General features: G+C 68.2%; 52 protein-coding genes and 1 tRNA gene (2 of these 53 cut by a window edge). 40 read left to right on the top strand and 13 right to left on the bottom strand.

The genetic code is table 11. From position 1 onward, the window contains the following. The 16 genes from AC0QSG_RS03425 to AC0QSG_RS03350 form a co-directional block, all read left to right on the top strand. Window positions 1-1,128, top strand: the final stretch of a protein-coding gene (locus AC0QSG_RS03425) for an Rne/Rng family ribonuclease (protein WP_475376660.1). The gene continues 2,316 nt to the left of window position 1, outside the view; only the last 1,128 of its 3,444 coding nucleotides appear in the window; its start codon lies off the left edge, out of view; the stop codon is at window positions 1,126-1,128. 198 nt (window positions 1,129-1,326) lie between these two features. Next, window positions 1,327-1,635 (top strand): 50S ribosomal protein L21, encoded by a 309-nt coding sequence (rplU, locus tag AC0QSG_RS03420; protein WP_373970569.1) that lies wholly within the window; start codon window positions 1,327-1,329, stop codon window positions 1,633-1,635. Between the two features lie 46 nt (window positions 1,636-1,681). Continuing rightward, the gene (rpmA, locus tag AC0QSG_RS03415) at window positions 1,682-1,936 is read left to right on the top strand and encodes a 50S ribosomal protein L27 (RefSeq protein ID WP_435728682.1); all 255 of its coding nucleotides are present in this window, start codon (window positions 1,682-1,684) and stop codon (window positions 1,934-1,936) included. 138 nt (window positions 1,937-2,074) lie between these two features. Continuing rightward, window positions 2,075-3,643, top strand: a complete 1,569-nt coding sequence (gene obgE / locus AC0QSG_RS03410; RefSeq protein WP_475376659.1) for a GTPase ObgE — start codon at window positions 2,075-2,077, stop codon at window positions 3,641-3,643. Window positions 3,644-3,645: 2 nt separating this feature from the next. After that, window positions 3,646-4,785, top strand: a complete 1,140-nt coding sequence (gene proB, locus AC0QSG_RS03405) for a glutamate 5-kinase (RefSeq protein ID WP_475376658.1) — start codon at window positions 3,646-3,648, stop codon at window positions 4,783-4,785. A 59-nt stretch (window positions 4,786-4,844) separates the two neighbouring features. After that, on the top strand, window positions 4,845-6,215 hold the full coding sequence (locus AC0QSG_RS03400; RefSeq protein WP_475376657.1) for a glutamate-5-semialdehyde dehydrogenase: 1,371 nt from the start codon (window positions 4,845-4,847) through the stop codon (window positions 6,213-6,215). 97 nt (window positions 6,216-6,312) lie between these two features. Next, window positions 6,313-6,540, top strand: a complete 228-nt coding sequence (locus tag AC0QSG_RS03395) for a hypothetical protein (protein ID WP_475376656.1) — start codon at window positions 6,313-6,315, stop codon at window positions 6,538-6,540. A gap of 46 nt (window positions 6,541-6,586) precedes the next feature. Continuing rightward, window positions 6,587-7,165: a nicotinate-nucleotide adenylyltransferase gene (gene nadD, locus AC0QSG_RS03390; RefSeq protein ID WP_475376655.1), complete on the top strand. Its 579-nt coding sequence runs from the start codon at window positions 6,587-6,589 to the stop codon at window positions 7,163-7,165. Between the two features lie 15 nt (window positions 7,166-7,180). Beyond that, the gene (locus AC0QSG_RS03385) at window positions 7,181-8,185 is read left to right on the top strand and encodes a hypothetical protein (RefSeq protein WP_475376654.1); all 1,005 of its coding nucleotides are present in this window, start codon (window positions 7,181-7,183) and stop codon (window positions 8,183-8,185) included. Between the two features lie 38 nt (window positions 8,186-8,223). After that, entirely contained in the window at window positions 8,224-8,646 is a 423-nt protein-coding gene (rsfS, locus tag AC0QSG_RS03380) for a ribosome silencing factor (protein WP_435728689.1), read from the top strand. Between the two features lie 95 nt (window positions 8,647-8,741). Continuing rightward, window positions 8,742-8,817, top strand: a tRNA-Ala gene (locus AC0QSG_RS03375). A gap of 450 nt (window positions 8,818-9,267) precedes the next feature. Continuing rightward, entirely contained in the window at window positions 9,268-9,513 is a 246-nt protein-coding gene (gene nrdH, locus AC0QSG_RS03370) for a glutaredoxin-like protein NrdH (RefSeq protein WP_435728690.1), read from the top strand. 33 nt (window positions 9,514-9,546) lie between these two features. After that, a complete protein-coding gene (gene nrdI / locus AC0QSG_RS03365) occupies window positions 9,547-10,041 on the top strand; it encodes a class Ib ribonucleoside-diphosphate reductase assembly flavoprotein NrdI (protein WP_435728691.1) in 495 nt (164 codons plus the stop codon). A gap of 17 nt (window positions 10,042-10,058) precedes the next feature. Continuing rightward, window positions 10,059-12,179, top strand: coding sequence for a class 1b ribonucleoside-diphosphate reductase subunit alpha (nrdE, locus tag AC0QSG_RS03360; RefSeq protein ID WP_475377263.1), 2,121 nt, complete (start codon window positions 10,059-10,061; stop codon window positions 12,177-12,179). A 100-nt stretch (window positions 12,180-12,279) separates the two neighbouring features. Beyond that, entirely contained in the window at window positions 12,280-13,254 is a 975-nt protein-coding gene (gene nrdF, locus AC0QSG_RS03355; protein WP_435728692.1) for a class 1b ribonucleoside-diphosphate reductase subunit beta, read from the top strand. A gap of 294 nt (window positions 13,255-13,548) precedes the next feature. Beyond that, window positions 13,549-15,636 carry a SpoIID/LytB domain-containing protein gene (locus AC0QSG_RS03350; RefSeq protein WP_475376653.1) on the top strand — a complete coding sequence of 696 codons (2,088 nt, stop codon included), beginning with the start codon at window positions 13,549-13,551 and terminating at the stop codon, window positions 15,634-15,636. Window positions 15,637-15,642: 6 nt separating this feature from the next. On the opposite strand, the gene AC0QSG_RS03345 is transcribed toward AC0QSG_RS03350, so the two are convergent. Beyond that, window positions 15,643-17,169, bottom strand: a complete 1,527-nt coding sequence (locus tag AC0QSG_RS03345; RefSeq protein ID WP_475376652.1) for a CYTH and CHAD domain-containing protein — start codon at window positions 17,167-17,169, stop codon at window positions 15,643-15,645. 160 nt (window positions 17,170-17,329) lie between these two features. Between AC0QSG_RS03345 and AC0QSG_RS03340 the strand changes: the two genes are divergently transcribed. The 3 genes from AC0QSG_RS03340 to AC0QSG_RS03330 all read left to right on the top strand — a co-directional run bounded on the left by AC0QSG_RS03340 (window position 17,330) and on the right by AC0QSG_RS03330 (window position 20,414). After that, the gene (locus tag AC0QSG_RS03340; RefSeq protein WP_475376651.1) at window positions 17,330-17,797 is read left to right on the top strand and encodes an LpqB family beta-propeller domain-containing protein; all 468 of its coding nucleotides are present in this window, start codon (window positions 17,330-17,332) and stop codon (window positions 17,795-17,797) included. Further along, window positions 17,794-19,491: a DUF5671 domain-containing protein gene (locus AC0QSG_RS03335; RefSeq protein WP_475376650.1), complete on the top strand. Its 1,698-nt coding sequence runs from the start codon at window positions 17,794-17,796 to the stop codon at window positions 19,489-19,491. The genes AC0QSG_RS03340 and AC0QSG_RS03335 overlap by 4 nt, the downstream gene beginning before the upstream one ends. Before the next feature lie 80 nt (window positions 19,492-19,571). Next, on the top strand, window positions 19,572-20,414 hold the full coding sequence (locus AC0QSG_RS03330; RefSeq protein ID WP_475376649.1) for a thioesterase family protein: 843 nt from the start codon (window positions 19,572-19,574) through the stop codon (window positions 20,412-20,414). Here the strand turns inward: AC0QSG_RS03330 and AC0QSG_RS03325 are convergent. Next, complete coding sequence (locus tag AC0QSG_RS03325) at window positions 20,371-20,985, bottom strand: uridine kinase (protein WP_435728698.1); 615 nt, start codon at window positions 20,983-20,985, stop codon at window positions 20,371-20,373. The genes AC0QSG_RS03330 and AC0QSG_RS03325 overlap by 44 nt on opposite strands. A gap of 53 nt (window positions 20,986-21,038) precedes the next feature. Between AC0QSG_RS03325 and AC0QSG_RS03320 the strand changes: the two genes are divergently transcribed. Beyond that, entirely contained in the window at window positions 21,039-21,776 is a 738-nt protein-coding gene (locus tag AC0QSG_RS03320; RefSeq protein ID WP_475376648.1) for a lipoate--protein ligase family protein, read from the top strand. Here AC0QSG_RS03320 and AC0QSG_RS03315 read toward each other — a convergent pair. The 4 genes from AC0QSG_RS03315 to AC0QSG_RS03300 all read right to left on the bottom strand — a co-directional run bounded on the left by AC0QSG_RS03315 (window position 21,773) and on the right by AC0QSG_RS03300 (window position 24,189). Beyond that, window positions 21,773-22,072, bottom strand: a complete 300-nt coding sequence (locus AC0QSG_RS03315; protein WP_475376647.1) for a hypothetical protein — start codon at window positions 22,070-22,072, stop codon at window positions 21,773-21,775. The two genes, AC0QSG_RS03320 and AC0QSG_RS03315, sit on opposite strands and share 4 nt — an antisense overlap. Continuing rightward, entirely contained in the window at window positions 22,051-22,680 is a 630-nt protein-coding gene (locus AC0QSG_RS03310) for an MBL fold metallo-hydrolase (protein ID WP_475376646.1), read from the bottom strand. Before AC0QSG_RS03310 ends, AC0QSG_RS03315 begins: the two co-directional genes overlap by 22 nt. Continuing rightward, window positions 22,677-23,813: an S-(hydroxymethyl)mycothiol dehydrogenase gene (locus AC0QSG_RS03305; RefSeq protein WP_475376645.1), complete on the bottom strand. Its 1,137-nt coding sequence runs from the start codon at window positions 23,811-23,813 to the stop codon at window positions 22,677-22,679. The genes AC0QSG_RS03310 and AC0QSG_RS03305 overlap by 4 nt, the downstream gene beginning before the upstream one ends. A 106-nt stretch (window positions 23,814-23,919) precedes the next feature. After that, complete coding sequence (locus tag AC0QSG_RS03300) at window positions 23,920-24,189, bottom strand: glutaredoxin domain-containing protein (protein ID WP_435728703.1); 270 nt, start codon at window positions 24,187-24,189, stop codon at window positions 23,920-23,922. Window positions 24,190-24,224: 35 nt separating this feature from the next. Here AC0QSG_RS03300 and AC0QSG_RS03295 point away from each other — a divergent pair, with 35 nt between their 5' ends. Beyond that, entirely contained in the window at window positions 24,225-24,983 is a 759-nt protein-coding gene (locus AC0QSG_RS03295) for an SOS response-associated peptidase (RefSeq protein WP_435728704.1), read from the top strand. Between the two features lie 40 nt (window positions 24,984-25,023). Here the strand turns inward: AC0QSG_RS03295 and AC0QSG_RS03290 are convergent, their stop codons facing one another. After that, window positions 25,024-25,476, bottom strand: coding sequence for a VOC family protein (locus AC0QSG_RS03290; protein WP_435728705.1), 453 nt, complete (start codon window positions 25,474-25,476; stop codon window positions 25,024-25,026). Window positions 25,477-25,682: 206 nt separating this feature from the next. Here AC0QSG_RS03290 and AC0QSG_RS03285 point away from each other — a divergent pair, with 206 nt between their 5' ends. The 6 genes from AC0QSG_RS03285 to pdxS all read left to right on the top strand — a co-directional run bounded on the left by AC0QSG_RS03285 (window position 25,683) and on the right by pdxS (window position 33,950). After that, window positions 25,683-25,994 (top strand): DUF6504 family protein, encoded by a 312-nt coding sequence (locus tag AC0QSG_RS03285; RefSeq protein WP_475376644.1) that lies wholly within the window; start codon window positions 25,683-25,685, stop codon window positions 25,992-25,994. Continuing rightward, window positions 25,991-29,512, top strand: coding sequence for a DNA polymerase III subunit alpha (locus AC0QSG_RS03280; RefSeq protein ID WP_475376643.1), 3,522 nt, complete (start codon window positions 25,991-25,993; stop codon window positions 29,510-29,512). The genes AC0QSG_RS03285 and AC0QSG_RS03280 overlap by 4 nt, the downstream gene beginning before the upstream one ends. A 126-nt stretch (window positions 29,513-29,638) precedes the next feature. Further along, a complete protein-coding gene (gene thrS, locus AC0QSG_RS03275; protein WP_475376642.1) occupies window positions 29,639-31,642 on the top strand; it encodes a threonine--tRNA ligase in 2,004 nt (667 codons plus the stop codon). 70 nt (window positions 31,643-31,712) lie between these two features. Further along, window positions 31,713-32,276, top strand: a complete 564-nt coding sequence (locus tag AC0QSG_RS03270) for an HIT family protein (RefSeq protein ID WP_435728728.1) — start codon at window positions 31,713-31,715, stop codon at window positions 32,274-32,276. A gap of 3 nt (window positions 32,277-32,279) precedes the next feature. Continuing rightward, complete coding sequence (gene pgsA, locus AC0QSG_RS03265) at window positions 32,280-32,894, top strand: phosphatidylinositol phosphate synthase (protein WP_435728709.1); 615 nt, start codon at window positions 32,280-32,282, stop codon at window positions 32,892-32,894. A gap of 207 nt (window positions 32,895-33,101) precedes the next feature. Beyond that, window positions 33,102-33,950: a pyridoxal 5'-phosphate synthase lyase subunit PdxS gene (gene pdxS / locus AC0QSG_RS03260; RefSeq protein ID WP_475376641.1), complete on the top strand. Its 849-nt coding sequence runs from the start codon at window positions 33,102-33,104 to the stop codon at window positions 33,948-33,950. A 109-nt stretch (window positions 33,951-34,059) separates the two neighbouring features. On the opposite strand, the gene AC0QSG_RS03255 is transcribed toward pdxS, so the two are convergent. Both AC0QSG_RS03255 and AC0QSG_RS03250 read right to left on the bottom strand, forming a co-directional pair. Beyond that, window positions 34,060-34,785, bottom strand: a complete 726-nt coding sequence (locus AC0QSG_RS03255; protein WP_475376640.1) for a GNAT family N-acetyltransferase — start codon at window positions 34,783-34,785, stop codon at window positions 34,060-34,062. A 2-nt stretch (window positions 34,786-34,787) separates the two neighbouring features. Further along, window positions 34,788-36,797: a M3 family metallopeptidase gene (locus tag AC0QSG_RS03250; protein ID WP_475376639.1), complete on the bottom strand. Its 2,010-nt coding sequence runs from the start codon at window positions 36,795-36,797 to the stop codon at window positions 34,788-34,790. Between the two features lie 162 nt (window positions 36,798-36,959). Here AC0QSG_RS03250 and pdxT point away from each other — a divergent pair, with 162 nt between their 5' ends. The 9 genes from pdxT (at window position 36,960) to AC0QSG_RS03205 (ending at window position 46,703) form a co-directional block, all read left to right on the top strand. Further along, window positions 36,960-37,616 (top strand): pyridoxal 5'-phosphate synthase glutaminase subunit PdxT, encoded by a 657-nt coding sequence (gene pdxT / locus AC0QSG_RS03245; RefSeq protein WP_475376638.1) that lies wholly within the window; start codon window positions 36,960-36,962, stop codon window positions 37,614-37,616. A 2-nt stretch (window positions 37,617-37,618) separates the two neighbouring features. After that, entirely contained in the window at window positions 37,619-38,374 is a 756-nt protein-coding gene (locus AC0QSG_RS03240) for a YebC/PmpR family DNA-binding transcriptional regulator (protein ID WP_435728714.1), read from the top strand. A 6-nt stretch (window positions 38,375-38,380) separates the two neighbouring features. Next, a complete protein-coding gene (ruvC, locus tag AC0QSG_RS03235) occupies window positions 38,381-38,977 on the top strand; it encodes a crossover junction endodeoxyribonuclease RuvC (RefSeq protein WP_435728715.1) in 597 nt (198 codons plus the stop codon). A gap of 94 nt (window positions 38,978-39,071) precedes the next feature. Next, window positions 39,072-39,695 (top strand): Holliday junction branch migration protein RuvA, encoded by a 624-nt coding sequence (ruvA, locus tag AC0QSG_RS03230; protein WP_435728716.1) that lies wholly within the window; start codon window positions 39,072-39,074, stop codon window positions 39,693-39,695. Window positions 39,696-39,704: 9 nt separating this feature from the next. After that, window positions 39,705-40,775 (top strand): Holliday junction branch migration DNA helicase RuvB, encoded by a 1,071-nt coding sequence (gene ruvB, locus AC0QSG_RS03225; RefSeq protein WP_435728717.1) that lies wholly within the window; start codon window positions 39,705-39,707, stop codon window positions 40,773-40,775. Window positions 40,776-40,935: 160 nt separating this feature from the next. Then, window positions 40,936-41,382, top strand: coding sequence for a preprotein translocase subunit YajC (gene yajC, locus AC0QSG_RS03220; protein WP_475376637.1), 447 nt, complete (start codon window positions 40,936-40,938; stop codon window positions 41,380-41,382). Between the two features lie 84 nt (window positions 41,383-41,466). Then, window positions 41,467-43,200 (top strand): protein translocase subunit SecD, encoded by a 1,734-nt coding sequence (gene secD, locus AC0QSG_RS03215; protein WP_475376636.1) that lies wholly within the window; start codon window positions 41,467-41,469, stop codon window positions 43,198-43,200. Further along, complete coding sequence (gene secF / locus AC0QSG_RS03210; RefSeq protein WP_475376635.1) at window positions 43,193-44,182, top strand: protein translocase subunit SecF; 990 nt, start codon at window positions 43,193-43,195, stop codon at window positions 44,180-44,182. Before secD ends, secF begins: the two co-directional genes overlap by 8 nt. 286 nt (window positions 44,183-44,468) lie before the next feature. Then, a complete protein-coding gene (locus AC0QSG_RS03205) occupies window positions 44,469-46,703 on the top strand; it encodes a RelA/SpoT family protein (RefSeq protein WP_475376634.1) in 2,235 nt (744 codons plus the stop codon). On the opposite strand, the gene AC0QSG_RS03200 is transcribed toward AC0QSG_RS03205, so the two are convergent. Beyond that, on the bottom strand, window positions 46,700-47,311 hold the full coding sequence (locus tag AC0QSG_RS03200) for a type IV toxin-antitoxin system AbiEi family antitoxin (RefSeq protein WP_475376633.1): 612 nt from the start codon (window positions 47,309-47,311) through the stop codon (window positions 46,700-46,702). The genes AC0QSG_RS03205 and AC0QSG_RS03200 overlap by 4 nt on opposite strands. Before the next feature lie 88 nt (window positions 47,312-47,399). Beyond that, entirely contained in the window at window positions 47,400-49,058 is a 1,659-nt protein-coding gene (locus AC0QSG_RS03195; RefSeq protein ID WP_475376632.1) for a DUF349 domain-containing protein, read from the bottom strand. A gap of 225 nt (window positions 49,059-49,283) precedes the next feature. Between AC0QSG_RS03195 and hisS the strand changes: the two genes are divergently transcribed. After that, the gene (hisS, locus tag AC0QSG_RS03190; protein ID WP_475376631.1) at window positions 49,284-50,627 is read left to right on the top strand and encodes a histidine--tRNA ligase; all 1,344 of its coding nucleotides are present in this window, start codon (window positions 49,284-49,286) and stop codon (window positions 50,625-50,627) included. Between the two features lie 38 nt (window positions 50,628-50,665). Here the strand turns inward: hisS and AC0QSG_RS03185 are convergent, their stop codons facing one another. Next, window positions 50,666-51,898: an APC family permease gene (locus AC0QSG_RS03185; protein ID WP_475376630.1), complete on the bottom strand. Its 1,233-nt coding sequence runs from the start codon at window positions 51,896-51,898 to the stop codon at window positions 50,666-50,668. 193 nt (window positions 51,899-52,091) lie between these two features. Here AC0QSG_RS03185 and aspS point away from each other — a divergent pair, with 193 nt between their 5' ends. Beyond that, window positions 52,092-53,912 carry an aspartate--tRNA ligase gene (aspS, locus tag AC0QSG_RS03180; RefSeq protein ID WP_475376629.1) on the top strand — a complete coding sequence of 607 codons (1,821 nt, stop codon included), beginning with the start codon at window positions 52,092-52,094 and terminating at the stop codon, window positions 53,910-53,912. 446 nt (window positions 53,913-54,358) lie between these two features. After that, a complete protein-coding gene (locus AC0QSG_RS03175) occupies window positions 54,359-55,348 on the top strand; it encodes a DUF222 domain-containing protein (protein WP_475376628.1) in 990 nt (329 codons plus the stop codon). Here AC0QSG_RS03175 and AC0QSG_RS03170 read toward each other — a convergent pair. Beyond that, the gene (locus AC0QSG_RS03170) at window positions 55,305-56,552 is read right to left on the bottom strand and encodes an IS256 family transposase (RefSeq protein WP_475375259.1); all 1,248 of its coding nucleotides are present in this window, start codon (window positions 56,550-56,552) and stop codon (window positions 55,305-55,307) included. The two genes, AC0QSG_RS03175 and AC0QSG_RS03170, sit on opposite strands and share 44 nt — an antisense overlap. A 102-nt stretch (window positions 56,553-56,654) precedes the next feature. Between AC0QSG_RS03170 and AC0QSG_RS03165 the strand changes: the two genes are divergently transcribed. Continuing rightward, window positions 56,655-57,224, top strand: partial view of an HNH endonuclease signature motif containing protein gene (locus AC0QSG_RS03165; RefSeq protein WP_475376627.1) — the start only. 864 nt of this gene lie beyond the right edge of the window; only the first 570 of its 1,434 coding nucleotides appear in the window; it begins with the start codon at window positions 56,655-56,657; its stop codon lies off the right edge, out of view.

Genomic DNA, 57,224 nt, shown 5'->3' with positions numbered 1-57,224 from the left:
ACCAAGCACCAGGTCGCCGAAGTCACCTCGCTCGGTCTGGTGCAGATGACGCGCAAGCGCATGGGCACCGGGCTGCTGGAGGTCTTCAGCGAGAACTGCGAGGCCTGCAACGGCCGCGGGGTTGTCACGCACGAGGAGCCGGTGGAGCACCGCCGTTCCTTCCCGTCCCAGGGCGAGGCTCCCGCGGGCCCGCGCAACGACCGCGCGCCCCGGCAGGAGCGCCGCCGGCGCCGCGGCCAGGACAAGGACCAGGACACGGGTGCGGAGGTCCAGCATGCTCCGACGCCGGCGCCCGAGGACCCCGAGCGCGCGGCGAAGGCAACCGCCGCACGTGCGGCCTTCGCCTCCATCGCCGCCGCCGCGCAGGCCGCCCACGAACACGAGGCACACCAGGGCACTGAGCAGGAAGCCGCGGTGGAACCGTTGCCGTCCGCTGCGGGGACCGCGGAGCCGGTGGACGCCGGGCAGGGCGAACAGGACGAGGACCAGGTCCTGAGGATCGCCGGCGAGGAAGTTCGTCTCCCGCGCTCGCGCCGTCGGCGCCGCGCCTCCTCGCCGGAGCAGGCACCGTCGTTGACGCTCGAGTCGCTGTCCGCGGCGTTCGGGACATCCGCCGACAGTTCGGAGGGCCACGCAGCAGGGTCGGCGTCATCCGAGGCGCCACCGGAGTCGTCGACGCCCGCGCCTCGGGAAGAGTCGGCCGCATCCGAGCGCCCACGGCGCAACCGGCGCTCCTCGGGGAACCGTGGCGCGGCGCCGGAAACGACGCCGGAAACCAACCCGCGTCCGGCGGTGTCGGGAGTCGCGGGCCAGTCCGTCGCGCCTGTGGAGACGGAGCCGCCCGCGGTATCGGAGCCGGCCGAAGCCCGTCGGCCGTCGGTGGCCACGGAGCTCGCTCAGCCCCAAGAGCGGCCTCGTCGACCCCGGCGCAATCGCTCGGCGCGCAGTGCGCAGGGCGCGGGCGACACGCCGATCGAGAACACCTCCACGGACGGCTCACGCACGTCCGCCGCGGTCGGAAGCGCCCATGTGGCACGGCTGTCGGACGAGAACGTCGCGGCGCCGTCCGACGGAGAAGGAACGGGCCCCTTGGTGCTCGGCGTCGGCGTTCCGGCGTCGGAACTTTAGGCGTACGCTCTTGACGACTCGCCGGGGCAGCGTGTATTTGCCCCGGCGGGCCGGATTAGCGTAACCTTGATCTTCGGTGCGAACGCCAGCTAATCGGAATTTCCGCTCGGCGTGACAGCACGGCGCAAACCCGAAACCTAGTTGCGGGTGCCTTATGCGCAGTTAGAGTAATAAACGTCGAGAGAAGTGAGTACCAAAGTGGTGTACGCGATTGTCCGCGCTGGCGGCCGCCAGGAAAAGGTCTCTGTTGGAGACTTCGTTACCCTTGACCGCGTCCCCGTGGCAGCCGGCGGCACCATTGAGCTCCCGGCCCTGCTTCTGGTCGACGGCGACAAGGTGACGTCCGCAGCCAACGAGCTGGCCAAGGTCACGGTCACCGCCGAGGTTCTGGAGAACCTCCGCGGCCCGAAGATTGTCATCCAGAAGTTCAAGAACAAGACCGGCTACAAGAAGCGCCAGGGATTCCGTTCCGCGCTGACGAAGGTCAAGGTCACCTCCATCGCCTAAGGCGCCGGAGAGCAGTTTCCCCCCGATTTGAAGGTAGGCACATTCAATGGCACATAAGAAGGGCGCGAGTTCCACTCGCAACGGCCGCGATTCCAACGCCCAGTACCTGGGCGTCAAGCGCTTCGGTGGACAGGTTGTCTCCGCCGGCGAGATCATCGTCCGCCAGCGCGGCACCCACTTCCACCCCGGAGCCAACGTCGGCCGTGGAGGCGACGACACCCTGTTCGCCCTCGCAGCAGGCGCTGTCGAGTTCGGCACCCGCCGCGGACGCCGCGTCGTGAACATCGTGGCCGCCGACTAGTAGTCCGGCGACAGCGAGTTTTACTAGACTGGAGGGTGGGCCGTTCGGCCCGCCCTCCAGTTGCATTTCGGCAGTACCCGCATATCGGCAACATCGCGCCGCCGCCCCGGCGGCGCACCCTAAAGAGGAGTCCCGTCAGTGGCAGCGTTCATAGACCGCGTGGTCCTTCACGTATCCGGTGGAACCGGAGGCCACGGCTGTGTCTCCATCAAGCGCGAGAAGTTCAAGCCGTTGGGCGGTCCCGACGGCGGGGCCGGCGGCAATGGCGGCGACGTGATCCTGCGTGTCGACCCGCAGACCACAACGCTGCTCGATTACCACCACCTGCCGCACCGCCATGCGAGCAACGGCGAAGGCGGCAAGGGGGACATGCGTCCCGGCAAGCACGGCGAAACACTGATCCTTCCCGTTCCCGAGGGAACGGTCGTCAAGGACCGAAGCGGAAACATCCTCGCCGACCTCGTGGGCGAGGGAACGGAGTACGTGGCCGCGTCCGGCGGGCTCGGCGGACTCGGGAACTCGGCGCTTTCCTCGCAGAAGCGCAAGGCACCCGGTTTCGCGCTCCTCGGCATCGCCGGCACCGAGGGCGATATTGTCCTTGAGTTGAAGACCGTCGCGGACATCGCGCTGGTCGGCTACCCGTCGGCGGGCAAGTCCAGCCTGATTGCGGCCATCTCCGCCGCGCGTCCCAAGATCGCGGACTACCCGTTCACCACCCTCGTTCCGAACCTCGGCGTCGTACAGGCGGGCGAAGTCCGCTTCACCGTCGCGGACGTGCCCGGCTTGATCCCGGGCGCTTCGGAGGGACGCGGCCTCGGCCACGAGTTCCTCCGCCACGTCGAGCGTTGCGCGGCGCTGGTCCACGTGCTCGACTGCGGCACCCTGGAGTCGGACCGCGATCCGATCTCGGACCTCGACACCATCCAGGCGGAGCTCGACGCCTACGAGGTGGATTCCAGCTTCGCCGGGGTCGACGGGCAGATCATTCCGTTGAACGAACGCCCGCGACTGATTGCCCTGAACAAGGTCGACATGCCCGACGGCGACGACATGGCCCGTTTCGTGCGGCCCGAGCTCGAAAAACGCGGATACCGAGTCTTCGAGGTCTCGGCGCTGGACCGCACGGGACTGCGTGAATTGACGTTCGCGATGGCCGGGCTGGTCGAAGAGGCCCGAAAACTCATCGATGCGGCCCCGCCGATCGCACCGGTTCCGGTCCTGCGTCCCCGGGCCGTGAACTCCAAGGGCTTCGACATCCGCCGCGAGGAGCGCAACCTCGAGCCGCTCTTCCGGGTACTGGGGGAGAAGCCGCTACGTTGGGTCAAGCAGACCGACTTCACCAACGACGAGGCAGTCGGCTATCTGGCGGACCGCCTGGCCAAGCTCGGCATCGAAGAGAAGCTGTTCCGCATGGGCGCCAAGCCCGGCGACGCCGTGGTCATCGGCGACGATCGCGAGGGCGTGCTGTTCGACTGGGAGCCCACCATGGCCGCGGGCGCCGAGCTGCTCGGATCGCGGCGCGGCCACGACGTGCGCCTCGAAGAGCTCAACCGGCCCACGCGCGAGCAGAAAAAACAGGACCATCAGGACCGCAAGGACCGCCGTGCCGCGGCTCGGGACGAACTAGAGGCCGATCGCAAGGCCGGCGTCTGGACGGAGTCCGTCAACTACAAGCACCAGCAGCGTCCGCAGGCAGACGGCGAGTAGTCATGCGGGAAAACCGGAAGCCGTCCGCGGTCAGCGAGCCGGCGGACCTGGCCCGCGCGCGCCGGGTGGTGGTGAAGGTCGGCTCCTCGTCGTTGACCACCATCGGCGGAGGGATTTCGGAGGCCGCGCTGGCGTCTTTGGTCGACCGCCTGGCCGCGGTCCGCAATGCGGGGACGGAACTGATCCTGGTGTCCTCCGGTGCCATCGCCGCCGGTCTGGCTCCGCTCGGCCTCGCCCGCCGGCCGCGTGACCTGGCGACGCAGCAGGCCGCCGCCAGCGTGGGCCAGGGACTGCTCATGGCACGGTACACCCAGGCTTTCGGCGCCCACGGCGTCAACGTCAGCCAGGTGCTTCTGACGGCCGACGACTTGATCCGTCGCCAGCAGTACGCCAATGCGTTCCGGGCCCTGAGCCGCCTGCTGTCCCTCGGCGTCGTGCCTGTGGTGAACGAGAACGACACGGTCGCGACCCATGAGATCCGGTTCGGGGACAACGACCGCCTCGCCGCACTCGTCGCGCACCTCGTGAAGGCCGACGCGCTGGTGCTCCTTTCGGACGTCGACGCACTCTACGACGGTCCTCCGCAGGCCGGAGCGACACGCATTCCCCGGGTCGATTCGGCCTCCGACCTTGCCGGTGTGCGCATTGGCAGCGCCGGCAAGGCCGGCGTCGGAACGGGCGGGATGGCCACGAAGGTCGAGGCCGCCACCATGGCGGCCGAGTCCGGCATTCCGGCACTGGTCACGTCCACCGGCAACGCGGCGCGCGCCCTGGCCGGCGAGGACGTCGGCACCTGGTTCGCTTCGCGGGGCAACCGCAGGCCGGCCCGGATGCTGTGGCTCGCGCACCTCGCCAGCACGCAGGGCAGGCTGGTGCTCGACGACGGCGCCGTTGCCGCGGTTGCCTCCGGCGTCAGGTCGCTGCTGCCCGCCGGCATCACGGGCGTGCAGGGCAACTTCGAGGCCGGGGACCCCGTCGAGATCGCCGACGCCGCAGGGACCGTCGTAGCCCGCGGCCTCGTCAACTACTCGTCGGTCGAGCTGCCCGAGATGCTGGGGCGCAGCACGCGCGAATTGTCGCGGAATCTCGGCCCGCACTACGAACGGTCCGTCGTCCACATCGACGACCTCGTCCTGGTCTAAGCGCAGGCGCCGGGCCGCAACATGCGGGCACCCGACGGCCCGGGTACTAAACTGGTGCCATGACCCAGCATGTCCACCAGGCTGAAGAAGCCGCGCACGCCGACGCCCCCTCCCCATCCGCACCCCACGCGGCGACGGAGACGACCCGGACGCCGCCGGCGGCACCGACGGGGCCCTCGGCGGTCGAGGCCGTTGCCGCCATGGCCGACCGGGCACGCCTCGCGTCGCGCCATCTGGCACGCGCGAACCGGGACTGGAAGGATCGGGGACTCAACGCCATCGGCCGGGCGCTGGACGCTGGGCGGCGCCCGGTGCTGGAGGCGAACGGGCGGGATCTCGACCGCGAGCGGTCGGCCGGCACCTCCGACGCCCTGCTCGACCGGCTCCGCCTGGACGATTCCCGCGTGGACGCCCTGGTGGCTGCCCTCGAAGAACTCGCCGGCCTTCCCGATCCCGTCGGCAGCGTCCTCCGCGGGCAGACGCTGCCCAACGGGCTGCGCATGAGGCAGGTCTACGTCCCGATGGGAGTCGTTGGCGCCATCTATGAGGCACGTCCCAACGTTACCGTCGACATCGCAGGCCTGGCGCTCAAGAGCGGCAACGCAGTGCTGCTCAGGGGCGGTTCCGCGGCCGCCGAGACCAATCGTGTCCTGGTGCATCTCATCCGCGATGCCCTGCGCGAAGCGGGGCTCCCCGCCGATGCGGTGCAGAGCGTGGACGAATACGGGCGCGCCGGTGCCACTGCGCTGATGGGTGCCCGCGGAAAAGTGGACGTGCTGATTCCGCGCGGCGGACGGTCCCTGATCCAGTCCGTGGTAAAGAACGCCCAGGTTCCCGTCATCGAGACGGGGGAGGGCAATGTGCACATTTATCTGGACGAATCCGCGGACGAGGACGCAGCCGTCGAGATTCTCCTGAACGCCAAAACGCAACGGCCGTCGGTCTGCAACACGGTCGAGACCCTGCTCGTACACCCCGGTTCCACCGCCGCGCCCGCTGTCCTCGCCGCGCTGGCCGCGGCCGGTGTACGGCTCCATGCCGACCCCCGCGCCGCGGGCATCGCGGGGGACACGCCCACAGTGGCGGCCACCGACGAGGATTGGGCCACCGAATACATGGACCTCGACCTCGCCGTCGCGGTGGTGGATACATTGGACGACGCACTGGAGCACATCCGTCGCTGGTCGACGGGACACACGGAGGCCATCCTGACCAACAATCTGGTCAACGCGGAGCGTTTCGTCGCCGAAGTCGATTCCGCGGCGGTGATCGTCAACGCATCCACGCGCTTCACGGACGGTGGACAGCTGGGGCTGGGTGCCGAGGTGGGCATCTCGACGCAGAAGATGCACGCGCGCGGCCCCATGGGCCTGCGGGAGCTGACGACCACCAAGTGGATCGTTCAGGGCGACGGCCACGTCCGTTCGTAGACCCTTGGCCCAGTAGGTACGATAGAGCCCAAGCAAGATCAGTTTCGCGCGCCCCCGACCGGGTCCTCCGCGTGGACGGAACCAAACTAGGAGAGACATGCTCACTCAGCAGTTCGCAGCAGTGCTGGCCAGCGCGGCGGAAGCCGAAGCCGAGTCCGCGACCGGCACCGCCCTTCTGGTCGGAGGCAGCATCATGGCGCTGTTCCTTCTGATGCTTCTGGTCACGGTTTCCTTCTCCAACGTCGGCCGGCGCCACGAGATCCACGCAGAGATTCCGGATGCCCACCGCCAGCACGCCAACAAGCACGGCGTCGAGCATCACTAGCGAAACCGAGGCAAAGGGCTCCGCGCGGCCCTTTCGCCTGGGGGTGATGGGAGGCACGTTCGATCCCATCCACCACGGGCACCTGGTCGCCGCGAGCGAGGTGGCCGCGGAATTCGATCTCGACGAAGTGGTGTTCGTGCCCACGGGCCGTCCGTGGCAGAAGTCGCACCGCGTGGTCACGGATTCCGAACACCGGTATCTCATGACCGTGGTGGCCACGGCGTCGAATCCCCGTTTCACGGTCAGCCGCGTGGACATCGAGCGTCCCGGGCCGACGTACACCATCGACACGTTGCGGGACCTTCGCCGACTCCGCCCCGAGGCAGACCTCTTCTTCATCACGGGTGCCGACGCGATGGCGCAAATCCTTTCGTGGAAGGACATCGACGAGTTGTGGAGTCTGGCGCACTTCGTGGGCGTCACCCGACCGGGACACGAACTTCCCGACCTCGGACGGCAGGACGTCAGCCTGCTGGAGGTGCCCGCGATGGCCATTTCGTCCACCGCGTGCAGGACCCGGGTACAGACCGACAAGCCGGTCTGGTACCTCGTGCCGGACGGGGTGGTTCAGTACATCGCCAAATACGAGTTGTATAGTGACGACGGCGGAGACGACAGCGCCTAGCCGGGAATGGATAGCATGAGCGACGACCAAGGGCCCGCGGTGAGCCGCCGGTCCCTGCGCGAAAAGAGACGAGCCGGGGAGGCCGCGAGCCGCAACGAGCGTTCGTCGGCCGACGGCGTCGAACGCAATCCTTCGTCGCCCGAAGACCCAGCGGCTCCCCAGCGCGCCCCCATAGCCGAACCGACCGACGCCACCGCGGCACGGGTCGCCCGCGCCAACCGGTCGCGCCGTGCCGCGGACGCTCCGGTCGACGCGGTGCCCGAACGCACCTCCCTGCAACGGGCCCGGGACCGCGAGGCACTGCGTACCCGGCGACGTCTCGAGACGGGCACGGCTTCCGATGCCGCGCCGGGGGCGAGCCCCGGACCCGTGACGCGCCGGCAGCTGCGGCTGCAGTCGCTTGCGGTGGCCAAGGCCGAGTCGGCGCAAGAAAATTCGGCCGAGGCCAACGACGACGGCATGAGCGTCGAGGCGGCGCTCGCGGCGCGGCGCGAGCTGATGGGGCTGACACCCGGCACGGACGAGGACGCTGACGAGTCGGCACCCGACGACACCGGGCTGATGAACCTGGAGCGACTCGCCAAGCAACGCGAACATGCCGCGCGCGCGGCGGTCATCAATCGACGGGTCGCCGAGCGCCGCCGCCTCGAACAAGCCAACTCGCAACGTCTGCAGCAGGTGCGCTCGGACCCGTTTACGGGCTCCATGACCCAGCTTCGGGACCAACAGGCGGAGAAGGACCTGGCCAACACGGGTGTCCGCGGACCGCAAACCAGCGGTTTTCGGCTCGAGCTGGCGGCGAAACCGCCGGTCGGGCCCACGGAACCCGAAGTCGGAGCGGCGGTCCGGCCCGATGCCATCCCCGTTCAAGCCGTCACGGCCCAGGGGCTGGATCCGCTGGACTACATGACCGCCGGAGTGCGTCGGGCGAATCGCCTTGCTCTCGTGGTCCTTGGATCGCTCGTCGTGGGAGCGGCAACGCTCGTGACCGGCCTGATCCTGATGATGAACTCACGCTAGGCGCCGCCTGGCGTCTGCAACACCTACTAAGGAGCCCCATGGCCTCTGCAGACCACTCCCTCGAAATCATCCGCATCGCCGCGCTCGCCGCGGCGGACAAGCTTGCGGAGAACCTGGTCGCGCTTGACGTGAGCGAACGCCTCGGGATCACCGACGCGTTCCTCATCGCCTCGGCTTCCAGCGAACGCCAGGTCAATGCCATCGTCGACGGGATCGAGCACGCGCTCGGGGAGTCGATGGACCTGCGTCCCGTCCGCCGCGAGGGTCGAGGCGAGGGCCGGTGGGTCCTGCTCGATTACCTCGACGTCGTGATCCACGTCCAGCACGAGGAGGACCGTGTCTTCTATGCCCTGGATCGCCTGTGGAGCGACTGCCCGTCGATCGAGCTCCCCACCACGGGAGAACCGGGCAAGCCGGTTATCGAGCAGGATACGGTCCAGGAAGCCGCCGAGCAGGATTAGCGCCGCCCTCCTGCCGGGATTTGCACCCCGGTTTTCCGGTGCCCTATGATGGATGAGTTGTCCACCGGATCGCTCCGGCCGGACGGCACCCGTTTGGGGGTATGGCGCAGTTGGTAGCGCGTCTGCATGGCATGCAGAAGGTCAGGGGTTCGAATCCCCTTACCTCCACCAAAGGGACGCATCGCATCGAGGCACCCCGGTCATCCGACCGGGGTGCCTTCGCGTTGGGTCGGTCCGCGCATGGCGGGGCGATCAATTGGAAAACCGTTGTCGACGACACGCCGAGCCGCGCTCGACACGCCATGAGTCGCGCCTATGGGTTCCGACTCCACAGCCTGTGGACGGTCGCGCCGGAACTCCGGATTCGCGGGGGAGAACGGCTGTCTTTTCTCCACATGGGCTGTGGACTATGGAGTCCACGAATGACATACTTGTAATACATCATCTAGGGGTCGGCGTACCCCGACTGCACTACATGTAGTATTGAAATCGCTGGAGCGGCCTAGGGGGTCGGTACGGGAAAGAGCCCGAAATTGCCCCGTTTGACGCCGTGGTCCAGGGCGGTCGGGCATCCGGACCGGAACCATTTAAACAGACATTTCGCATGAGGGGATCAGGGCCATGACCGTCACGGTTTACACGAAGCCAGCCTGCGTTCAGTGCAACGCAACCTACCGCGCACTGGACAAGAAGGGCATCGCCTACCAGAGCGTGGACATCTCCCAGGATCCCGAGGCGCTGGAGCGCGTCCGGGCCCTCGGGTACATGCAGGCGCCGGTGGTCATCACCGAGGCCGACCACTGGTCCGGCTTCCGCCCGGACAAGATCAACGAGCTCGCGCTGGCCGCGACGTCCTCCGTCGCCTAGGCAGCACCCCAGCAAGCAATCAAGGCGGTTCCCATGCCACGAGGAGTAGCGGTGGCCCCGGGCCGGTCCTCACGGGACCGGTCCCCGGACGGAGCCGGCACAACCACCACGGCCACGTCCCTGGTCCACTTTTCCTCGGCCTCCGGCTACACGCAGCGGTTCGTCGAAAAATTGGGTCTCGAATCGACCCGGATACCGCTCTACGCGAGCGAACCGGAACTCGTGGCCACCGGTCCTTACGTCCTGCTTCTTCCCACCTACGGTGGCGAGGAGGGCAGGCATTCGATTCCCCCACAGGTCCTGCGATTCCTCAACAACGCGGGGAACAGGGACTTGTTGCGCGGCGTCATCGGCGCCGGCAACACCAACTTCGGAACCTCCTATTGCCTTGCCGCGCGCAAGATCGCCGCCAAGTGCGACGTTCCGCTTCTCTATAGATTTGAACTCATGGGCACGCCGGAAGACGTGGACCTCGTACGCCAAGGATTGGAACAGTTTTGGACACAACAGTCGCAGAGCCGGCCGTGACCACGGACGGCAAGGAAATGCCCGCCGCATTCGAAGGGCTCGGGTACCACGAGCTCAACGCCATGCTGAATCTCTACGGCAAGGACGGCCGCATCCAGTTCGGCGCCGACCGGGCGGCCGCGCGCCAGTACTTCCTGGACCACGTGAACAACAACACGGTGTTCTTCCACGACCTGGACGAGAAGCTCGAGTACCTCATCAAGCACGAGTACTACGAGCGCGAAACGCTCGACCAGTACACGATGAACTTCGTGCGCGATCTGTTCTCCCGCGCCTACAAGAAGAAGTTCCGCTTCGAGACTTTCCTTGGCGCCTTCAAGTTCTACACCTCCTACACGCTCAAGACGTTCGACGGCAAGCGCTACCTGGAACGCTACGAGGACCGCGTGTGCATGGTCGCCCTGCACCTCGCGCGTGGGGACGAGGAGCTGGCCACCCAGCTGGTCGACGAGATCATCGACGGCCGCTTCCAGCCGGCCACGCCGACGTTCCTCAACGCCGGCAAGGCCCAGCGCGGAGAGCTCGTGTCCTGCTTCCTGCTGCGCATCGAGGACAACATGGAGTCGATCGCCCGCGGCATCAACTCCTCCCTGCAGCTCTCCAAGCGCGGTGGTGGCGTGGCCCTCTCGCTGACGAACATCCGCGAATACGGCGCCCCGATCAAGCAGATCGAGAACCAGTCTTCCGGCGTGATCCCCGTGATGAAGCTCCTCGAGGACAGCTTCTCCTACGCCAACCAGCTCGGTGCCCGCCAGGGGGCCGGCGCCGTCTACCTGCACGCCCACCACCCGGACATCCACCGGTTCCTGGACACGAAGCGGGAGAACGCGGACGAGAAGATCCGCATCAAGACCCTGTCCCTCGGCGTCGTGATCCCGGACATCACGTTCGAGCTGGCCAGGAAGAACGAGGACATGTACCTGTTCTCCCCGTACGACGTCCAGCGCGTCTACGGAGTGCCCTTCTCCGACATCTCCGTGACGGAGAAGTACTACGAGATGGTCGACGACGCGCGGATCAAGAAGACCAAGATCAGCGCCCGCGAGTTCTTCCAGACCCTGGCCGAGATCCAGTTCGAGTCCGGCTACCCGTACCTCATGTTCGAGGACACGGTGAACCGCGCGAACCCGATCAAGGGCAAGATCACCATGAGCAACCTGTGCTCGGAGATCCTGCAGGTGTCCTCCCCGTCCGTGTACGCGGAGGACCTGGGTTACGACGTCGTCGGCAAGGACATCTCCTGCAACCTGGGCTCGATGAACATCGCCAAGGCGATGGATTCGCCGGACCTGGGCGCCTCGGTGGAGACGGCCATCCGCGCCCTCAGCGCCGTGTCGGACATGTCCTACATCTCCTCCGTCCCGTCCATCGCCGAGGGCAACGAGCAGTCGCACGCCATCGGCCTCGGCCAGATGAACCTGCACGGCTACCTGGCGCGCGAACGGGTCCACTACGGCTCCGAGGAGGGCCTGGACTTCACGAACATCTACTTCTACACCGTGCTGTTCCACGCCCTGCGCTCCTCCAACCGGCTGGCCATGGAAAAGGGGGAGGCCTTCGGCGGCTTCGCCGACTCGAAATACGCGACGGGCGAGTTCTTCGACAAGTACACGGAGCAGGAGTGGGTGCCGCAGACCGCACGCGTCGGCGAGCTCTTCGACGGCGTGCACATCCCGACGCGGGAGGACTGGCTGGAGCTGAAGGCGTCCGTCATGGAGCACGGCATCTACAACCAGAACCTGCAGGCCGTTCCGCCGACCGGGTCGATCTCCTACATCAACAATTCCACCTCCTCGATCCACCCGGTGGCGTCGAAGATCGAGATCCGCAAGGAGGGCAAGATCGGGCGCGTCTACTACCCGGCGCCCTACCTGGACAACGACAACCTGGAGTACTACGCGGACGCGTACGAGATCGGCTACGAGAAGATCATCGACACCTACGCGGCCGCCACCCAGCACGTGGACCAGGGCCTGTCGCTGACGCTGTTCTTCAAGGACACCGCCACGACCCGCGACATCAACAAGGCGCAGATCTACGCGTGGCGCAAGGGCATCAAGACGCTCTACTACATCCGTCTCCGCCAGCTCGCGCTGGAGGGGACCGAGGTCGAGGGCTGCGTCTCCTGCATGCTGTAGTCGCCGCTGGCGCACACGTACGACGGCGGGTGCCCACCCGCCGTCGTACGCATAGATTCGAATTACCCTTTGCAATGCTCAAGGAAAGTCAGGGGATGACATGACCGAGAAGGTCAAACTGCTCAGCCACGTCGAAGCGATCAACTGGAACCGCATCCAGGACGATAAGGACGTCGAGGTGTGGAACCGACTGGTCAACAACTTCTGGCTGCCGGAGAAGATCCCGCTGTCCAACGACGTCCAGTCGTGGGGGACGCTCACCGAGGCCGAGAAGCTGCTCACCATGCGCGTCTTCACCGGGCTGACGCTGCTGGACACGCTTCAGGGCACCGTCGGCGCCGTCTCGCTCATCCCCGATGCGATCACCCCGCACGAGGAGGCCGTCTACACGAACATCGCGTTCATGGAGTCGGTCCACGCCAAGAGCTATTCCTCGATCTTCTCCACGCTCGCCTCCACCAAGGAGATCGACGACGCGTTCCGCTGGTCCACGGAGAACGAGAACCTGCAGAAGAAGGCCCGGATCGTCGAGGGCTACTACCACGGCGACGATCCGCTGAAGAAGAAGATCGCCTCCACGCTGCTGGAGTCGTTCCTGTTCTACTCCGGCTTCTACCTGCCGATGTACTGGTCCTCGCGCGCCAAGCTCACGAACACGGCCGACCTGATCCGCCTGATCATCCGCGACGAGGCCGTCCACGGGTACTACATCGGCTACAAGTTCCAGAAGGGCATCGAGTCCCTGAGCGAGGAGCGCAAGCAAGAGCTCAAGGACTACACGTTCGAGCTGCTCTTCGAGCTGTACGAGAACGAGGTCCAGTACACGCACGACCTGTACGACGGCGTCGGGCTGAGCGAGGACGTCAAGAAGTTCCTGCACTACAACGCCAACAAGGCCCTGATGAACCTGGGCTACGAGGCGATGTTCCCGGCCTCCGTCACGGACGTGAACCCGGCCATCCTGTCGGCTCTGAGTCCCAACGCGGACGAGAACCACGACTTCTTCTCCGGCTCGGGATCCTCCTACGTCATCGGCAAGGCCGTGAACACCGAAGACGAGGACTGGGAGTTCTAGGACCTCCCACGGGAGCGACCGACTGCACCCCAGAGCCTGCGGATTCCAAAGGGCCTGCCCCCGCGCTGGGGCAGGCCCTTTGCCGCGTCCTTGGCGGGTCCACGCGGGGATTGCCACGCCAAACCTGCACCCCTTCGGCGTGTCGTCGCTTGACGCGCCACAAATAGATACACACTACGCACTTTTACCCCTACAGTTTTCCTCAGCAACTTTCATCACTCGCTGCACGGGGGAACCATGAACACCAATGTCGCCTTACCTCGACCTGTCCGATTCGCGACGAGGGCGCGTTGGATGTCCGTGGCGACTCTGGCCGTCCTCTCCTTCGGGATTGGTGCGGCGGGACCCGCGGGTGCCATGCCGCTGCCCGTGGCGGCCGCCGTTGCGCCGACGACGGCGGCGTCGGCACTCCCCGCCGCCACAACGAAGACCAGCACCACATACGCGACGAGCGCAAACCTCTACCTCCGCACCGGCGCGTCCACCCGTCACCGCGCCATCGTGCTGCTGAAAAAGGGCACCAAGCTCACCGTGCGGGCCACCAAGGGCTCCTGGTACCAGGTCACGGCCAACGGGCGTACCGGTTGGGTGGCCAGGTCCTACGTCACGAAGACCATCGCCAAGGTCGTTGTTCCGCAGCCAACCGCCCCGACCACCGCGAAGAACGTTAAACACACCACCACGGCGAACCTGCTGCTGCGTCGCAGCGCGCCGACCGGAGCAGCAATCACGACCCTGAGGAAGGGTTCCACGGTCATCACCACCGGAGCCGCCCGCAAGGTCTCCGGGACCACCTGGTACCAGGTCAAGTACGGCTCGCTCACCGGGTGGTCCGCGAGCGCGTACCTCAAGATGGCGCCCGCGGCCAAGCCCGTCGCCCAGTCCGTCGCCAAGCCGGTGGCGAAGGCCCCAACGGCGCCAAAAATCGTCTCGGGCAAGCCCGGGAAGTTCACGACGACGGCCAACGTGTACCTGCGTGTGTCGGCGCCGTCTGGCCGGGTCCTGACGCTGATGTCCAAGGGCACGGCGGTGGCCGCCACGGGCAAGACCGTGAAGCACGGAACGACTGTTTGGCGGCAGGTGAAGGTCGGGACCGCCACGGGCTGGACTTCCGGGTCCTATTTGGCGGCGTACGTCGCCCCGCCCGCCGTGGCGCGTCCAGTTGCACCGCCGGTCGTCGCCCCTGCTCCCGCTCCGGCCGATCCGCCCGGCGTGGAGCACGTCGACGTCCCCGCGACGTTCGCGATTTCCGGTGCGGGATGGGGCCACGGCGTCGGCATGAGCCAGTACGGCGCGCAGGGGATGGCCAAGGCCGGCTCCGGCGCGGCGGCGATCCTGGAGCACTACTACGCGCCGGCCCGCACGGCGACGACGACGGCCCTGGCCTCCAGCGACATCAGGGTCCAACTGTTGTCCACGACCGCCAGCACGATCACCCCGTCCGGGGGACGCCTGCGAATCCTTGACGGGTCCGCGCCCTTGGCCACCACGTCGTCGCCCGTGTCGCTCAAGCTCGTCAACGGAAAGGTGGTTGCCACGATGGGCTCCGAGACGCACACGGTCGACGGCGCCCTCACGGTCCAGTGGGAGGGGACCCGCCACTGGCCCGGTGCGGTCATCGGCACCGTATCCGTCCCCAACGCCAACGGCGGATCCGCCGCCGGCACGTACCGGCACGGACAGATCGAGGTGTCCGTCCTGGGCGGCAAGCTGAACCTCGTGAACCAGCTCCGCATGAACGACGAGTATCTCTACGGTCTCGCCGAAATGCCGTCCAGCTGGGAGCCGGCCGCGCTTCAGGCGCAGGCCATCGCCGGCCGGACATACGCGATGCGCAACATGGCGACCCTGAAGTCCGCCTGCGGCTGCAACGTCTACGACGAGGTCGCCTCGCAGAAGTTCACCGGGTGGGGCAAGGAAAACGAGGGCGGCGGCGTGAGCGGCGCCAAGTGGAAGGCCGCCGTGGACGCCACACAGACCAAGGCCTCCGGCATCCCAACCTCCGCCACCGTGGTCAAGTACAACGGCTACCTGATCGACGCCGTCTACTTCTCCTCCTCCGGCGGCATGACCCGCACGGCACAGTCCGTGTGGGGCAACCCCCACGCGTATCTCCAGTCCCGCGGCGACGCCTACTCGGTGTCCCCGCTCTCCGGCAACCCGAACCGGGCGTGGGCCTACACGGCAACCCAGTCCAAGATGGCGACGGCGTTCGGCATCGGAGACATCGTGTCCGTGTCCGTGGCCAAGAACGCAGACCTCACCGTCTCCTCGGCGACCGCCACGGCCGCCAACGGTGAAACGCGCACGATCACCGGCGCGAAGTTCCGAGCCTCGCTCCCCACCAAGTCGGCGTGGATCACGGACGTATCGGCGCCTTAGCGCCGGTCAGGCAAGCGGTGGCTGCGCCCGCAGCTTCCTGAGCGCCTTCCGGTAGCGGCGGCGGGCGGATTTTGCGGCGGACTCCTCTTCGGCGGCCAGTTCGCCATATATCCGCAGCTCCGTGGGAGTCGGTCTGGGCGCTCCGCCGGTTTCCGCGTCCACCTGTATCTCGGCCAGAAACCGGCGGGCCAGCACACTGTCCTGGTGGTCCCCGAGGATCCGTTGGATCCGCCGTGCGGAGCGCCCCAAGCGCTTCGCACGCTTACCGAGGACCTGAGTGGCGGGCTCCGTCGCGTGCCGGAGGCGCTTCGCGTCCTTGCGCACCCGGTGCAGAGCCTCGTCCCGACGTTTTCCGGCGCCCGTCCTGGCGGCCGAATCGGCGGACGCCCGGAACCGGGCGGCATCCCGGTCCACCAGTTTCGGCATCGCCGCGGCCGCGGCCTTGCGCCCGAGCCCCCTGCGCCTCCGAAGAACGGCCACGTTGTCCAAGGTGTCCAACAGGGCGAAATAGCGCTCCGAGTCGATGGTCTTCAACGTCCGCCGGTATCCCTCCGCGTGGTCCCGGTCCAGCCGCGCGGCAAGCCGCCGGAGTCCCGGGTCCGCGGCCTCCTCGCGCGACGAGTGAGGAGCCAGGAGCCGGTCCCGCAGGACCTGGGCGTCGCGTGCGTCGCCCAGTGCGCGGGCCAGCCACTTCAATTCGTCCGAGAGTGCGGCCCGGGCAGGACGGCGCAGCACGCGCCCGTAGACGCCGAGCACCGAACGGATCCGCCGGATTGCCGATCTCATGCGGTGCACGGCGTCCGGATCGTCGCAGCGTACGCCCGCGTCGGCGTCCATCAACTCGGTTGTCTGCGCGGCCACGTAGGCCTCCACCACGTGCCATACCCGGGGATTCCTGCCGCCGCGGTGTTCAGTGGCCGGCGTCCGGCGGGGGTAGGCATTCCCGAGCGCCGGTTCGACGTCGGAGGTCGCCTCCGTCAGGGGCGCACCGACCGCCGCCAGGAGACCGGAGGCGCCCCGCGGCTCGCTGGCGCCGTGCCGCGACGGAACGACGGCCCACGTCCGCCGTGGTGCGCACGGCGGCTCATGCGCGTACGACTCGCCGGTGACAGAACTGTCGATGAAATCGGCCACATGTTCGCCCGAGTCCCCGTACAGCCGCCGAACGGTGCGGTGCTCCGTCGTCCGGGCGACACGCACCAGGGACTCCCCGCGCGTGATCGCGCGCACGCGGTCCGCGATGGGCGGCGGCACCGCGTCCTCGCGGCCCAAGGGCACGACGTCCGGGGGCACGACGTCGTCCGTGTGCGCCGCGGCGGCCGGGAGCCCGTCGATCCGCCAACCCGCGTTCACGCCACCGGTTCTGCGCCGGATTCCCATGCCCCGAACGGCGAGCCGCAGAGTGGCCGTGTCGAAGTGGACGTCGATGTGGTGTTCGTCGAACGGCTCAGCCACATCGGCTATCCCCGGGAGGACGGTCAGGTCCGGCGGAACGGCATCCGCGGCAACCACGTAGCGCCTTGTTTCCGCCATTTCGATGATCTCCCGTCGTGGCCGTCGTACCCGTGTCTACCCACGCTAGGCCCGGCATACCGGCGCGGCAATGCCGCCTGTCCCCGCACCTGCGGGCCCCGTGCCGATTCGTGACCTGAACGCGCTAGTCAACCCCCCATCCCCGGGCCATAATGTGGCCATGAACGAAGCCCGGAAGAAACCGGACAGGACACTGCTGGGCATCGCCGCGGCCGTTGCTGTCCTGGTCGTTGTTGCCCTCGCCGTCGTGTTCACGCGTGGAGAGCCCGAGATGCTCGACGAGGGCACGCCGCAAGGCGTCGTCCAACGCTATGCCGCAGCCGTCATCGACGGCGACGAGGCACTGGCGGCGGAGTATCTGACCGAACGGGCGAAAAAGAAATGCGAGGGTTTCGGCGAGTCGTTCTCATCCGACATGCGCGTGACCCTCATCTCGACCACGGAGCGGCCGAATTCCGCCGACGTCGAGGTCACCCTCACCGTCGGCCAAGGCGGCGGCAACCCCCTCGGAGCCTCGGAATACGAGACAGAGGGTCGATTCGATCTCACTCGTTCAGGTGACAGATGGCTCATCGACACCGCCCCTTGGGAGCTGGCGGCCTGCCCCCCTGCAGGATTCGAAGAATGAGCGCCGCGACGACGTCGTCTACCGGCCGTGCGCCGAGCCGGACGCAATCGACCGTGAGGCGACTGGTGGTCTACGTCCTCCTGTTCGTTCTGGTGGCGACGGCGGCCGGCGGTCTCAGCGGCCTCGTGGCGCGGCTGCTCGGTGAAGGAGCCGAATTCGCCGGGACCGATGTCACTGGACTGGCGCTCTCGCTGGCCTTCACCCTCATTGCCGGTCCCTTGGCGGCGCTCTTGTGGTGGGTCGTGTGGAGGCGCGCCGACACGGACACGGAACGCTCCGCGTTGTCGTGGGGCCTTTACGTCTCTGCCATGTACATCGTGGCCCTCGTGACCGCCACGGTGTCGCTGCTCTCGCTGCTGGCCGACGCCGTGGCCGGCCAGCCACACCGCTGGCAGTCGAACCTGTCCACCGGATTCATCTGGGCAGCCGTGTGGTTATGGCACCTGTGGATGTCGCGTCACCGGACGAAGGGACCACTCAGGTTGCACAGCGTCCCCTGGGTCATCGGCGCCGCCTATGGTCTGCTCATCGCCGTCGCCAACGGGATTGGCGCAATCGCGGGGGTCTTGGACGCGGCAGTGCGTGCGCTGGCCGATGCCACGACGGTGGGGGGGCCGTGGTGGACGTCGGTCATCGGCGCAGCGGCCTGGGCAGTCGGGGGTGCGGCCATCTGGTGGTGGCACTGGATGCGACAGTCCGCACGTAACCTCCGTGGCGGCCTGGCCGACGTCGTCCTGCTGGTGGTCGGGATCCTGCTTGCCGCGGCGCTCGCCCTCGGCGGTATGGGAACAGTGCTTTTTGTGCTGCTCCGACTGGCCCTGGACCGGACGGATCCGATCGTGGAACTCGTCGGTTCGCTGCCGATGGCTCTGGCGGCCGGCGCCATCGGCCTTCTGGTGTGGGCCTACCACCACCCGGAGGCGGAATCCCGCGGCCAGACCACGAGCTTGGCCGCCCGGCTGGTGGTCTCCGCGGTTGCCCTGGTGGGGGCGGCCACCGGCATCGGCGTGGTCGTGAACTCGCTCATGGCGCTGGCCGCCACCCCCTTGGCCGGAGCGGATGCCCGGACCCTGCTTCTGGGCGGCATCAGCGCCCTCTTGGTCGGCGCCCCCATTTGGTGGATCGTCTGGCGTCCCGCCGCGGCCGCCGACCCCGCAGGCAGGCGGGTGTACCTCGTTGCCGTCTTTGGGGTGAGCGCCGTCGTCGCGCTGGTGACCCTTCTGGTCATCGGTTTCCGCCTTTTCGAGTTCCTTCTCGACGACGTCACCGGGTCCAGCCTGTTGGAGCGGATTCGAGCCCCGTTCGGGCTGCTGGCGGCCACCTGCCTCGTCGCCGCCTACCACTTCGGCCTCTGGCGGCGGGACCGCTCGGCGCTCGCCGTCGCCTCCGACGCAGGGAGCTCCGGCGACGCTGCCGGCTTCGAGCGGATCAGCGTAGAAAGCGTCGTACTCGTCGTTTCGCACGACGACGGCGGCGCGCTCGCCTCGACTGTCCGCGAGGCCACGGGGGCCCGCGTGACGGTGTGGGTCCGAGGGGACACCGCCGACGGTGCCCAGGGGTCCCTGCCTGACGGGGCGGCGCTGGTGGGGGAACTGGTGGGCCGGTTAACCGGTGTGTCCGCGCGCCGGGTCCTGGTCCTGGTGGAAGCCGACGACAGCCTGGAAGTCATTCCGATCGGCGCCGAGGCGGGTTAGGAACCGGTTTCCCCGGCGGCGCGGGGCGGCATAGGGTGGCATGAGGAACGGCCGCCACGGCCGCAGGAAAGGACCCCGCAATGACGCAGGCCCCCATGCCCGGGCACACCACGGAACTCGCCGTCGGCGACTTCTTCTACGAGCCCCTCGGGGACGGCCGCTACCGCTCCACCGTGCACGCGCAGGGAGCCTGGAATGCGCACGAGCAGCACATGGCTCCGGCGACCGGAATCATCGCCCACGAACTCGAGCTGTTCCAGCCGCGACCTGACATGCGCATGGCCAAGGTCGGCCTGGACATCCTGGGCATCATCCATGGCGGCGAGTTCGAGGTACGCACGCGCCTGGTTCGGCCAGGACGCACGATCGAGCTCCTCGAGGCCGAGTTGTCCTGCGCCGGCCGGACCGCCATCGTCGCTCGCGCCTGGCGGCTCAAGACCCAGGATTCGGCCAGCGTCGCCGCCTTCGAAGACCACCCGGTGTCGCACCCGGAACGGCTGCAGCCGTGGGACGGCATGTCCCCGTGGCCCGGCGGGTACATCGAGCAACTGGATTTCCGTGTGGAGCCTGGACACCGGCCGGGCCGGGGAGTCGTTTGGCTCCGCACGCCACACCCGATGGTGGCCGGCGCCGAGACCTCCGACCTGGTGCGGCTGCTGGGGCTGGTGGACACCGCCAACGGCGTCGCGCCGCGCGTCGAACCCGGACCCGCATCGTGGATGTTCCCCAACGTCGACCTCCAGATCCACATGCACCGCCGACCCGTCGGCGAATGGCTGGGTCTGCAGGCCCAGCAGACCTACGGGAACGACGGCGTCGGGCTCACGTCCGCGGTGCTCCACGACGTCGTCGGGCCGTTCGGCCGCAGCGAGCAGATCCTCACGGTGCGTCCGATGCCGCAGGCCCCGCCAGCAGGGCCCTGACGCGTCGCTTAGCAAGCGGCCGGAACCCCGCGGCGAGGTAGCGCCGGCGGTTGGCGCTGTCGGCGCGAAACAGGGCCCAACCCCGCCGAAGCAGGAACGGCACCGGTTTGCGCCGTTCGCGCACGTCGCGCACGAAGCGGCGGACCGCCGTCGTCAGCGGGTGCACGTCGATATACACCGCGTCGGCGGCGACGCCGCGGGCTCGCAGTGGCCCCGCGACCTCGTCCACGAAAACACCCTCGGCCACCACGGGTCCCTCCGCGAGGGACACCGTGCGGTATCCGCTGTGGCTCGAGCTGGCGATGGAGTAGTCGGGGACCTCCGTGCGACCGCGTCCCAGGAGACCGACGAGCGCCTCGACCGCGGCGTCGCGGTTCCAGGTCCCCGGGTGGTCCCAGTCGACCTCGTCATAGGGGGTCAGCGGCAGGGGAGTGCCGGCGGTGTGCTCGGCGAGCTCGCGGTAGAAGTTGTCCAGCTCCACGTGGGGCCGCCCGTAGCGGGCGGCCAGGTAGGACTTGCCGGCACCGGAGGCGCCGCCGAGGAGAATCAGGGGGGTCTGCGGTGAAGGCACCCTCCATTATGGGGCCGTACCGGCGGGCCCATGTGCACCATAGAATCGAGGTTATGACCGTGTGGAACCCCGACGCCGACCAGCCCCTGCGCATTCTGCGGACGGACGTTTCGGGCGACCCGGCCGCCGACCTGCGCTCCGGCCTCGAACTGTTGAACGCGGTGCGCGGAGGAAGCCGCCCGGCGGCTCTACGGATCTACCGCCCGGAACCCACGCTTGCCTTCGGCCAGCGCGACGTGCGGCTGTCCGGCTATGCCGATGCCGTCGACGCGGCGCGGCGTGCCGGATTCGCGCCGGTGGTCCGCAGGGCCGGGGGCCGGGCGGCGGCCTACCACCGCGGCACGCTGATCGTGGACCACGTCGAACCGGCCAACGAGGCGATGATCGGCCACCAGCACCGGTTCAGGGTGCTCGGGGAACTATACGCGTCGGCGCTGCGCGCACTGGGCGTCGACGCTGCGGTCGGCGAGATCCCGGGCGAGTACTGCGCGGGGGAGTACAGCGTCCACGGGTTGCCCGGGCCGGGTTCGACGGCGTCGGTGCCGGTCAAGCTCGTCGGCACGGCGCAGCGCGTGGTCGCCGGCGCCTGGCTGTTCGCCAGCGTCTTCGTGGTGGAGGACTCCGCGCCCATCCGCGCCGTCCTTCGCGACGTCTACGCGGCCATGGACCTGCCGATGGACCCGGCCACCGCCGGCGCCGTCGACGATCTGGTTCCCGGTGTCCGGGTCGCGGACGTCGAGGATGCCGTGCTGGACGCCTACGCCCAACACACGCGGATCATCGACCGCTAACGGCGGAATTCCGGCTGGCGCGGACCACGGCCGAATCGCAGTCCGGCGAGGAACGCCAGCCCGCTCAGGCCCAGTCCAAGCAACAGCACGCCCACGGCCTGCCCTTGGGTAAGCACCACGAGCCCCTCGGGCGCAGACTCCGTCATGGCGGACAGCGGACCATAGGCGAACCAGCCGAACATCGCCGTCGCGGGAACGGCGGCCGCTGCCAGCAACAGGACGACGGCGCCGACCCTCCCCAGCGAGGGTCGGCGCCGCGCGTCGGGTTCCGTGTTTAGTGGCCTCTGGTGATCCATTCGTTGAGGTGGGGTGCCTCGGTGCCGATGGTGGTGGTGTCGCCGTGGCCGGTGTTCACGATGGTTTCGGCGGGGAGGGTGAGGAGTCGGTCGCGGATGGATTCGATGATGGTGCCGAAGTCGCTGTGGGAGCGTCCGGTGGCGCCGGGGCCGCCGTTGAAGAGGGTGTCTCCGCTGAACAGGGTTCCGAGGTCGGGGGCGTGGAAGCAGGTGGAGCCCGGGGAGTGGCCGGGGGTGTGTAGGGCGGTGAGTGTGGTGCCGGCGATTTTGAAGGTGTCGCCGTCGGCGATCGGGGAGTCGGCGGTGGTGCCGGGGAAGACGTCTTCCCAGAGCATCTGGTCCGCGGTGTTCAGGTAGACCGGGGCTTGGACGCGGTTGGCGAACGCGCGGGCGTGGCGGATGTGGTCGTCGTGCCCGTGGGTGAGCAGGACGGCCTTGACGGTCCGGCCGGCGACCTTGTCGGCGATGGCGGTCGGGTCGTGGGCGGGGTCGATGACGAAGACCTCGGTGTCGTCCCCGACGATCCAGACGTTGTTGTCCACGTCCCAGGTCCCGCCGTCCAGGGAGAAGGTGCCGGAGGTGACGAGGTGTTCGATGCGGGCGCTCATGCGGACACCGCCGTCGCCCCGACAGCCGGCGTGGACGTTCCCGCGGCCTGGATTTCCACGACGGAGCGCAGGACGGTGCCGGCGTGCATCTTCTCGAAGGCTTCCTCGATCTGGTCCAGTCCGATGCGTTCGGTGACGAACGCGTCCAGGTCCAGGCGGCCGAGCTTGTATTGCTCCACGAGCATGGGGAAGTCCCTGCTGGGGAGGCAGTCGCCGTACCAGGAGGACTTCAGGGATCCGCCGCGGCCGAAGACGTCCAGCAGCGGCAGTTCGAGTTGCATCTCGGGGGTGGGGACGCCGACGAGGACGACGCGTCCGGCGAGGTCGCGGGCGTAGAAGGCCTGCTTGTAGGTTTCGGGGCGTCCGACGGCGTCGATGACGACGTCGGCGCCGAACCCTCCGGTGAGCCCCTGGATGGCGGCGACGGGGTCCTCCTCGCGGGAGTTGACCCCGTGGGTGGCGCCGAGGGTCTTGGCCAGGTCGACCTTCGCGGGGTCGATGTCCACGGCGATGATGGTGGTGGCCCCGGCGAGCCGGGCGCCGGCGATCGCGGCGATGCCGACGCCGCCGCAGCCGATGACGGCCACGGATTCCCCGCGCTTGACCTCCCCGGTGTTGATGGCCGCTCCGATGCCGGCCATGACGCCGCAACCGAGCAGGCCGACGGCGGCGGGGTCGACGTCCTCGTCGACCTTGGTGCACTGTCCGGCGGCGACGAGGGTCTTTTCGGCGAACGCGCCGATGCCCAGGGCCGGGGAGAGTTCGGTGCCGTCCTCCAGGGTCATCTTCTGGGTGGCGTTGTGGGTGTCGAAGCAGTACTGGGGGGTGCCCTTGGCGCAGGCGCGGCAGGTCCCGCAGACCGCGCGCCAGTTCAGGATGACGCGGTCCCCGACGGCGATCTCGGTGACCCCGGGTCCGGTCTGGCTCACGACGCCGGTGGCCTCGTGGCCGAGCAGGTAGGGGAACTCGTCGCCGATGCCGCCGAGCTTGTAGTGCAGGTCGGTGTGGCAGACCCCGCAGGTGAGGATGTCGACCACCGCCTCCCCGGGACCGGGATCGGGAACGATGATGGTTTCGATGACGACCGGGGCGTCCTTGGCCTTGACGACAACGGCCTTGACCTTGTGTGGCATGGGGAGGGTCCATCCTCTCGACCGCGAGCGGCGGCCAACGGGTAGTGAATCGGTCATGGCGCCGGCCCCCGCGGGATGCCGACGCCATTATCCAATCACACGCGCGCTACAGGCGTTCGCGGACCTGCTCGATGCGCGGGTTCGTGACGGCGGTTCCGTCGGGGAAGACCAGGGTGGGGACCGTCTGGTTGCCCCCGTTGAAGGACTCGACGATTTCGGCGGTGCCGGCGACCTCCTCGATGTTGACCTCGCGGTAGGCGATGCCGTCGGCGTCCATGGCGCGCTTGAGGTTGCGGCAGTATCCGCACCAGGAGGTGGTGAACATCGTGACGGTTCCGTCGGCGGGCACGTAGTCCTGAAGGTTCGCTGTTGTCATGTCGGCGTCAACGACCGCTGTGAGAGTCTTATTCCATGTGCGGACGATACGTGATGGCGCGGGCGGTCGGTGATCTGGTTGCGGAACTGGAGGCGGAGGCCGACGAGGCCATGGAGCTGCGGCAATCGTGGAACGTGGCGCCGACCTCGGACGTGCCGATTGTCTTGGAGCGCCTGATCGACGGCGAGCGCGTTCGCCAACTGCACGTGGCGAAGTGGGGACTGGTTCCGGCGTGGGCCAAGGAACCGTCGGTCGGTGTGAGGTCGTTCAATGCGCGCAGCGAGACCGTGGTCGAGAAACCGTCGTTCCGCAAGGCGGTGAAGGCGCGCCGCTGCGCCGTTCCCGCCGAGGGGTACTACGAGTGGCTCAAGACGGGCGAGGGCAAGTCGCTGACGAGGCAGCCGTATCTGGTCCGGCCCGCCGACGGTTCACTCATCCTGTTCGCGGGCCTCTACGAGTGGTGGAAGGACCCGACGATGGAGGATGGCGAGCCGGGGCAGTGGCTGCTGTCGACGTCGATCCTCACCGTGCCGTCGCCGGAACCCGGGTCGGCGGATCCGGTTCTCGAGGAGCTCGCGGCGCTCCACGACAGGCTTCCGTTGCCGCTGGACCGCGGAACCCTTGCCGATTGGCTTGATCCCAGGGACACTGACGCGGCGTCCCTGGTTGCGTGGGCACGGGACGGGGCCTTTCCGGTGGCCGCGAAGTGGGAGTTGCGGGCGGTCGACCGGGCCGTGGGAAACGTGCGGAACGACAACCCCGAGCTCGTGGAAGCCGTCGACGGCCTTTTCTGACCGGTTTCAAAGGGGCACCGGCACGGGCGCGGCGGGGAGGCTAGCCCAGTTCCACGCGTCCGGCGGGACCGGTCCTGAAGGCTGGGTTGTGGACGAAGTCCCAGCGGTAGCCGTCAGGGTCGGCGATGCAGGCGCTGGTGCCGCCCCAGTCCCGCAGCGAGGGTGCATTGACCGCCTCGGCTCCGGCGGCCAGGGCAAGCCGGTAGAGCCGGTCGACCTGCTCGGCACTGTCCGTGTTGTGCCCCAAGGAGACCGGGGGCGCCTGGTTCCCGAAGCCGACCTCTCCGTATTCCCCGGGCATGCTGTCCACGTTCCAGAGCGCGAGCATCAGGCCGTGGCCCGCTGCCACAAAGGCAATCTCGCCGGGAAGGTGCTGCAGCGGCCGGAACCCCAGCCCCTCGACGTAGAAGTCGCGGGAGGCCTCCACGTCGCGCACACCGAGGGTCACGGCAGAGATGTTCGGTATGCCGGGGCGGGTTGGGGGCGTGTCCATGCGGCCAGCCTAGGCGCGGGCGCCCCGTGCCGGTAGTCGAACGACAAAATGTCGGCGGCCTCACGTAGCGTGATCTTTTATTCGAACATCTCTTCGAATACAATGGAGTTGCCGTCCCACCGCTTCCCAGGGGCGTCGACTTCCCGTTCACATTGGTGCTCCCGGGTTCTTCTCACGCCCCGGGACACGGATATGGAGGTGGCCCCATGGGCCTGTTCACGCAGTCGGTGGAAGTCGAATGCACGCCGGCCGGCCTGCCGTTGCGCATGCGCTGGCAGGGCCGGGAATACCGGGTCGCCGCGCAACCGGTGCGCTGGTTCGAGCGCCGCAAATGGTGGACGGAGGAGGTGCGCGCCGAACGAGGGCGCGGCCCCGGCCTGGTCGACCACGAAATCTGGAGGCTGCAGGTCCGCCAGACGGCCCGCGGCCCGCTTCTGACGTTCGACGTCTCCCGTCAGGTGGAGACCGGCCGGTGGAGGCTGATCCGCATCCACGACGCGTTGAAAGAGAGCGCGTGAGTTTCACCCATCTCAACGTCGCTACGGCCTACAGCGCCCACTACGGGGTCTCGTGGCCGGACGAGTTGGCGCGCCGGGCGGCGTCGAACGGCTCCGACGCGCTGGCCTGCGCCGACAGGGACGGCCTCTTCGGGACGGTGAAGCACCTCAAGGCCTGCCTCGAGAATGGACTGGATCCGATTGTCGGCGTCAGCCTGGCCGTGCTCGAACCGGACCCGGACGCTTCGCCCTCCAGACGCCCGTTGCCTCCCCGTGCGGGGGGACGGGTGCTGGTCCTGGCTCGCGGGCGGAGCTCCGGGGCCGGATACAGCGCCCTGTGCCGCCTGGTTTCCGCCGCCCACGCGGGCACCGGGGCCGCCGGCAAAAAACCGGTCGGGGTCACCCGCGCGGAACTGGCTCGCCATGCGGCCGGACCCGCCGGCGAACCGGTGCTGATGGTGCTCGCCGGACCCCAGTCCGACGTCGGTGCGGCGGCACTGCGCCGCAACTACGGCCTCGCACGCACACTGCTGGGCCGCTGGCGGGATGCTCTGCCGGCGGGCGCCCTGGCGGTGGAGGCGGTGACGCACCGCAGTGCGCCCGGTGAGAAACTGAGCACCGCGCACGCCGTGCGCATGGTCAAGACGGCACGGGACTGCGGCATCAGGGCGATCCTGAGCAACGCGGTGCGCTATGCGGATCCCGACGGCGCCGCGACGGCGGATGTGTTGGATTCGGCGCGTGCCCTCAGTTCGTTGGACGCGTTGCGGGACCTCCAACCCAACGGCCAGGGTTGGCTGCGGGAACCCGCCGCCATGGCGGAACTCGCCCGCGAGATCGCCACCGAATCGGGGGACGGCGCACCTCTCGCCTCCCGGTTGCTCCGGGACACCGAAGCTGTGGCGGACTGGTGCCGGTTGGACCCCGTCTCGGATGCCGGCTGGGGGATGCCGGTGGTGCCGGAGGCTTCGGTGATCGGCATCTCCGGGGATCCTTCCACGGAGCTGGCTGCCCGCTGCGGTTCCGGGGCCAACCGGCTCTTTTCCCGCGGACTGGACGCCCCCGGAGTGCGAGGGCGCCTCGAACAGGAACTCGACACCATCTCCCGCCTGGGCTTCTCCTCCTATTTCCTCACGGTCGCCGAGGTCTCCCGGATGATCACCGGCATGGGGGTCAGGGCGGCCGCCCGGGGATCCGGCGCGTCCAGTCTGGTGAACTACCTGCTGGGGGTCAGCCACGTCAACCCGCTGGAACACGACCTCCTTTTCGAGAGGTTCCTCTCGATGGACCGTTCGACGTTGCCGGACATCGACATCGACGTGGAAAGCGCCGAACGCCACCGCGTATACCGGAGCATCTTCGATCGCTTCGGCCCCGAGCGCGTCACCCTCATGAGCATGCAGAACGGCTACCGGGCACGCGGCGCGGTCCGCGACGCCGGGCTGGCGCTGGGTTTCGAAGGCGGCGAGATCGATGCGATCGCCAAGCAACTGTGGCGCTTCTCGGCCCGAAACTTCCGTGAGGCACTGGACGAGAAACCCGAACTGCGCCAGTTTGCGGACCGCGTCGGCGCCGAACGCCAACTGGACCTGCTGGTGGACCTGACCGAACGCCTGGATCGGCTGCCCCGGCACATCTCGATGCACCCGTGCGGGGTCATCCTCGGCGATGTCTCGCTGCTGGACCGCACCCCGGTCCAGCCCAGCGGACTCGGTCTGCCCATGAGCCAGTTCGACAAGCACGACATGGACCCCATGGGAATGCTCAAACTCGACGTGTTGGGCGTGCGAATGCAAAGCGCCATGTCGTTCGCGCTGCGGGAGGTCGTGCGAATCCATGGAACCGGGACTGCCGTCGCGGAAGCCGGCCGGCACCCGCTGGGGCAGGATGGCGCCCTCCCGGCGTTCTTGAACGAGGACGGCCGCATCGACCTGGAACGCGTCCCGCTCGACGACGAACCCACGTTCGAGCTGATCCGTAGTACCCACACCTTGGGTTGCTTCCAGATCGAGTCCCCGGGCCAACGGGAACTCGTCGGAAAGCTCGCGCCACGGGAGTTCAACGATCTCATCATCGACATTTCGCTGTTCCGTCCCGGCCCCATGAAATCGAACATGGTCAAGCCCTACCTGGAGAACCGGCACGGCTTCGCGCCGGAGATCTACCCGCACCCCGACCTGAAGCCGGCGCTCGCCGAAACCCACGGAGTCACCGTTTTCCACGAGCAGGTGCTGCGGACCTTCCACATCATGACGGGGTGTGGTCTCGCCAAGGCCGACGTATTCCGCCGCCTCATCGGCAACCCGGACCAGGAACCCATGGTGGAAACGTTCTTCCGCCGGCATGCGATGGAGAGGGGATACTCCCTGCAGGTCGTGGACGAGGTGTGGGAGACGCTGAAGGCCTTCGGAAGCTTCGGCTTCTGCAAGGCCCACGGTGCGGCCTTCGCCGTGCCCACCTACCAGTCCGCCTGGCTGAAGGCCCACCACCCCGAGGCGTTCCTTGCCGGTTTGTGGGAACACGACCCCGGCATGTATCCCAAGCGGCTACTCGTGGCCGAGGCGCGTCGGCTGGGAATCCCCATTCTTCCGCTGGACATCAACCACAGCGGGGCCGAATACCGGGTCGAGGAGGTGCCCGAGGCCCACGGAACCCGTCTGGGCATCAGGCTCAGCCTCGCCGGGATCTACGGCATGTCCGCCACCGAGGTCTCCCGCGTGGTGGCCGGACAGCCCTACTGCTCCCTGGCCGATGTGCGCGACCGCTCCGGGCTGACCCGCGCTTCGCTGACCCGGATCGCCGCGCTCGGTGCATTCGACCACTTCCAGCGGATTTCGGGCCGGGGGAACCGCGCTGACCTGCTGCGCCACTTGGAATCCCAGCCCGCGCGGAAGGTGGCCCGGAAGTACCATCCGATTTCCGGGCAACAGCCGCTGCCCATGGCCGACCTCGAGTTCGGGGCGTTGGCCGCGCTGGAGCCGGCGCCAACGCTCGAGGAGACGGTCCGCACCGAACTTGATCTCCTGGCGATCGATGTCAGCGGCCACCTGATGGAGTCGCACGCTGGGCTGCTTCGCACGCAGGGGGTCACAGCGTCCAAGGACCTGTTGGGACTGCGCAACGGCACCGAGGTGATGGTCGCCGGCGTGCGCGTTGCCACCCAGACCCCGCCGATGCGCGGCGGGCGCAGGGTGGTGTTCATTTCGCTGGACGACGGCACGGGCTGCGTGGACTGCACGTTCTTCCACGAGGCCCAACAAAACTCCGGCCCGCTGCTCTTTGCGACCCGGCTGCTGATGGTCCACGGAATCACCCGGCGCACCGGCCCACGGGGGATCAGCCTGCAGGCGCTCCAAGCCTGGGACCTTTCCGAACCGCAGTCGCTTCCCGCCCCGGACCACCTCAGGAACCCGGAGCGTGCCACGGGGAAACGAACGACGGGACCGGTTGCGCCGCCGGGACCGGCCGGGCCCGGAACGCCGGCGCAACGAATGGAGGCCGAAGGGCTGGACCACCGGGGGAGCCTGCGCGTTGGCTGAGACCAACGCAGTCAGCGCGGCGGGTTCGTTGGGGGAGAGCCCATACCGTTAAGCTGGTCGATGGCTGGCTGTGGTCACCGTATGCCACAAGTCATGAAGCCCCACAACGAAATGAGGAGACCGAAAGTGTCTGAGCAGATCACCCTAAACGTCGACGGCGCACAACGTGAGGTGACTGCCGGGACAACCGGTGCCGAACTCTACTTCGACAACCGAGAGATCGTGGTGATGCACGTCGACGGCGTCCTCCGTGACCTGCAGCGGCCCTTGGAGGCCGGCACCTCCGTGGAGGGCGTGGCAGTTGGTTCGCCCGCGGGCCTCGAGGTCCTCCGCCACTCCACCGCCCATGTCATGGCCCAGGCCGTCCAGCAGCTGCGCCCGGACGCGAAACTCGGGATCGGCCCCTACATCACGGACGGCTTCTACTTCGACTTCGACGTCGCCGAGCCCTTCACGCCCGAGGACCTCAAGACCCTCGAGAAGATGATGCTCAAGATTGTCAACCAGAACCAGCAGTTCGCCCGCCGGGTCGTGACCGAGGACGAGGCCCGCGCCGCGATGGCGGCGGAGCCCTACAAGCTGGAGCTCCTGGACAAGTCCGCCGAGGCCGAGTCCGCCGGCGAGGGCGTCAGCGTCGAGGTCGGCGCCGGTGAGATCACGATCTACGACAACATCGACCGCAAGACCGGCGAGGCCGTGTGGTGCGACCTCTGCCGCGGACCGCACCTGCCCAACACCAAGCTCATCTCCAACGCCTTCGCGCTCACCCGCTCGGCCGCCGCCTACTGGCTCGGCAACGAGAAGAACAAGCAGCTGCAGCGCATTTACGGCACGGCCTGGCCCACCAAGGAGGAGCTCAAGGCGTACCAGGAACGCATCGCCGAGGCGGAGCGCCGCGACCACCGCAAGCTCGGCTCGGAGTTGGACCTCTTCTCCTTCCCGGACGAGTTGGGATCCGGCCTGCCGGTTTTCCACCCCAGGGGCGGCATCATCCGCAAGGCCATGGAGGACTACTCGCGTCAGCGCCACACCGAGGCCGGCTACGAGTTCGTGTACACCCCCCACATCACCAAGGGGCACCTCTACGAGGTCTCCGGCCACCTGGACTGGTACCGGGACGGCATGTTCCCCCCGATGCACATCGACGCGGAGCTCAACGAGGACGGCACGGTCCGCAAGCCGGGCCAGGACTACTACCTCAAGCCGATGAACTGCCCCATGCACAACCTGATCTTCCGGTCCCGGGGCCGGTCCTACCGCGAACTTCCCCTGCGGTTGTTCGAGTTCGGCTCCGTCTACCGCTACGAGAAGTCCGGGGTGGTCCACGGACTGACCCGGGTCCGCGGCATGACCCAGGACGACGCGCACATCTACTGCACCCGCGAGCAGATGAAGGACGAGCTCACCGACACTCTGAACTTCGTGCTGGGCCTGCTCAAGGACTACGGCCTCGACGACTTCTACCTCGAGCTTTCCACGAAGGACCCGGAGAAGTCCGTCGGCTCCGACGACGCGTGGGACGAAGCCACCCGAACCCTCGCCGAGGTGGCGGAAGCCTCGGGGCTCGAACTCGTTCCCGACCCGGGCGGCGCCGCCTTCTACGGCCCGAAGATCTCCGTTCAGGCGCGCGACGCCATCGGGCGCACCTGGCAGATGTCCACGATCCAGCTCGACTTCAACCTGCCCGAGCGCTTCGAGCTCGAATTCCAGGCCGCCGACGGAACCCGCCAGCGCCCGGTGATGATCCACCGCGCCCTCTTCGGCTCCATCGAGCGGTTCATGGGCGTGTTGACCGAGCACTACGCTGGTGCCTTCCCTGCGTGGCTAGCCCCCGTGCAAGTGGTGGCCGTGCCGGTTGCCGAGGCCTTCAACGAGTACCTGTTCGACGTCGTCGACAAGCTGAAGGCCCGCGGTATCCGCGCGGAGGTGGACATCACCTCGGACAGGTTCCCGAAGAAGATCCGCAATGCGTCCAAGGAAAAGGTGCCCTTCGTCCTGATCGCCGGGGGCGAGGACGCCGAGGCCGGCGCGGTCTCTTTCCGATACCGGGATGGCACGCAGGACAACGGCATCCCCGTCGACGATGCCATCGAACGCATCGTCGAGGCCGTGCGCGAGAGGCGAAGCTAGCGTGTCCCGGCCCGATGACGCGGACGCCGACGCCGTACACGCCGGCACGGGCGTGGACGACGACGGAACCATGAACGGCCGGTACCCGGACGACGCCGGCGCGACCGACGATTTCGGCCTCGCCGGGGTCCCGGACTCCTTCGACAGGCTCTGGACCCCGTACCGGATGGCCTACATCAAGGCCGGTCAGGGCCAGGTCACGGGCGAGGACGACTGCCCCTTTTGCCGAGGGCCGCAGCGCAGCGACGAGGAATCACTGATCGTCCACCGCGGCGAGACAGCGTTCGTGGTGCTCAACCTGTTTCCGTACAACTCCGGCCATCTACTGGTGTGCCCGTACCGGCACGTTCCCGACTACACGGACATCACGGAGGCGGAGACGGCGGAAATCGCCGCGCTGACCCAGCAGGCCATGAGGGTGCTCCGCCGCGTCGCCAACCCCTCCGGTTTCAACTTGGGCATGAACCAGGGGGTCTCGGGCGGGGCGGGAATCGCCGCACACCTGCACCAGCACATCGTCCCGCGGTGGAGCGGCGACGGGAACTTCTTTCCCATCATCGCCCGCACCAAGGCCATCCCAGCGACTCTCGGGGACGTCCGCACGGACATTGCGGCCGCATGGGCGGACTGCTGACCCATGCTCAACCGGTACGCACGCGGTTTCTTCACCCGGCTGTTCACGCCCCTGGCGCGCTTTCTGGTGCGCCTCGGGGTGACTCCGGACGCCGTGACCATCGTCGGTACCGCCGGCGCCGTGGCCGGGGCGCTCGTGCTCTACCCCCTGGGACAACTGTTCTGGGGCACCCTGTTCATCACGGTCTTCATCTTCTCCGACGTCGTGGACGGCATCATGGCCCGCCTTCCCGAATCCGCCACCGGCGGCGACGGCCGCTGGGGGAACTTCCTGGACTCCACCCTGGACCGCGTCGCCGACGGCGCGGTCTTCGCGGGCATCATGATCTGGTTCTTCACCGGTGGATCCAACGTGGCCATTGGAGTGGCGGCGGCGCTGTGCCTGCTGACCGGGAGCCTCGTCTCCTACGCGCGGGCCAAGGCGGAGTCGTTGGGATTCGACGCGAACACCGGAGTCGCCGAGCGCGCCGAAAGGCTGGTCTTGGCGCTGACGTTCACCGGGCTGACGGGCCTGGGCCTCAGCGAATGGGTGCTGTTCTCGGTGCTCGCGGTGCTGTCCGTGGCCAGCGGCTTCACGGTCGCCCAACGCATACAGCGCGTCCGCACACAGGCCCGCTGACCGGCTCGGACGGGACGTTCCGTCCCCGTTCCCATCCGCTCGTCGGGACGCGCCGGGTAACCGTGCGCCGCCGCTGAAGTGATAGGGGCCACCGTGGATTAGGATGGACCGTACTCTCTTCCACCCTTGAAAGGACTTTTTGTGTCCAGCAACGAAAGCACCCCGGCACAGCCTTCCGTCACGGGTAGCTCCCGTGTGAAGCGCGGCATGGCCGAGATGCTCAAGGGCGGCGTCATCATGGACGTCGTCACCGCCGAGCAGGCCCGGATCGCGGAGGACGCCGGCGCAGTCGCCGTGATGGCTCTTGAGCGCGTACCGGCAGACATTCGAGCCCAGGGTGGCGTCTCCCGCATGTCCGATCCGGACATGATCGATTCCATCATCGCCGCGGTCTCCATCCCCGTGATGGCCAAGGCCCGCATCGGCCACTTCGTCGAGGCCCGTGTCCTGCAGTCGCTTGGCGTGGACTACATCGACGAGTCCGAGGTCCTGACCCCGGCCGACTACGTCAACCACATCGACAAGTGGGATTTCACGGTTCCGTTCGTCTGCGGCGCGACCAACCTCGGCGAGGCCCTGCGCCGCCTCAACGAAGGTGCGGCCATGATCCGCTCCAAGGGCGAGGCCGGCACGGGTGACGTCTCCAACGCCACCGGGCACATGCGCAAAATCCGTTCCGAGATTGCCCGGCTTTCCTCCCTTCCGGAGGACGAGTTGTACGTCGCCGCCAAGGAACTCCAGGCACCGTACGAACTGGTCAAGGAGGTCGCGGCGACCGGCAAGTTGCCGGTCGTGCTCTTCACCGCCGGTGGCATCGCCACCCCGGCCGACGCGGCGATGATGATGCAGCTCGGCGCCGACGGCGTGTTCGTCGGCTCGGGCATCTTCAAGTCCGGCAACCCGGCGCAGCGCGCGGCGGCCATCGTGAAGGCCACCACCTTCCACGACGACCCGGACACCATTGCCCAGGTGTCCCGCGGCCTCGGTGAGGCCATGGTCGGCATCAACGTCGAGGAGCTTCCCGAGCCGCACCGGCTCGCGGAGCGCGGCTGGTAGCCACTTCCCGACGCACGGCGCCGCCCCGGAACCAGACACGGTTCCGGGGCGGTCGCTTTTCGCACCGCGATCCGAGCACCGTACCCCTCCGCGACGGCTCCCGCCGTGGCTACGGCGTCGGGTTCCGCAACCTCAGGTGCCGACCCCGGCCCACGAGTTGCAGGCCACACGCCCTGAGGAACTCCGATCCTGCCGGTCCGGTTCCGGCCAGCACCGCCGAGGACCGGTCTTCCGCATCGTCGGCGACCAGCAGTGCGGCGGCGAGGGCCGCGGCCAGCGCGCGCCCCGCGCCCCGACGGCGGTGTTCCGCCCCCACCGCCAGTCCGTGGAGCGAGACGTCTCCGTTGCGGTGACGCATCCCGAACCCGCGTCCCACGAGTTCCCCGTCGACGGTTCGCGCCGCGGCATGCTGGACCGTTCCGGCAGGTGTGCTGCCGACGACGCGCATTCCCCCCGCCTCGGCACCCTTGGCCTCCGGTAGTTCGCCTCCGAGAAGCACCCCGCCTCGAAAAGAGCCCCCGTCGGCGTGCGGGCGTCCCGCGTGCCACAGGACGGGGGGTGCGTCGGTGAAACCCAGCTGGCCCAGGGCCGATGCGTCGGCCGCCGCATTGAGCCACACGGACACCTCCAGCGCTCCCAGCCGCGTTCCCTCCGCCAGCCCCGGACGCAGCCCGGCGGATCCCGGTGCCGGCGGGAACAGGAGATGGAGCCTCGCGTGCGCCGGCTGCCAGGCCCACGTGCAGCCATGGGTCGTGAAAACCTTGCCGCCGGTGGCCGCGGCCACGGCTTCCTGCCACGCGGAGAATGCGGCCTGCGCCCGGAGGATTCCGGCCACGATCAGTCGCCCAGCCCGAGCCGCACCAAAAGGGGAGCGATGTCCGCGTCGCGGCCGCGGAGGCACCGAAACGATTCCAGCGGATCGCGCGTGTTGCCCTTGGAGAGCAGCTCGCGGCGGAACGTATCGCCGTTGACGCGCGTCAGCCCGCCGTTCACCCGGAACCACTCGACGGTATCGGCATCGAGGATCTGGCTCCAGATATAGGAGTAGTAGCCGGCCGCGTACCCGCCGTCGAAAATGTGCTTGAAATAGCCCGTGCGGTAGCGCGGCGGAACCAGATCGGGATCGAACCCCGCCTCGCGGAGGACACGGTCCTCGAATCCGAGTGGATCCGCGACCGACTCACCGGGGGACAAGGAGTGCCAGGCGAGATCCAAAACGGCGGCAGCGAGATACTCGGTGGTGGCGAATCCCCGGCACCAGAGGCCGGCTTCCTCCAGGCGATCCAGCGTCCCGTCCGGCAGCGGCTCGCCGGTCTGGACGTGCACCGCGTAACCGTCGAGGATTTGCGGCCAGAGCGCCCACATCTCGTTGACCTGTGAGGGATATTCCACGAAGTCGCGGGGGACCGCTGTTCCGGACAGTGAAGGGTAGCGTGCCGCGGACAGTAGCCCGTGCAGCGCATGCCCGAACTCGTGGAACAGCGTGCGCACCTGGTCCATGCTCAGCAGCACCGGCTGGCCGGCGGCGGGCCGGGGAATGTTCAGCGTGTTGGTGACCACCGGCCGCTCCCCGAGCAACGAGGCCGCCAGCCGCATCGAATTCATCCACGCTCCGCCGGCCTTGGTCGGCCGCGCGAAGAAGTCGCCCACGAACAGGCCCAGGCCGTTGCCGTCGGCTTCGAAGACCTCCCATATCCGCAACTCCGGGTGGTAGCCGACGATGTCGTGCCGTTCCGCGAAGGTGATGCCGTAAAGCTCCGTCGCCGCGCGGAACACGCCGTCGGTCACCACCCGCTCGAGCTCGAACCACGGCTTCAGTGCCTCCTCGTCCAGGGCATACACGTCGCGGCTGACCCCGGCGGAGTAGTGGGCCCAGTCCCACGGGCGAATCGGCCCACCGGACTTGGCGGAGAGGATGGCCGCCTCCTTGCGGGCGTTGGCGACGGCCGCCGTTGTGAGCGACGACAGCCTCGCACGCACCGCATCCAACGACGGGGCGGTCTGCGCGTCCAGACTGAGTTCGGCGTGGTTCGCGAAACCCAGAAGCCCGGCGCGGTCGGCCCGGAGGGCTGCGGCCTCGGCGGCCAGATCCAGGGTGCGCTCGGGGCCGTTCGTGCCTCGTCCCACGGAAGCCTGGAAGACCCTGCGGCGGCTCTCCCGGTGGTTCAGCGCCTCGAGCACGGGTTGCGCGGTGGGAAGGACGGGGGTCAGGAGGTAGCCGTCGTCGTACCCCGCATCCCGCGCCGCGGCCGCTGCGGCCTCCAGGGCGTCCGCCGGCAGCCCGTCGAGTTCCTCCTCCGACGTGAAGTGGACGGCCGCGGCGTTCATTCCCGCCAAGAGTCGCCGGGAGTAGGCCGTACCCAAAGCGGAGAGCCTGCTGTTGATGTCCCGAAGCCGGGCCTTGTCGGCGTCGTTCAGCTCCGCACCCGCACGCCGAAAGGAACGCAGGGTTTCGGAGGCCAGCCGCGCGTCTTCTCCACCGAGGACAGATGCGTCCACGGACGTGAGCCGGGCGTACAGGGCACCATCGAGGTGGATCGCGTCGTGGTGGGCCGAGACGACGGCCTGGATCCGCTCGTCCGCGTCGAGGATCTCCGGTGTTCCGTGCGCCGCCTTCACGTTCCCGAAGGCCTCCTCCGCCCGGCGCAGCAGCTGGCCGCTGCGCTCCAGTGCCTCGAAGGTGTTCCCGAACGACGCCGGCGACTCATCCCCGGCGATCGCGGCGAGTTCGGAAAGCTGCTCGGCAGCTCCCCGTTCGACCGCATCGACGTAGTGCGCGGGACGAAGCGCAGCGAAATCCGGCATCTGGTACGGCAGGCGGCTCTCCGAGAGCAGGGGATTGGTCATGCAAGTACCTTCCCACAGCGCGCGGGCACCGACCCGCCCGAGCGCCGCAATTGCGGAATCGCGCGATGCCGCGACGCCGGTCTAGGCTGGAGCTTCCCGATTCACCAGTCCCGCGCCCGGCGCGGACCACCGCCCGGCGCCGCCGGGGGAAAGCGACGTCGAGTGTCTAAGATTGGAGTCCTGGCCCTCCAGGGAGACTTCCGCGAGCACGCGGCCGCACTGTCCGCCGGAGGCGCGGACGCCGTGCCAATCAGGCGGCCAGAGGAGCTCGACGGCATCGACGGGCTGGTCCTTCCCGGAGGTGAGTCGACCGCGATCGACAAGCTCGCGCGCGCCTTCGGGGTGGCCGAACCGCTCAAGCGCAAGATCGCCGAGGGACTGCCCGTCTACGGATCCTGCGCCGGCATGATCCTGCTGGCCGACACGCTGGCCGACCCCGCCACCGACCGCGCGGGCAACCCGCAACAGACCTTCGGCGGGATCGACATGGTGGTGCGCCGCAACGCGTTCGGCCGGCAGGTGGACTCGTTCGAGACCGACCTGGACTTCGCCGAACTGGACCGGCTGCCGGGCGGGACCGCCGAACCGGTGCACGCCGTGTTCATCCGCGCGCCGTGGGTCGAGAAGGTCGGCGCCGGGGTCGATGCCCTGGCCTCCGTCGATGTCCCGCCGGGGCACGGGGCGGCCGCGGCGGACGGTGTCGCTAGAATTGTCGCAGTTCGATCGGGGATGCTGCTGGCCACCTCCTTCCATCCGGAAGTGACGGGGGAACGCCGCATCCACAAACTATTCATCCAGATGATCAGGGGAGAAGCGTAAGCATGTCGGGCCACTCCAAATGGGCAACCACCAAACACAAGAAGGCCGTCATCGATGGCCGCCGCGCCAAGGCGTTCGCCAAGCTGATCAAGAACATCGAGGTCGCCGCGCGCGCCGGGGGAGCCGACCTGTCCGGAAACCCCGCGCTTGAGGTCGCCGTCGCGAAGGCCAAGAAGACCTCGGTCCCCAACGACAACATCGACCGCGCCGTCAAGCGCGGCGCGGGCCTCACGGGCGAGTCGATCGACTACCAGGAGATCATCTACGAGGCGCGCGGACCGCAGGGTTCGGCGCTGCTGATCGAGTGCCTCACGGACAACAAGAACCGGGCCGCGTCCGAGGTCCGCTTGGCCGTCACCCGCAACGGCGGGACCATCGCCGATCCGGGATCCGTCAGCTACCTCTTCGCCCGGAAGGGCGTGGTGGGCCTGCCGAAAAAGGAGCTGACCGAGGACGACCTGCTGATGGCCGTGCTCGACGCCGGCGCCGAGGAGGTCAAGGAATCAGGGGAGGCGTTCGAGGTGCACTCCGAGCCGCAGGACCTGCGTGCCGTGGTCACGGCGCTTGACGAGTCCGGAATCGAATACGAGACCGACGAGGTCGAGTTCGTGCCGTCGATGCAGGTTGAGCTCGACGCCGATGCCGCGCGCAAGTTCCTGCGGCTCGCCGAGGCGTTGGAGGATCTCGACGACGTCCAGAACGTGTACTCCAACGCCGACATCGGCGCAGAGGTCATGGCCGAGCTCGAGGACGACTAGGCTCCCGTGGCACTGCGCGTGGTCGGGGTCGACCCGGGACTCACCAGGTGCGGGCTGGCCGTGGTGGACATCGAGCCCAACCGCCGCGCCACGCTGGTGGACGTGACCGTCGTCGGAACCACTCCCGACCGTCATCTCGACGAACGGCTCTTGGCCATCGCCGACGCCATCGACGCGTGGCTGGATCGGTTCAGTCCCGATGTCATGGCCGTCGAACGGGTGTTCAGCCAGTTGAACGTCAGCAGCGTCATGGGCACCGCCCAGGCCTCGGGCATCGTGATCGTCGCCGCCGCCCGGCGGGGCATCCCCGTCGCCCTGCACACGCCAACCGAGGTCAAGGCGGCCGTCACCGGCAGTGGCCAGGCCAACAAGGACGCCGTCGGCAAAATGGTGGCGAAGATCCTCCGGCTCGACGCGCCGCCGCGGCCGGCGGACGCCGCCGACGCCGCGGCGCTGGCCATCACGCACGGCTGGCGCGGAGCGGCTCCCGGCACCCAGGCATCCCATGCCGTCGCCGGGGGGTCCAGCGGCCTGACGGCGGCGCAGCGCGCATGGGCGGCCGCCGAGGCCGGCGCCCGGCGTAACGCGGGACCGCGTCGCTGAGCCGAAACGTCGGCGCCAGCCGGTACGCTGTTCGTAGATATGTTCGGGTCGCGCGGCGGCCGGACGCCCGTACGACGCCGGAGGTTGGCCAAGCATGATCAGTTCCCTGAGTGGCGTGGTGCGCCACGTCGGACCGAGCAGCGCCGTCGTCGAGGTTTCCGGCTTCGGCATGCTGGTCCAGGCCACGCCCCAGACGCTTTCGAACCTGCACACCGGACGCGACGCGGTGGTGCACACCTCCATGGTGGTCCGCGAGGAGTCGATGACGCTCTTCGGCTTCGCCGACTCCGAGGAGCGCGGGGTCTTCGAAACGCTGCTGTCGGTGGCAGGAATCGGTCCCCGTCTGGCACTGGCCATCCTCGCGGTGCACACGCCGGAAGACGTTCGGGTGGCGGCCTCCTCCGGAGATGCGAAGGCGTTCACGCGCGTCCCGGGCGTCGGTCCCAAGGGCGCACAGCGAATCGTCTTGGAACTCGCGGGGAAACTGGTGCCGACCGGCGAGGCCGGCGGCCGTACCCCCGCCGGCGCCGGACCGGCGTGGAAGGGCCAGGTGCTCGAGGCCCTGACCGGTCTGGGCTGGTCGGAGAAGGACGCCGTCAAGGCCGTCGACGCCTCCGCGGAAGCCATGCCCGAGCTCGTCGCCGAGGGCAACGTGGGGGAGATCCTCCGCGCCGTGCTGCGGGATTTGGGTCGCGGCACGGCACGGACCGGAAGGTAGGGTGGCCGCATGTCCGAGAACGTACCGTTGACCGACGCGGGCAGCGAACCCGAGGAACGGGCCATCGAAGCCGCGTTGCGCCCCAAGAACCTCCACGACTTCGTGGGGCAGCACCGCGTGAGAAACCAACTGTCGCTAGTGTTGGAGGCCGCGCGGATCCGCGAGCGCACGGCGGACCACGTCTTGCTCTCCGGCCCGCCGGGACTGGGAAAGACCACCTTGGCCATGATCGTGGCCGCCGAAATGAACGCGCCGTTGCGGATCAGCTCCGGGCCGGCCATCCAGCACGCCGGCGACCTCGCGGCGATCCTCTCCTCGCTGACCGAGGGCGAGGTCCTGTTTCTGGACGAAATCCACCGCATGAGCCGTCCCGCGGAGGAAATGCTGTACATGGCCATGGAGGACTTCAGGGTGGACATCGTGGTCGGCAAGGGCGCCGGCGCCACCGCCATCCCGCTGGACCTGCCCCCGTTCACGCTCGTCGGCGCGACCACCAGGGCGGGGCTCCTTCCGGGACCTCTGCGGGACCGGTTCGGGTTCACGGGACACCTGGAGTTCTATTCGACCGACGAGCTGGAGCTGGTCCTGCGCCGCTCCGCCATGCTCATGGACCTCCGCGTCAACTCGGCTGCTTTCGCGGAGATCGCCTCGCGCTCCAGGGGCACCCCGCGCATCTCCAACCGGCTGCTGCGCCGCGTCCGCGACTGGGCGCTGGTCCACAAGGTGGAACAGATCGACCAGCGTGCCGCATCCGCGGCGCTGGACATGTACGAGGTCGACGAACGCGGCCTGGACCGCCTGGACCGTGCGGTGCTCCATGCGCTGTGCACCAAGTTCGGCGGCGGACCCGTCGGGCTTTCGACGCTCGCCATCGCGGTGGGCGAGGAGACGGAGACCGTGGAGACGGTCGCCGAACCCTACCTCGTGCGGGAAGGGCTTCTGGGCAGGACGCCGCGCGGCCGGATCGCCATGCCGGCCGCATGGGCGCACCTGGGGCTGGCCATGCCGCCCGACGCGTTTCTGGGCAACCAGCCCGCTCTGGTGTTCGACGACGCGGCGTCGGGGCCCATCGACTCCTGATCGCGCCGCGCGGGATCGGCACAGCGCGGCGCGGCGGTTCGGCAAGCCGTCGGCCGCGTCACACAACGTTCAGGATGCGGCTATACAATGGGGGCTTGCCCCGGTGGAGGCCCCGCGCCACACACCGACATCCAGCGAGAACAGAAACAGGTAGCAACTTTTGACCACCACGGTACTGGCCCAAAGCACGCAACCCGCCACCGGATTCGATCCGATGACGCTCATCCTTTTGGCGGCGTTCGCTTTCCTCATCTTCATGATGGTCCGCGGCCGCAAGAAGGCGAAGAAGCAGCAAGAAGAGCTCCAGTCCGACCTGCAGCCCGGTGCCGAGGTGATGACCCAGTTCGGCCTGTACGGAACCGTGGTCTCCATCGACAAGGATGAGAACAAGATCGTGCTCGAGCTGTCCCCCGGCCACCTGGCCACCGTGCATTCGCAGGCTGTCGCGCGCGTCGTTCCCACGTCCGCACCGGCCGAGGACGCCACAGACTCCGCGGACGCATCAACGCACGTCGACCCCGCCGTCGAATCCGCGGACGCGGCCCACGAAGAGACCCCCGAAGAGACCCTGCGCCGCCTCGACGGGGACGCCAAAAACAAGGAATAGCCCGCCGCGGAGCCTGCCGCACGCGGCGGGCACGGTCGTGCCCTTCGATGCCCGAACGGGCGTCTCGAGAAGAAAGTCCCCGCAATGTCATCAAACGGCCCGATCAGGCACGCCAGGCGCGCGCTGCTGTGGCTCACGGCTCTCGTCGTCATCGGCAGCGCCCTCCTTGTCTCGGGCGTCGCCACCGGAAACTCGACCTGGTCCCCGAAGCTTGCGCTCGACCTTGAGGGCGGAACACAGATGATCCTCTCGCCCGAGGTCCAGGGAGGCGCCGCGGCCACGCAGGAGCAGCTCGACCAGGCGGTGGAGATCATCCGGCAGCGGGTCGACGGATCTGGCGTTTCCGAGGCCGAGATCACCACGCAGTCCGGACGAAACGTCATTGTTTCCATGCCGGGCACGCCCGACGCCAAGACGCGGGACCTCATTCAGGCGTCCGCGAACATGGAGTTCCGCCCGGTCATCATCGCCGGTTCCTTCGCCGCAATCCCGGAGGAAAGCCGCACGCCAACCGCGGAGCTTCCGGAGCCGACGGCCGAGCCGGAAAACGCATCCGACACCAACTGGATCGACGCCGATTTGATGGCGGACTTCGAGGCCTACGACTGCGCCACCGAACTCGCTGGCCGTTCCGCCACCGCGAGCGACCCGGACCAGCCGATGATCGCCTGCGATCCCGGCACGGGATCCAAGTACATTCTCGGACCGGTCGAAATCCCGGGTACGGACATTGCGGACGCCGGCTTCGGCATGCAACGCGGACAGCAGGGATTCACGACCGGACAGTGGGAAGTCACACTCGAGTTCAACGGCGCCGGCGGCTCCAAGTTCAGCGAGGTCACCCAGCGACTGGTCGGCATGTCCGGCGCGCAGAACCAGTTCGCGATCGTCCTGGACGGCATCATCGTCTCGGCCCCGACCACCAACGCGATCATCGGTGACGGCAGGGCCTCCATCACGGGATCCTTTACCGAACAATCGTCCGAGGCTCTGGCCGAACAGCTGAAATACGGGGCGCTACCGATCAGTTTCGAGATTCAAAGCGAGCAGCAGATCTCGGCGACGCTGGGCTCGGAACAGCTGAAAATGGGCCTGATCGCGGGCCTCATTGGGCTCGCGCTGGTGGCCCTCTACTCGTTCTTCCAATACCGGCTCCTCGGGTTCGTCACCATGGCGTCGCTGCTGGTTGCCGGGATCCTGACCTACCTCGCGATCGTCTTGCTCGGATGGGGACAGAACTACCGGCTCTCGCTGGCCGGCATCGCCGGCATCATCGTGGCCATCGGCCTCACGGCGGACTCCTTCATCGTCTACTTCGAAAGGGTCCGCGACGAACTCCGCGACGGCCGGAGCCTTCCGTCCGCCGTCGAAACCGGATGGAAGCGCGCCCGTCGGACGGTGGTGGCCTCCAAGGCCGTGAACCTCCTCGCGGCTGCCGTCCTGTACGTGGTCGCCGTCGGCAACGTGCGGGGATTCGCCTTCACCCTCGGTCTCACGGCCATAGCCGACCTCGTCGTCGTCTTCCTGTTCACGCACCCGGTTCTGCAATACCTCGCGCGAACCAGGTTCTTTGGCGAGGGGCACCGGCTTTCCGGCCTCGATCCGTCCCTGCTGGGCGTCGAACCGCTGTACAAGGGTGCCGGTCAGGTGCGGCGCTTCAACGTTGACGCGGCGGCATCCCGAACCAAGCGGAACACGGGTTCCGCCCAGGAGGCGGAACGGCGACAGACCATTGCCGAGCGACGCAAGGCGGCACAGGGTGCGGGGACCGCGGCGTCCCCGGCCGACGCACCGACGAAGGAATCCGACAATGCCTAATCTCGCCATCTGGGGCAACGAGCTCTACACGGGCAAGCGCTCCTACCCGTTCATCGGGATGCGACGCGTGTGGTTCTCAATCGCCGCCGCCTTGGTCCTCCTTTCCGTGGTCGTCCCCATCGTCAAGGGTGGATTCAACCTCGGCATCGAATTCACGGGTGGATCCGAATTCACCGTCTCGCGGGTAGACAGCACCGAGATATCCCTGGGCCAGGAGGCCGTGCTCTCCGTGGTTCCGGACCACACCCCCCGGGTCACCAACATCGCCCCCAGCACCATGCGCATCCAGACGGACCAGCTCGGTGGGGACCAGACGCTGGAGGTCGCGGAGTCGCTGGCAGGTGCGTACGGAGTCGAAACCGACCAGGTCACGTCCACGTTCGTGGGTCCCTCCTGGGGGCAGGACGTGTCCAAGCAGGCACTGTTCGGCCTCATCGCGTTCGTGGTGCTCGTGGCCTTGCTCATGGCGTTCTACTTCCGCACATGGAAGATGTCGCTTGCCGCCATCATCGGGCTGTTCACGGTCGTTATCATCACGGCGGGGATCTACGCGCTCTCCGACTTCGAGGTGACCCCCTCGGCGATCATCGGCTTTCTCACGATCCTGAGCTACTCGCTCTACGACACCGTGGTGGTCTTCGACAAGATCCGCGAGAACACGTCCAACCTCTTCGAACAATACGAGAGGTCTTTCACGGAGAAGGTCAACCTGGCTATCAACCAGACCCTGGTCCGTTCGATCAACACGTCGGTCGTGGCGGTCCTTCCCGTGGGATCCATCCTCTTTATCGGCGCCTTCCTCCTTGGTGCCGGTACCCTGCGCGATCTCGCCTTGGCCCTCTTCGTCGGCATCATCGTGGGCACGCTCTGCACCATCTTTGTCCAGGCTCCGCTCTACACGGTGCTGCGTGAAGGGGAGGCGGACATCAAGCGCCACGACAAGCGCGTCATGGAACGCCGCGGGGAGAGCGTCCCGGCATAGTGGCCGCGCGCGGCAATCGCGGGGGAGCGGCCGCGCGGGGCACCCATAGGCTCCGCTTCGAGCGAACCCTGAGGTTGAACCCAACGTGTGCCAGCTTGCTATAACCTTGTGTTTACCGTAGTTCCACAGCCGGTTCCGGATGAAGCAACGCCGGTTTCGGGTTCCAGTGAACCATCGGTACGCGGAACCACCGAGAGGAGCAGCCTTGGCCGAGCAGCCCATCAACGCCGCTCCTGGATCACTCCCGCCATCCGAAAGGCTTGGCCCGGGTCGACGCGAGCGGACCATGTCGCGCCTCGCTAGGCTCGCGGGCCGCAACACGTCCGGACAGCCGCCAATCCTCGAGCCCCTCCTTCGAACGGTGCGCGCCAACAGCCCCCGTGAGGCGCTGGACCTGATCACTCGCGCCTACGCGGTTGCCGAGCGGCACCACGAGGGGCAGAAGCGCAAGAGCGGCGATCCGTACATCACGCATCCGGTCGCCGTGGCCACCATTCTTGCCGAAATGGGGATGACGGGGACGACGCTGGCAGCCGCGCTGTTGCACGACACGGTGGAGGACACCGACTACTCCCTAGAACAGCTTCGGCACGACTTCGGCGACGAGGTGGCCATGCTGGTGGACGGCGTGACGAAGCTGGACAAGGTCCAGTTCGGGGAGTCCGCACAGGCCGAAACCGTCCGCAAGATGGTCGTCGCCATGGCCAAGGACATCCGCGTTTTGCTCATCAAGCTGGCTGACCGTCTCCACAACGCCCGGACCTGGCGCTACGTCTCGCCGGAGTCCAGCGCCAAGAAAGCCCGCGAGACCCTGGAGATCTTCGCCCCGCTGGCGCACCGGTTGGGCATGAACACCATCAAGTGGGAACTTGAGGACCTGTCCTTCGCCGCGCTACACCCCAAGGTCTACGAAGAGATCGTGCGGATGGTGGGGGACCGGACGCCGGAACGCGAGAAGTACCTGGCGACGGTCAGGGCCCAGATCGGGGACGACCTCCAGCAGGCCAAGATCCGGTCGAAGATCACCGGCCGTCCAAAGCATTACTATTCCATCTACCAAAAGATGATCGTCCGCGGCAAGGACTTCGACGACATCCACGACCTGATGGGCGTTCGGGTTCTGGTCGACAGCGTGCGCGATTGCTATGCCACTCTGGGTGCCCTGCATGCCCGGTGGAACCCCCTTCCCGGGCGGTTCAAGGACTACATTGCCATGCCGAAGTTCAACATGTACCAGTCCCTGCACACCACGGTGATCGGTCCCGGCGGCAAACCGGTGGAAATCCAGATCCGCACGCACGACATGCACCGGCGTGCCGAATACGGCGTCGCGGCGCACTGGAAATACAAGAACCCGGGAGCGAAGCCCGAGGGCAACGGACCGGACGGCTCGGACATGGGCTGGCTCCGCAGCCTGCTGGACTGGCAGCAGGAGACGCGCGACCCGGGCGAGTTCCTCGATTCCCTACGGTTTGAGATCAACGCGGCCGAGGTCTTCGTGTTCACGCCGAAGGGCGAGGTCATGGCGCTGACAGCCGGTTCGACACCGGTGGACTTCGCCTACGCCGTGCACACCGAGGTGGGCCACCGCACCATCGGCGCACGCGTCAACGGCAAACTGGTGCCGCTGAACAGCGAACTTCACCACGGCGACTGGGTGGAGATCTTCACGTCCAAGGCGGAGGGCGCCGGGCCCAGCCAGGACTGGCAGGGGTTCGTCAAGAGCGCCCGCGCGCGCAACAAGATCCGCCAGTGGTTCACCAAGGAACGCCGCGAGGAGGCGATCGACAAGGGCAAGGACCAGCTGACCAAGGCACTGCGCAAGAACAACCTTCCGCTGCAGAAACTCATGACGCACGACACCCTGACGGCCGTTGCCCACGAGTTGCGCCACCAGGACATCACCGCGCTCTACGCGGCGGTCGGCGACGGGCACACGTCCGCGCAGAACGTCATCGAGCATTTGACCGCGCTGGTGGGACCCGCCCACCACGATGAGGCCGACTTCGACGAGACGCCGATACTCTCGGACTCCCTGCGCCACAAGACGTCCGATTCCGGTGTCATCGTCAAGGGCGCGGGCGAGGTGTTGGCCAAGCTCGCACGCTGCTGCACGCCGGTGCCCCCGGACAAGATCCGCGGCTTCGTCACCCGCGGATCCGGCGTCTCGGTGCACCGCGCCGACTGCGCCAACCTCGCTGCGCTGGCCGACCAGCACGAGCGCCTGGTGGATGTCCAGTGGGCCCCGACCAAATCCAGCGTGTTCCTCGTCGAGATCCAGGTCGAGGCACTGGACCGCAAGTCGTTGCTCTCTGACGTCACCCGCGTGCTGTCCGAGAGCCACGTCAACATCCTCTCGGCAAGCGTCAGCACGACGCGAAACCGTGTGGCGATTTCCCGCTTCTCGTTCGAGATGGGCGATCCCAAGTACCTGCACCACGTCCTGAACTCGGTACGCCGCATCGATGGCGTCTACGACGTCTACCGGACAACGTCCAACACGGGAGCGCGCAGAAACTAGGCAGCCCCCGCCGGCGCTCGTTCGGCCGCCGCGGTGAGCAGACCACGGACCAGCCGTTGCGCGCGCAGCTTGCCCGGCCTGCGTGAAACGTTCTCAACGAGTCTCAGGAGGTGGCCCTTAGGGCATCCGAGTCCCGGCGCGTTGACCATCCGCGTCAGGGCAAGAACCGCCTGCTCCTCCGGACTGTGGAAGGCAATATCGAGCGCGGTGCGCGCCGGCGTGGTGCACCAGACACCGCCGACCGCACGCATCTCGTTCGGCAGCAGGCGTGCCTCGCTCACACAGACGCGGAGCGGATCGCGGGCCATGGCCGAGCGGTGAAAGCGCGGCACCAGGATCTCCAGCTCCTCCGGCGGAGGAGCACACCCGTAGACCCAGGCCGCGGTGAGCCGACCGACGGCCCCGCCGCGCAAGCGCCGCCCCGCCAATGCTCCGGCTGCCGCGGCGCGCGGGACCTGGCCGTCCGGCTCCCCGGCCGGCACGTAGGCGCCGGGAAGGACCCTGCGCAGAACGTCGTCGAGCTCCATGGCCCTGAGTTCCTCCGCCGCGTGCGGAGCCCCCGCCACCAGTACGCGGATTCCGTCGGCGTCTTCCGGGATTTCTTCCATGGACACACCCTGCCGCACGGCGGATGGACAGCACAGGGGCCGGGCTCCGATTGTGGATATCGGTGCCCGGCCCCTGTTGGTGCTCTGGCTACTGGAAGTCCTGCGCGGACTTCCGCAGCGTTTCCAGCCACGCGCGGCGGGCCTCCAGGGCCTCCTCCGCCTCGCGGATCTTGCGGTCGTTGCCCTTGGCGCGGGCCTTCTCCAGATCCGCCTCGAGCGCGTCGATCGTTTCCTCGAGCTGCGTCAGCATGCTGTTGCTGCGTGCCTTGGTCTCCGGGTTGGACCGCTGCCACTGCTCGTCCTCCGCCGCGCGGACGGCGTCCTCCACCCGACGCAGGCCACCGTCCATGCGCTGCATCGCCGAACGCGGCACCTTGCCCGCCGCGTCCCACCGGTCGCGGATGGACTCGAGCGACTTCTTCGCCGCCGCAAGGTCCTTGATCGGCAAGAGCGCCTTGGCCTCGGCCAGGATCTCTTCCTTGAGCGCCAGGTTGCCCTCGAATTCCTGGTCAAGGGCCTGGTTGGCTGACTGACGGGCATCGAAGAACACGTCCTGCGCCGCGCGGAAACGCGCCCACAGGGCGTCGTCGTCCTTGCGGGAGGCCCGCTTGGATGCCTTCCAGTCGTCCATGAGGCGACGGTACTCCGCGGCGGTCGGCCCCCACTCCGTGGACGTCGAAAGTTCCTCGGCTCGCGCGATCAGGGCTTCTTTGGTGGACTTGGCCACCGCGTTCTCCGAGTCCAGCTGGGAGAAGAAGGCGCGGCGGTGACGGTCGAACGTGGTGCGCGCACCACGGAAGCGCTTCCAGAGCGAGTCCTCGGTGGAGCGGCCCAACCTGGACCCGCTCTTCTGCGCGGCCTTCCACAGCTCGAACAGCTCGTTCATGCGGTTGCTGCCCTGCTTCCACTGCACGGTCCCGGGATCGCGCCCGGCGAGCTCCTCGGCCTCGGCGACAATCGCCTCGCGCGCAGCCAGTTCCTCGGCGCGGTGTGCCTCGTGGGCCCTTCGCTCGGCCTTGTGCAGCTCCACAACCTCTTCGCGCACGACGGCGATGCGGGCCTCCAGCGCAACGAGGTCACCGACCATCTTCCGCTCGGCAACTGTTTCCGCCAGGTGGTCCAGCGTCTTGGCCATGTCGGTCGTCGGCGCCTTCGCCGCGACGCGCTGCTCCAGCAGCAACAGCTGGCTGACGACGTCGTCGTGCTTACGCACGAAGTAAGCCAGAGCCTCGTCGTGAGTCGCGTCCGGGTACTGTCCCACCGCGTGTTCCTCGCCACCGATGAGAACAAACACGTGCCCGTCCTCGGCCACGCGGGCGAATTTCGCCGCCTCCTCCAAGGGGGTGTTGTACGACGGCGGTGCCGGCACGGTGGGCGCGGCGGCCTTTGGCGGATGCGGTGCAGCGACCTTGGGCATTGGCGCTCCGGAACCGGGCCGAGGCGTCATCGACGACCTCGGCGCGGGGCGCGGAACAACCAGCTGGGACGGCGTGGGGGCATCGGAGCCCGAAGCAGTTGCTTCGTCTTCAGCGGTGACCTCGGCCGCTGGCCCAGCGGCGGGTCCGCCCTCTGCGGCCGGTTCCGGCGAGTCCTGGGCTGGAGCCTCCGTCCCGGCAACCTCCGCTTCCAGGTTTACCGCCTCGGGTGCCTGCGTTCCTGACTGTCCGGCCTCGGCGGAGGCGCCCGCCTGGCCTTCGGTCACGGGGGCGGACTGGTTGTGGTCGTCGGATTGCTGACTGGTGGTCACCGCTGGAACTCTTTCACTCGGATCCGTCCTGGAATGCCTCCAAAACTCGTGTTCTACCTGCACTTTACCGAGTCGCCCCGTCCACAGGTAGTTCACGACCCGCCGGTCGCCGAGGCCGTCGCTCTCCACCTAGAATGGGGCAGTCGCCGTGGCGCCCCCGCCTACCGGCGGACCGCGGTCGCCGCAGAGTACCCGGCCCCACATCTTGAAGGAGTTTACGACCCCATGGCACGCAAGGCCTCCCTGTCTGGTTTTCCCGAATGGCTGCCGAACGAACGTCTGGTGGAACTCCATATCCTGGACACCCTGCGCCGCACCTTCGAGCTGCACGGGTTCGGCAACATCGAAACCCGCGCCGTCGAGACCGTGGGCCAGCTGTTGCGCAAGGGCGAGATCGACAAGGAGGTCTACGGGCTCTCCCGGCTGCAAGGGGACGACTCCGAAGCCGCTAAGGCTGACCCCAATGCTCTCGCCCTCCATTTTGACCTGACCGTGCCGTTCGCCCGCTACGTGGTCGAAAACGCCGGCCACCTGGCCTTCCCGTTCCGCCGCTACCAGATCCAGAAGGTCTGGCGCGGGGAACGCCCCCAGGACGGCCGGTTCCGCGAGTTCACGCAGGCTGACATCGACGTGGTCGGCGACGGCACCCTGCCCTTCCGCTATGACGTCGAGTTGGCACTGGTGATCGCCGAGGCGCTGTCCGCCCTGCCCATCGGCGACTTCACGGTTCGCGTGAACAACCGCAAACTCGCCGAGGGCTTTTACCGGGGCCTGGGTCTCGAAGACACCGCCGGCGTGCTGCGCAGCATCGACAAACTCGAAAAGATCGGTCCCGAGAAGGTCGCGGCCCTGCTTCGGGAGGAGCTGGGCGCCACGCCCGAACAGGCCGCGTCGGCCTTCGCGCTGGCCGCGATCCGCACCGAAGACACCTCGTTCGTCGATCGGGTGCGCGCCCTCGGCGTCCGGCACGAACTGCTGGAGGAGGGACTCGACGAGCTCTCCCAGGTCATCTCCGCGGCCGCGGAACGTGCCCCGGGCCGTGTCGTCGCGGACCTGAGCATCGCCCGCGGGCTCGACTACTACACCGGGACCGTCTACGAGACGGTCCTCGTCGGCAGCGAACAGCTCGGTTCGATCTGTTCGGGCGGCCGCTACGAGTCGCTGGCCTCCAAGGGGAACAAGACATTCCCGGGCGTCGGCCTGTCCATCGGCGTCAGCCGCCTGGTCTCGCGCCTCTTGGCCGACGGCGCGGCGGCCTCCCGCGACGTGCCGACCGCCGTGCTGGTGGCGCTGGCGAACGACGACGCATGGCCCGCAGCGCAGGATGTGGCGGCGTCCCTGCGATCCCGCGGCATCAATGTCGAGGTCGCCGCCACGGCGGACAAATTCGGAAAGCAGATCAAGTACGCGGACCGCCGCGGCATACCGTTCGTCTGGTTCACCGCGGTCGACGGAACCCACGAAGTCAAGGACATCCGCTCCGGCGAACAGCTTGCCGCCGACCCCGCGTCGTGGATGCCGCCGTCGGACGACCTGGCGCCGAGCATGACGACGGCGGACCGGGTCTAAGCGCGGGTCCCCGCCGGCGAGCCTGGACGCCCGGGCGCCTACCGTCGGGTGCGCAGCGCCACGGCGCGCCCCGCGCACCCGACGGCGAACACGCCCAGCATGGTGGCGACGCTGGCCGGAGGCAGCGTCGCCGCCAGCAACAGGCACGCCGCTCCGCCGGCGGCATTCAGCCACCGCGGGGAATACCAGGGGCGTTCCCGCAATGTCCAGGCCGAGGCGTTCGCCACGGCGTAGTAGACCAGCACGCCGAAGCTGGAAAAGCCGATGATCGTCGTGACGTCGGTGGCCAGCACCAGCAGCGCGACGAGGACGGCCACGGCGACTTCAGCCACCCAGGGAACGCTATGCCTTGTCGACACCCGAGCGAGGGCCACCGGGAGGTCGCCGCCGCGCGCCATCGCCAACGCCGTGCGTGAAATGCCCGCGACCAGCGCCAGCAGGGCCCCCAAAGCCGCCAGCGCCGCTCCCGCCGCCGCGATCCACGCCGGGGCGCCGAGCCGCACGACGGCGTCGCGCACCGGCGTCGTCGTCTCGGCCAATCCCTCCAAGCCGAGGAGGTGCACCAGTCCCGCCGCCAACACGCCATACAGCACCAGTGTGGCGCCGAGGGCGCCCACGATGGCCAGCGGGATGGTCCGCTCCGGATCCCGCACCTCCTCGCCGAGCGTTGCGATGCGCGCGTAGCCCGCGAACGCGAAGAAGAGGAGCGCCGCAGCCTGGGGGACCGCCCACGCGTGGGGAGCCCCGGCGGCCGCATCCGGCGCGGCAGCCGTACCGGTCAGGGCACCCACGGCGACGAACGCCAGGAGCCCCAGGACCGGAGCGAGCAACAGGCGGGCGGCACCTGCGGTGCGGTTGATGCCGCGAAGGTTCACGGCCGTCACGGCGGTAACCGCGCCGATCGCCAACGGCACCGCGTAGCGCGGGGCGGCGTAGAGGCCGAACGTGTACGCCATCGCGGCGCAGGACGCCGTCTTACCGGTGACGAACCCCCAGCCGGCAAGGAACCCCGGCCATGGGCCAAGTTGTTCGCGACCATAGAGGTAGGCGCCGCCGGACGAGGGGTGGACGGTGGCCAGTGCGGCAATCGCGAGGGCGTTCGCCGTCGCGACGACCGCCGCAAGCATGAGCGCAACCCACAGCATCGAGCCCGCCCGCGCGGCGGCGGGGGAGAGGACGACGAACACCCCGGCGCCGACCATCGAGGCGATTCCGAGGGTTGTCGCGTCGAACAGGCCGAGTGAACGCTTCAGGCGTGAGGGCGACGCCATGGGTTCCTCCGGGTACTCGTCGAGGCGGCCGCGCTGGGCGGCGGTGCGGAGCGAGGGCCCCTCGAGAGAAAGGGTGCCTGATTCCGGCGGCCGTCGGCCGACCGGTAAACTCGTTCAGGATTGATCTAACCACAACGCCACGCATGACGGCCGAGAGCCGGATGCGGACGCAACCCCCTCCGAAAGGACCGCAGTGCTGCGCACTCACGACCTGGGTACCCTCAGGGCCGAGCACATTGGACAAACCGTCACCCTGGCAGGCTGGGTCGCCCGTCGCCGAGACCACGGTGGGGTCGCGTTCCTCGACCTGCGCGACGCATCGGGCGTCTCCCAGATCGTGGTGCGCGACGAGGCCGATTTCCACCACCTGCGCAACGAATTCGTCCTGCAGGTGAGCGGCACCGTCGAGCGTCGGCCCGACGGCAACGAGAACCCCGCTTTGGCCACGGGCGAGGTCGAGGTCATCGCCGAGAACGTCACCGTGCTCAACACGGCCGCCCCGCTTCCGTTCCAGGTGGACGAGCACGTCGAGGTCGGCGAGGAGGCGCGCCTCAAGCACCGCTATCTCGATTTGCGCCGCCCGACACCGAACGCCAACATCCGCCTGCGTTCCGAGGCGAATCGCGTGGCGCGCGAACTCCTCCACGGCGAGGGCTACGTGGAAATCGAGACGCCCACACTGACGCGTTCCACCCCGGAAGGCGCACGCGACTTCCTGGTGCCGGCGCGGTTGTCCCCGGGCGCCTGGTACGCCCTGCCGCAGTCCCCGCAGCTGTTCAAGCAGCTGCTGCAGGTCGGCGGCTTCGAGAAGTACTACCAGATCGCCCGCTGCTACCGCGACGAGGACTTCCGGGCGGACCGCCAGCCGGAGTTCACGCAGCTGGACATCGAGGCCTCGTTCGTCGAGCAGGACGATGTGATTGCCCTCGGCGAGAACATTGTCAAGGCGCTGTGGCAGCTCATCGACGTGGAGATCCCGACGCCGATCCAGCGCATCACGTACCGCGATTCCATGGCCCGCTACGGCTCGGACAAGCCGGACCTGCGTTTTGGTCTCGAACTGACGGAGCTGACTGAGTTCTTCAAGGAGACGACGTTCCGCGTGTTCCAGTCCGCCTACGTCGGCGCCGTCGTCATGCCCGGTGGGGCATCCCAGCCGCGGCGCACGCTGGATGCCTGGCAGGAGTTCGCCAAGCAGCGTGGCGCCAAGGGCCTGGCGTACGTGCTCATCCAGGAGGACGGCTCGCTGACCGGTCCGGTCGCCAAGAACCTGTCCGACTCCGAGCGCGAGAACCTGGCCGCCGAGGTCGGCGCGAAGCCGGGCGACTGCATCTTCTTCGCCGCCGGGGCACGCGACGAGTCGCGGGCGATCCTCGGCGCGGTCCGTGTGGAGATCGGGCACCGCACCGGCCTCATCAAGGACGGCGACTGGGCGTTCGTGTGGGTCGTGGACGCGCCGTTGTTCGAGGCCGCCTCTGACGCCGTCGCTTCAGGCGACGTCGCTGTGGGTTCTGGCCAGTGGACCGCCGTGCACCACGCCTTCACGTCACCGAAGCCCGAGTTCATGGACACGTTCGACACGGATCCGGAGAACGCACTCGCGTACGCGTACGACATCGTCTGCAACGGCAACGAGATCGGCGGCGGATCGATCCGTATCCACCAGGCCGACATCCAGGAGCGAGTGTTCCGGATGATGGGCATCGAGGAGCAGGCCGCTCAGGAGAAGTTTGGCTTCCTGCTCGAGGGGTTCAAGTACGGCGCGCCGCCGCACGGCGGAATCGCCTTCGGCTGGGACCGCGTGGTGCAGCTCATGACCGGGTCGGACTCGATCCGCGACGTGATCGCGTTCCCGAAGACGGGCGGAGGCTTCGACCCGCTGACGGCCGCTCCTGCGCCGATCACGCCGCAGCAGCGCAAGGAGGCCGGCGTCGATTCCAAGCCCGAGCCGAAGAAGGAAGCCGGCAAGACGGAGGCTTCCGAGGCCAAGGACCAGGTCGCCGCGGGCAAGTAGCCGCATGGCGAGGGGCCGCTTTCGACGGTCCATGTACGACGTCGGGGCGTGCACCAACCGGTGCGCGCCCCGATGCGTGTCTGGTTGTCTGGCCCGATGCTTTGCGGGTGGACTCCGCCTAGTCGGCTTGTGTGGCTGCACGGGCTGCTGTCCGCTGGGCGGGGGGGGGTGTTCCTCCACGGTCCCGAATGAGCGGGAAATTAGCATCTCTTTTCCCCAAATGGTGTCTTGAGGTCTATTCTGTCGTATCTGTTTTCTAGTGCTGGTGTATGGACGGGACGCGGGATTCGGAGAGTGGCCGGGGGGACGCGCGGGGCGCGGTCCCGGGCCCTGGCGGGTCCGAAGGCTCCGCGTCCACCGGGTCCGCGGGTGGCGCGGCGGATTCCGCGGATTCCGGTTCCGCCCGGCATTCGGGGTCTGCCGGGGGGCCTGGGGGGACGGGGCTGGTGGAGCCGGTCGAGGCGGTGGAGGGCGTGTCGGCGGAGCATGCGTTGTTCGTGGGTGGGCGGTTGCGGGTGGTGGATCCGGGGGCGCTGACGTTGGAGGAGGCGGTGTTGCTGACCCGCGAGGGCGCCCGGCGGCGTGCGGGGTTGGACGCGGACGAGGTGCGGTTGCGGGCCGCGGCCGTGGAGGCGGTCCACCGGGAGCGGTTGGCGGAGCTCACCGAACTGGCCAGGACCTCCCGGGGCGTCTACCGGCCGTGGGCGGAGCGGTTGCGCGCGGAGTTCGCCGAGACGGACCCGAAGGTGGATTGGTGGGCGACGGCGGCCGCGGCGACCGAGCTGGCCCCGGCGACCGGAACGTCCGAGGCGACGATGCAGGCGCGCGTCGCCCACGCGATCGAGCTCACCACCCACCGGAAGGCGTCCCTTACCGCGCTGGGGAACGGGGAGCTGGGGTTCGGGCACCTGCGGGTGATCCTGGAGGCCTGCGAGGCCGTCCAGCCCGCCGCGGTCCCCCCTCCGGGGAACGGGGCGGACCCGGCCGTGCTGGAGCGGTACCGGCGGGACGTGGCGGCGGAGGTGGAGTTGATGGAGGCGCAGCGGGACTGGCTGGAGGCCGAGCTGCTGGCCTTCGCCCCCGGACGCACCCCGGCGGATTTGGGGAAGAAGGCCCGGCGGGTGCAGGCGAAGATGGGTCCGGGGGTGCTGCGGGAGCGGGTGAAGGCCGCCGGGCGCCGGCGCGGGGTCTGGGTCGAACCCGGAACGGACGGGATGTCTCGGATGCACGCCGAGCTCCACGCGGTGGACGCGGTGGCGATGATGGACCGGATCCAACGCATCGCCACGACCCTGCACCGCGTCCAGGGCGAGGAGCGGACCATGGCGCAGTTGCGGGGCCTGTCAAGTTTGCTGTGTAAGGGGCCGGTCGGTTATCCGGTCTGCCAGGTGGTCAGATCGGGAGTCTGTTGGGGAATTGGATGGCGAATGCGTTGAGTGCTTGGTGCCATCCGGCGGTGCCGGTTCCAAGTTCTCCGCCCCTGGTCGTTTCGATGTTGCGGATCCCCAGATAGACCAGTTTGATCGCGGCCTCGTCCGAGGGGAACGAACCTCTGGTTTTGGTGATTTTGCGCAACTGGTAGTTGATCGATTCGATCTGGTTGGTGGTGTAGATGACCTTGCGGATCCCGGGGGTGAACGCCAGGAACGGCGTGAAGTCCTCCCACGCGTTCCGCCACGCCAGCACCGCACCGGGGGCCTTGGTGCCCCAGGCCTCGGCGAAGTGCTCCATGGCCAGCTGGGCTGCCTCCACGGTCGCTGCGGTGTAGATCGGGCGCATGTCCCTGGCCATCGTTTTACGGTCCTTGTAGGAGGCGTATTTCATGGCAGTGCGCAGCAGGTGGACCACGCAGGTCTGGACCACGGTTTCGGGGTAGACGCTGTTGACCGCGGTCGGCAATCCGGTCAGCCCGTCGCAGCACAGGATGAGGATGTCGCGGGTTCCGCGGTTGCGGATTTCGGTCAGGACGTTCGCCCAGAACTTCGCCCCCTCCGAGGCGCCGAGCCAGAGTCCCAGGACCTGCTTGCGGCCCTCCAAATCAACGCCCACGGCCACGTGGCAGGCCTTGTTGACCACGACGCCGCCGTCCCGGATCTTCAGCCAGATGGCGTCGATATAGACGATCGGGTAGACCTCCTCCAAGGGCCGGGACTGCCAGTGGGTGATCTCGTCGGCGATGACGTCGGTGACGCGGGAGATCGTCGCGGCCGAGACGCGCGATCCGTAGATCTCCTCCAGATGGGAACCGATATCGCGGGTGCTCATCCCCCGGGCGTAGAGGGACAGGACCATGTCCTCGACCTTGCCCAGCCGGCGGGCTCCCTTGGGGACGATGACCGGCTCGAAGGAGCTGTTCCGGTCCCGCGGCACGGTGATCTGCAAGGGGCCCTGCAGGGTCTGCACGCTCTTGGTGGTTTTTCCGTTGCGGGAGTTGCCCGTCCCGGCTCCGGCGGGGTCCCCGGACTCGTAGCCGAGGTGGTCGCTGAGCTCGGTCTCCAAAGACCGTTCCAGGACCGCCTTGGTCATCCGGGACAGCAGCTCCTCGACCCCGTGCCGGCCCTCACCGAGGTCCTCGGCGGCGCTCACCAATGCGTCGATCTGATCGGCGCTCAAAACGCCATCCAACGGATTCTCAATCATGGTGTTCTTGGCCAAAACGGCCCGTCCTTTCACAGGGTAAAACCTCAGGTCACACCCCAGTTAGAGACCGGACCCTTACACAGACAATGAAACACCCTCCAGTTGCGCGCCGACGTCCTGGCCGCCCTGGTGCTGGGCACCGAGGACGGGGACACGTGGGCGAACATCAAGGCCGAGATCATGGTCCTGCTCCCGCACGACGTCCTCACCGGCGACGCCGGCACCCTCCTGGAAACCACCCTCGCCGCCATGGACGCCACGGACGCCACGGACGACGCCGGGAACGCCGATAGCGCGGGCGCCACCGACGACGCCGACGACGCGGACGGCGCGGACGGCGCGGACGCCACGGGCGCTCCCTCCGGCGCCGTCGGCGGAGGCGGCGCTGGCCGCCCCACCGGCTTTCCTCCCCACCGCACGGCCGGGACGGCCCCGCCTGGCGATCGAGGCGGCAGGGACGGAGCGTCGTTTGGGGGCAGGGACGCTGCCGGCGGCGGGGCCGTCCATGGCGCAGACGCCGCCGGCGACAGGGCCGCCGACGGCGCTGCCGTCGCCCACGAGCGGGGTGTCGGGGCGTGCGGGGCTGATGGGGCGGCCGACGAGCCCGAAGGAACCCGCGGGGGTGGCGCCGCGGACATCCCGGCGGGCACCCGCCCGGCGCAGGACAGCGGT

This window comes from Arthrobacter sp. LT660 (genome assembly GCF_056172845.1).
The sequence above is the reverse complement of the archived record's forward strand: the minus strand, read 5'-3'. Positions and strand labels throughout refer to the sequence as shown.

Bases quoted from the DNA above. Each gene is read 5' to 3' on its own strand.
- AC0QSG_RS03345 (WP_475376652.1), bottom strand. From the start codon at position 17,169: ATGGCGGAAACAAGGCGCTACGTGGTTGCCGCGGATGCCGTTCCGCCG.
- secF (WP_475376635.1), top strand. From the start codon at position 43,193: ATGCCTAATCTCGCCATCTGGGGCAACGAGCTCTACACGGGCAAGCGC.
- AC0QSG_RS03170 (WP_475375259.1), bottom strand. From the start codon at position 56,552: ATGATTGAGAATCCGTTGGATGGCGTTTTGAGCGCCGATCAGATCGAC.
- nrdI (WP_435728691.1), top strand. From the start codon at position 9,547: ATGCCACGAGGAGTAGCGGTGGCCCCGGGCCGGTCCTCACGGGACCGG.
- AC0QSG_RS03315 (WP_475376647.1), bottom strand. From the start codon at position 22,072: ATGGATCACCAGAGGCCACTAAACACGGAACCCGACGCGCGGCGCCGA.
- AC0QSG_RS03335 (WP_475376650.1), top strand. From the start codon at position 17,794: ATGAGCGCCGCGACGACGTCGTCTACCGGCCGTGCGCCGAGCCGGACG.
- AC0QSG_RS03285 (WP_475376644.1), top strand. From the start codon at position 25,683: ATGGGCCTGTTCACGCAGTCGGTGGAAGTCGAATGCACGCCGGCCGGC.
- rsfS (WP_435728689.1), top strand. From the start codon at position 8,224: ATGGCCTCTGCAGACCACTCCCTCGAAATCATCCGCATCGCCGCGCTC.
- AC0QSG_RS03200 (WP_475376633.1), bottom strand. From the start codon at position 47,311: ATGGAAGAAATCCCGGAAGACGCCGACGGAATCCGCGTACTGGTGGCG.
- AC0QSG_RS03205 (WP_475376634.1), top strand. From the start codon at position 44,469: ATGTCGCGCCTCGCTAGGCTCGCGGGCCGCAACACGTCCGGACAGCCG.
- AC0QSG_RS03320 (WP_475376648.1), top strand. From the start codon at position 21,039: ATGACCGTGTGGAACCCCGACGCCGACCAGCCCCTGCGCATTCTGCGG.
- AC0QSG_RS03330 (WP_475376649.1), top strand. From the start codon at position 19,572: ATGACGCAGGCCCCCATGCCCGGGCACACCACGGAACTCGCCGTCGGC.
- AC0QSG_RS03340 (WP_475376651.1), top strand. From the start codon at position 17,330: ATGAACGAAGCCCGGAAGAAACCGGACAGGACACTGCTGGGCATCGCC.
- AC0QSG_RS03240 (WP_435728714.1), top strand. From the start codon at position 37,619: ATGTCGGGCCACTCCAAATGGGCAACCACCAAACACAAGAAGGCCGTC.
- AC0QSG_RS03295 (WP_435728704.1), top strand. From the start codon at position 24,225: ATGTGCGGACGATACGTGATGGCGCGGGCGGTCGGTGATCTGGTTGCG.
- ruvB (WP_435728717.1), top strand. From the start codon at position 39,705: ATGTCCGAGAACGTACCGTTGACCGACGCGGGCAGCGAACCCGAGGAA.
- AC0QSG_RS03250 (WP_475376639.1), bottom strand. From the start codon at position 36,797: ATGACCAATCCCCTGCTCTCGGAGAGCCGCCTGCCGTACCAGATGCCG.
- AC0QSG_RS03385 (WP_475376654.1), top strand. From the start codon at position 7,181: ATGAGCGACGACCAAGGGCCCGCGGTGAGCCGCCGGTCCCTGCGCGAA.
- AC0QSG_RS03290 (WP_435728705.1), bottom strand. From the start codon at position 25,476: ATGGACACGCCCCCAACCCGCCCCGGCATACCGAACATCTCTGCCGTG.
- nadD (WP_475376655.1), top strand. From the start codon at position 6,587: ATGGGAGGCACGTTCGATCCCATCCACCACGGGCACCTGGTCGCCGCG.
- AC0QSG_RS03270 (WP_435728728.1), top strand. From the start codon at position 31,713: ATGAACGGCCGGTACCCGGACGACGCCGGCGCGACCGACGATTTCGGC.
- AC0QSG_RS03305 (WP_475376645.1), bottom strand. From the start codon at position 23,813: ATGCCACACAAGGTCAAGGCCGTTGTCGTCAAGGCCAAGGACGCCCCG.
- pgsA (WP_435728709.1), top strand. From the start codon at position 32,280: ATGCTCAACCGGTACGCACGCGGTTTCTTCACCCGGCTGTTCACGCCC.
- nrdF (WP_435728692.1), top strand. From the start codon at position 12,280: ATGACCGAGAAGGTCAAACTGCTCAGCCACGTCGAAGCGATCAACTGG.
- proB (WP_475376658.1), top strand. From the start codon at position 3,646: ATGCGGGAAAACCGGAAGCCGTCCGCGGTCAGCGAGCCGGCGGACCTG.
- ruvA (WP_435728716.1), top strand. From the start codon at position 39,072: ATGATCAGTTCCCTGAGTGGCGTGGTGCGCCACGTCGGACCGAGCAGC.
- hisS (WP_475376631.1), top strand. From the start codon at position 49,284: ATGGCACGCAAGGCCTCCCTGTCTGGTTTTCCCGAATGGCTGCCGAAC.
- nrdE (WP_475377263.1), top strand. From the start codon at position 10,059: ATGCCCGCCGCATTCGAAGGGCTCGGGTACCACGAGCTCAACGCCATG.
- AC0QSG_RS03300 (WP_435728703.1), bottom strand. From the start codon at position 24,189: ATGACAACAGCGAACCTTCAGGACTACGTGCCCGCCGACGGAACCGTC.
- pdxS (WP_475376641.1), top strand. From the start codon at position 33,102: ATGGCCGAGATGCTCAAGGGCGGCGTCATCATGGACGTCGTCACCGCC.
- AC0QSG_RS03400 (WP_475376657.1), top strand. From the start codon at position 4,845: ATGACCCAGCATGTCCACCAGGCTGAAGAAGCCGCGCACGCCGACGCC.
- rpmA (WP_435728682.1), top strand. From the start codon at position 1,682: ATGGCACATAAGAAGGGCGCGAGTTCCACTCGCAACGGCCGCGATTCC.
- nrdH (WP_435728690.1), top strand. From the start codon at position 9,268: ATGACCGTCACGGTTTACACGAAGCCAGCCTGCGTTCAGTGCAACGCA.
- AC0QSG_RS03185 (WP_475376630.1), bottom strand. From the start codon at position 51,898: ATGGCGTCGCCCTCACGCCTGAAGCGTTCACTCGGCCTGTTCGACGCG.
- AC0QSG_RS03395 (WP_475376656.1), top strand. From the start codon at position 6,313: ATGCTCACTCAGCAGTTCGCAGCAGTGCTGGCCAGCGCGGCGGAAGCC.
- AC0QSG_RS03310 (WP_475376646.1), bottom strand. From the start codon at position 22,680: ATGAGCGCCCGCATCGAACACCTCGTCACCTCCGGCACCTTCTCCCTG.
- secD (WP_475376636.1), top strand. From the start codon at position 41,467: ATGTCATCAAACGGCCCGATCAGGCACGCCAGGCGCGCGCTGCTGTGG.
- AC0QSG_RS03350 (WP_475376653.1), top strand. From the start codon at position 13,549: ATGTCCGTGGCGACTCTGGCCGTCCTCTCCTTCGGGATTGGTGCGGCG.